We start from the raw sequence: 57671 nt of genomic DNA, 5'->3' as shown, positions 1-57671 counted from the left end.
CGAATGTAAAATGAAACTGACCATCGGCATGGATATAAATCCGTTTATGAAGACCATGGTGCAGAAACCCTTGCAGGAAGGATTGGAGAAGATGGCAGATATGTTGGCGATGATACAATATTAATCACTAACCATTAATCATTAGAAACAACGTGGCTCAGAAACTTTGGGAAAAATCCGTTCAGGTAAATAAGGATATCGAACGCTTCACGGTAGGCCGTGACCGTGAAATGGACCTTTATTTGGCAAAGCACGATGTGCTGGGTTCCATGGCGCACATCACGATGCTCGAAAGCATTGGCTTGTTGACGAAGGAAGAACTGCGGCAATTGCTGGCCGAATTGAAGGAAATCTATGCGATGGCCGAGCGTGGAGAATTTGTGATAGAAGAGGGAGTGGAAGACGTTCACTCACAAGTGGAACTTATGCTGACGCGCAACTTGGGTGATATAGGTAAGAAAATACACAGCGGACGTTCGCGCAACGACCAGGTGTTGCTCGATTTGAAGCTCTTTACCCGTGCAGAGATAAAGGAGGTGGCGGAAGCTGTGGAGCAATTGTTCCATGTGCTGGTTATGCAGAGCGAACGCTACAAGGATGTACTGATGCCGGGTTATACACACTTGCAGATAGCCATGCCGTCTTCTTTCGGACTTTGGTTTGGGGCATACGCCGAGAGCCTGGTGGACGATATGATGTTCCTTCAGGCAGCTTTCAAGATGTGCAACCGCAATCCTTTGGGTTCTGCTGCGGGATACGGTTCCTCGTTCCCGCTGAACCGTACGATGACTACCCGTCTTTTGGGATTTGATTCCCTCAACTACAACGTAGTGTATGCCCAGATGGGGCGTGGCAAGATGGAGCGTAATGTAGCTTTCGCCCTTGCCAGTGTGGCCGGAACCATATCGAAATTGGCTTTTGACGCATGTATGTTCAACAGTCAGAACTTCGGTTTTGTGAAGCTGCCGGACGATTGCACTACCGGCTCCAGCATCATGCCTCACAAGAAGAACCCGGACGTCTTTGAACTGACGCGTGCCAAGTGCAACAAACTGCAATCCCTTCCCCAGCAGATTATGATGATAGCCAACAATCTTCCTTCCGGCTATTTCCGTGACTTGCAGATTATCAAAGAGGTCTTCCTGCCTGCTTTTCAGGAACTGAAAGACTGTCTGCAGATGACGACTTACATTATGAATGAAATCAAGGTGAACGAACATATTCTTGATGATGACAAGTATCTGCTTATTTTCAGTGTGGAGGAAGTCAACCGCTTGGCACGTGAAGGGATGCCTTTCCGCGATGCCTACAAGAAGGTGGGACTGGATATTGAAGCCGGAAACTTCTCGCACAGCAAAGAGGTGCACCATACCCATGAAGGCAGTATCGGAAACCTTTGCAACGATGAAGTCTCTGCCCTGATGCAGAAAGTGGTAGATGGTTTCAATTTTGAGACCATGCAAGCTGCGGAGAAAGAGTTGCTGGGCAGGTAAAAGGTTCTGCGGGTTCAAGTCCCGCTGCGAGTACTGTACTTTTATAAAAAAAAATTTGGCAGAAACGGGAAAACTGTTTATCTTTGCACCCGTTCTCCAAATGCGGAAATAGCTCAGTTGGTAGAGCATAACCTTGCCAAGGTTAGGGTCGCGAGTTCGAGTCTCGTTTTCCGCTCTCTTTTCCCTTTTTAGGATGCTCGAATGGTGGAATGGTAGACACGAAGGACTTAAAATCCTTTGGCCATTGCGGCTGTGCGGGTTCAAGTCCCGCTTCGAGTACTCGATTAAGCTCTGTGAATCATTGATTTGCAGAGCTTTTTCTTTATAAGCTCTTGATATGAAAGACCGTTTCCCTATAGCGAACAAAGTGTTTCCCTTAATAGAACAAGTTGTTTCATTATGGCGAACACTTTGTTTCCCTTAACAGAACATTTCGTTTCATCATATGAAAACAGACTGTTTTTCCTTATTGGAACAAACTGTTTCTCTATACTTGAACAAAGTGTTCATCTCTGTGAACTAACAAACTAACTATAATACTATAGTAGATGATATGCGCGTGGCACTTGGTAATATGTGCTTGCAGATGAAATAAAAGAATCTATATAAATAGCCTCCTCTTTATTGTTCAGAACAGCTTGGGGCGTTTGTTATTGAACCGATAGCCGATACCCAACATCAGATAATTGGGCTCATGAAATTCCCGGAGGTTATATCCTATATGGAGATACGAATTGCGTGTTACGTCTATTTTCAGGGCAAGAATCTGATAGAAAGACTTCATGTCACCGCCGCCGTGCAGAACATTGGCTCCCAGACCGATACCTACCGTGAAGTAAGGCATGACAAATTCTCCGCGGGCAGATAAGCCCAATGCCATCTGCTTCTTGGCGGGCGGAGTATAGAAGCCGTTCTCTTCTTCGTACGATTCTTTCATGTTCGCACTGTGGTCGTATACGCCGTCCAGCGCCACACCGGCACGGAATTTATAGCCGAAGTTGTACATGGGTGCAAAGCTGAAACCGAACACGTTGTAAGTGCCGGGTGCGGGTACCTGGCCACTACTGCCCTCATGGGCCACTGCTTTCTTTCGCCAGGAGCCGAACAAAGTCAGGTCGTAGCTGACGTGGCGGGGGAATGGAGGAACGATAGGGCGTTGCCATGATTGGGCGAGCTCATCCGCTCTGCGGTTAAAGTTATATACCAACCCCACTTTGCAGTCCACCGTGTTCAGACCGGAGTTGGGATATTGGGTATTTCCGTTGGAAAAGTGGCTTCCGGTAGTTCCTATCATCAGGTCGAACTTGGGGGAGAGTGCCCACTTTAAGTAGAGGTTCACATTGAGATAGGCATTCACTTTCGAGCCGATAATCTGGTTCTCCGGGTTGTCATATTCATCGTAGGGTTTCCAGCCGAACGATGCGCCGAAGTTCCATTCATAGTTCAAGGATATGCGGGGGCTGAATTGGGCGATGCGTCCCCCTTGAAACAGATAGACCGCCAGCGGGTTGCCCAGCTCTTCCGGATTGCCGAAGTTGAAATAGCCGACTCCAATCCCTTGATAGGCTCCTATATAAGCCTGGTCGGCAACGGTGTGGGGACGGAGCTGGAAGGAGTATTTCAGATGGCCGGCATAGGCATTTTTCATGGCCTTGTATTGGTGGTTGGAGTACTCCAGAAAAGGGCTGGTCTGAAAAATATAGCCAGCACGCCCTTCTACGCCTAATCTGTGGATGAAGCGCTGTGAGAAAGGGAGTGTATCCCGTTTGTATTCCGAATGACTATCGGATGTCCATTGTTGGGCGTATATTGTATCAGACAAGAAAAGTACCGCTCCTAAGAAAGCCAGTATTTTCCATATCTGCGTTCTATTTTTCATATGCCGTGTCGGTCTTTCTTGTTTATAAATGTTCCAAGTGAAGTTTAATTTCGTGCAAATATAGTTCTTTTCTCCTTTTGGTATTCACAATGAGACAACTATTTGTAAAAAGAGGGGGTAAAACGGAAATCGTCAATAGAATGGCCGACTTCGGTTTTATCCCCTCCTTATTCATTCACCCGGATGTTGTCTTATGATTCAGATACTGGGTGGCGAGTATTATTTCCGGTCGTTCTCCCGGATTTCCACACGGCGGATTTTCCCGCTGATGGTTTTGGGGAGCTCATCAACAAATTCGATGACACGCGGGTATTTGTAGGGAGCCGTCACTTTCTTCACATGGTTCTGCAACTCCTTGACAAGCTCTTCTTCGGCGCGTGCCTTGTACTCTTTTGCCAACACAATCGTAGCTTTTACCACTTGGCCGCGGATTTCATCGGGCACACCGGTAATGGCACATTCCACTACGGCTGGGTGGGTCATCAATGCACTTTCCACTTCGAACGGGCCGATGCGATAACCGCTACTTTTGATAACGTCGTCGGCGCGGCCCACGAACCAGAGGTAGCCGTCTTCGTCCTTCCAGGCTACGTCTCCCGTGTAGTAAATGCCGTTGTTCCATGCCTCGTGGGTACGGTTGGCATCGCGGTAGTATTCCTTGAACAATCCCAGCGGTTTGCCTTTGTCGGTACGGATTACAATCTGTCCCTGCTCACCGGCTTCCACAGAACGGCCGTCGTTGTCTATCAGGTCTACGTCGTATTGCGGATTGGGCAATCCCATGCTGCCGGGTTTCGGTTCCATCCAGGGCATGGTGGCGACGGTGAGGGTCGTTTCGGTCTGTCCGAAACCCTCCATCAACTTGATGCCCGTCAGTTTCTTGAAGGTCTCGAATACAGCGGGGTTCAAGGCTTCTCCGGCGATGGTGCAGTATTCCAGGCTGGATAGGTCGTACTTCGTAAGGTCTTCGTGAATGAGGAACCGGAAGATGGTGGGCGGTGCACAAAGCGACGTGACGTGATAATCCTGTATCTTCTCCAGTATGGCTGCGGGAGTGAACTTCTCGTGGTCGTATACAAATACGTTGGCACCGGCAATCCATTGTCCGTAGAGCTTGCCCCACACGGCTTTTCCCCAACCGGTGTCGGCAATGGTGAGGTGTAGGCTGCTCTCTTTCAGGTTGTGCCAGAAGCTGCCGGTGACGATATGTCCCAACGGATAGGTGAAGTCGTGGGCCACCATTTTGGGCTCTCCGGTAGTACCGCTGGTGAAGTACATCAGGGAGATGTCATCGTTCGTGTTCGGATGTTCCGGTTTCACGAAAGGAGCGGCGGCCTCGATACCTTTGTGGAAGTCTTCGAATCCTTCGGGAGCTTCCGGCCCGACGCTTACGAGGCGTTTCACAGAAGGAGACTCTGGCATAGCTGCCGTGATATGGTCGGTGATGACGCTTTCGCCGGCACAGACTATCATTTTAATGTCTGCGGCGTTGCAGCGGTATACGATGTCTTTCTTCGTCAGCAGGTGGGTGGCGGGAATCACCACTGCACCGAGTTTGTGCAGTGCCACAATGCTGAACCAGAATTCATAACGGCGTTTCAGTATCAGCATCACCATGTCTCCGTGCCCGATGCCGAGGCTTTGGAAATAGGAAGCCGTCATGTCTGTGTACCGTTTCATGTCGGCAAAGGTAAACTGCCGGCATTCGCCCTGGTCATTGGTCCACAACAGTGCGGGTTTGTCGGGCTGCTCGGCGGCCCAGGCATCCACTACGTCGTAGCCGAAGTTGAAATTCTCCGGTACGTTTATCTTCAAGTTCTTGATGAAGTCCTCCTGTGAGGTGAAGGATGTTTGAGATAAAAATCTTTCTACCATAACTTTATTACATGATTACTGCCAGGAATTTTACAGTCTTTCCGTCAAGCGCCTTCATGCCGTGCGGCAGTTTGGAGTTGAAGTATAGACTGTCTCCTTCGTTTAAGATTAAGTCTTTGCCGTCGATGCTGACCATCATACGGCCTTCCAGTACGAGGTTGAACTCCTGACCGGTATGGCTGTTGTAATGTATCGGCTCGCTGTCCGGTTTCGGTTCTACGGTCACGATGAACGGGTCTGCCGTGCGGTTGATGAAACCGGCTGCCAGCGATTGGTATTTATATGCCTTGGTACGTTCTATACTGGTTCCTTTTCCGGCACGTGTCAGGAAGTAGGAGCTCATTTTGGGCTCTTGCCCAAACATCAGTGCGTCCAGTGATATGCCGTAGTGCCGTGCTATCTTCTGCAGCATGCTGACCGAGATGTCGAATTCTCCGGTTTCGGCCAGACGGTACTCTTCTGCAGAGATGTCGCAGTCGCGGGCGATATCGTCGGCAGTCAGTTCCAATACGTCACGCAGTCCGCGCAGGCGTTCGGCTATTTGTCTGATTTGTTCGTCCATAATTATATTTTTTTAATGGGTTGTTATTAAAGTGTGGCAATGTGCCAATAGGCTGCACAATGTTTAATTATACCGTAGCTCATAGGCATATCGGGACATCGTTACATTAGCACATTAAATATCATTTACTCGCTTTGATGGCTTTAATCACAGTGGAGGTGAATCCTTCATGTTCCAGCTCGTTGATTCCCTTGATGGTAATTCCTCCGGGGGTACACACCTTGTCAATCTCAACACTGGGGTGCGTGTCGTTGTTCAGAATCAGCTCGGCTGCCCCTTTCACGGATTGTGCCACCATGCGCATGCCGTCTTTGGGATAGATACCCATTTCAACGCCGGCCTGCATGGCTGCCTGGATATACTTAAGCACGTAGGCGATGCCGCAGGAAGTCATGGCAGTGGTTGCCGCAATCTTTTCTTCGGGAATGAGCATGGCGAGTCCCATCTGGTTGAAAATGTCCAGCATCAGTTGCTCCTGCTCCTTGGTGGCATTGCGGCTGGCGATGAGTGTCATGCTTTCCATCTCGCTGATGGCGGTATTGGGAATAAGACGGAACATGGTCATTTCTTTGTCTGCTACATAGTGTGTCAGCTCTTCAAAAGGAATGCCGGCTGCAACGGATATAAGAATCTCTGTGCCTTTTAGTTCCAGTTCCTTTATCACTGGCTCCATCAGCCATGGCTTCACGGCAAAGATTATCATATCTGCACCGGCTGCCGCTTCCTGGTTGTCATTGGTCACTTGCAATGCGGGGAATTCTGCCTTCAGCTTGTCCAGCTTGCCCTGGGTGGGGTTGGAGACAATGATGTTACCGGCAGGGATGATTGTTCCTTTTGCCAGCCCTCGGGCAATGGCTCCCCCCATATTTCCTGCACCGATAATTGCTGTTTTCATATCTTTTTGTTGTTAAAAGAGTTGTTTTGCTGGCAAAGGTAGATAAATTTTCTACAAAAAACGACCGAGAGAGAAAGGTATTCTGCTTTTCGGTCGTTTCTTTTGCTGGCTGATTATTTGTGTCAAATATTAAAGTACTTTCTTGAAGCGTTCCAAGAATTCCTTTGCTTCATCCATGCCGAGGCACAGAGGCGGCAGCAGGCGAAGTACATTCGTACCGCTTACACCGGTGAATACATGCTGCTCTTTCAGTAGTCTTAGGCGCAGTTCCTTGATGGGTTCTTCAAATTCCAGCCCTATCATGAGTCCGCGTCCGCGAACGTCCTTGATTTGAGGGAATTTCTTTAGTTCCGTTATCAGGAAGTTGCCGACTTGGGCTGCATTCTCTATCAGGTTTTCCTGCTCTATCACATCCAGCACGGCAAGGGCGGCACTGCAAGCCAGGTGGTTTCCGCCGAAAGTGGTTCCAAGTTGCCCGTATACTGGTGTAAACATTGGGCTGATGAGTACGCCTGCCATCGGGAAACCATTGCCGATGCCTTTTGCCACGGTGATGATGTCGGCTTTGATGCCGTTGTACTGATGGGCGAAGAACTTGCCGCTGCGTCCGTAGCCGCTTTGGATTTCATCGAGAATCAAGACCGTGTTGTGTTCCGTACAAGTCTGGCGGAGAGCCTGCATGAATTCGTCTGTCGGCAGTTGGATGCCGCCTACACCTTGTATGCCTTCGATAATCACTGCGCAGACATCTCCTTTGGACAATTCGGCCTTCATGGCTTCGATGTCGTTCAACGGGAGGTAGGTGACGTGCCCGCAGTTGTTGATGGGAGCGATGATTTTAGGATTGTTCGTTACTTCCACCGCCAGTGAGGTACGTCCATGGAATGCTTTTGAGAAGGATATCACACGGGTACGGCCATTGTAGAAAGAGGCGAGTTTCAAGGCGTTTTCATTGGCTTCGGCACCGCTGTTGATGAGGAAGAATGAGTAGTCGTCATAGCCACAGACTTTTCCCAAGCGTTCTGCCACTTGCTGTTGCAGCTTGTTAATTACTGAGTTTGAGTAGAATCCTAACGTAGCAACTTGGTTACTCACCATCTCTACATAATGTGGATGTGCATGTCCGATTGAGATGACTGCATGGCCACCGTAGAGGTCGAGGTATTCGGTACCGTTCTCGTCCCATACATGGCAGCCTTTTCCTTTGACGATGTTGATGTCAAAGAGAGGGTATACGTCGAATAAATTCATTTTTTTTAGAATGCAGAAGGTTTCAACCGTAATCCTACGGTCTCTTCCAGGTTAAACATTAAATTCATGTTGTGGACTGCTTGTCCGCTGGCACCTTTCAGGAGGTTGTCGATGCAGGAAATGATAAGCAGCTTGTCACCGTGCTTCTCCAGGTGGATGAGGCATTTATTGGTATTCACCACTTGTTTCAGGTCAATGTTCTTTTCCACGACAAATGTAAAGGAATCTTTGGCGTAGTATTCTTCGTACATACGGATGATTTCTTCCAGAGCCACTTTGGTCTTTACTACGATGGTAGTGAAGATACCGCGCGGGAAGTCACCCCGGTAGGGGATAAAATCTATTTCTGCATCGAAACTGTTTTGCAGCTGGCGGAGTGATTGCTTGATTTCGGGCACGTGCTGGTGCTCGAAAGCTTTGTAAACACTCATGTTGTTGTTGCGCCAGCTGAAGTGGCTCGTGGCACCCGGTTTCACTCCGGCACCCGTACTTCCGGTGATGGCATTCACCATGATGTCATCATTCAGCATCAGGTGCTTGGCGAGCGGCAGCAGCCCCAATTGTATGCAGGTGGCAAAGCAGCCCGGATTGGCTACATGCTTTGCCTTGCAGGTGGCGCGGCGGTTCAGTTCCGGCAAGCCGTAAATGAAGTCGTGGTCAGGAGAGGCTATGCGGTAGTCCATGGAGAGGTCGATGATTCTCAGCTCCTCGGGCACGTTGTGGCTTTCGAGGAATTTTCTCGTGTCGCCATGTGCCGTACAGAAAAACAGCACGTCGATTTCTTCCAACGGAAGCTGGTCGGTAAATACCAAATCTGTTTCACCGTACAGTCCTTCGTGTACATCAGTAATTTTGTTGCCGGCGTTGCTTGAACTGTTTATGAATACGATTTCCGCTTCCGGATGGTTGAGCAGTAAACGTATCAGTTCGCCTGCCGTGTATCCGGCTCCGCCGATGATTCCTACTTTAATCATTTCTATAATATCTATTGGATTCTTCTGGTATGATAATCAATAATATAATGTATATAATTACACCTGCAAAAGCAGTAAAGACGGTAGCGAACGTATAAACGATGCGTACTAAAGATACGTCAAGTCCGAAAAAAATTGCCAGTCCTGCACATACACCGGAAAGTATTCTTCCGGTTCGGGGACGTGTCAGTTTCCGTTTCTTGTCCGTCATTTAGATTTTCTCGTCTTTGTGATTTGAATAATATGCACGCAGTGCCGTGGAGGTTACTTTGATGAATCCCTTGGCATCTTCTGCCGTCCAGCCTTTCTGCATTTCGCCGTATTCGCCGAACTTGTTTTTCACAAGGTCGTCCTTGCTTTCTACACCTACGGTAGAGAAGCAGAGTGGGTGAAGCTCGAGGATAGCCGTACCGTTTACGTTGCGTTGCGAGGATTCCAGCATGGCTTCGATGTCGCGCATTACCGGTTCCAGATATTGGCTTTCGTGCAGGAACATGCCGTACCAGTTGGCTACCTGGTCCTTCCAGTATTGCTGCCATTTGCTCAAGGTATATTTCTCCAGGAACTTGTGTGCGCCGATAATCAGCATGGGTGCGGCAGCTTCGAAGCCTACACGGCCTTTGATACCGATAATCGTGTCGCCTACGTGCATGTCGCGGCCGATGCCGTATGCTGCACCGATCTCTTCCACTTTCTGGATGGCTTTGATGGGATCGTCGAATGTCTCGTCGTTCACGGCTTTTAGTTCCCCCTTCTCAAAAGTGAGGCGCAACTGCTCGCTGCCCTCTTTGGTGCAGTGTTTCAGGTAGGCGCTTTCGGGCAATCCTTGTGCAGAATCCAGAATCTCACCACCACAGATGGAGGTGCCCCACAGACCCACGTTATAGGAGTATTTCAGTTTGGTGAAGTCGGCGGCAAAACCGTGTTGGTTCAGGTAGTCAATCTCTTCCTGACGGCTCAGTGCCATGTCGCGTGTCAGCGTAATGATTTCCACGCCCGGAGCCATGACGAGGAAAGTCATGTCGAAGCGAATCTGGTCGTTACCCGCACCCGTAGAACCATGAGCGATGGCATCGGCGCCGATTTCGTTGGCATAGCGTGCAATGGCCAGTGCCTGGAAGATACGTTCGGAACTTACGGAGATGGGGTAGGTACCGTTACGCAGTACGTTTCCGAATACCATGTATCTTAGGCTTTTTTCGTAGTACTCTTGCGTCACGTCAATGGTGACGTATTCTTTGGCACCCAGCTTGTAGGCATTCTCCTCGTTAGTCTTCAACTGTTCGGGGCTGAAACCGCCAGTATTGGCACAAGCTGCATATACTTCGTATCCTTTTTCTTTGGCAAGATACATGACCGTGAATGAGGTATCCAAACCGCCGCTGAATGCGACTACCACTTTTTTCTTCTTTTCCATATCCTTATATTTTTATATTTTATCTTCTTCGTGCAGCTTCGGGTCGTAAAGCATTGCTGTGCAGATGCAGAATTTACGGTTCTTGGCTACCAATATATCATGGTTGATACAGCCTTCGCAACCTTTCCAAAAAGATTCATCATCGGTCAGTTCGTTGAAGGTGACGGGCACATATCCCAGTTCGGTATTCATTTTCATGACGGCTGCTCCACTGGTGAGACTGAAAACTTTGGCATTTGGCCAGCGTAGGCGTGCCAGGCGGAAAGAGGCGGTCTTGATACGTTTTGCCAGCCCCAGCCCCCGGTATTTAGGGTGTACTATCAGACCGGAGGTCGCTACATATTGCTTGTTGCCCCAGCTCTCTATGTAGGTAAAACCAGCAAAATCGTCTCCACACAAGGCTATGATGGCCTTTCCTTCTTTCATCTTAGTAGCTACGTATTCGTGTGTGCGTTCTGCGATGCCCGTTCCGCGTACCTTGGCAGCTTCCCGGATGGTATCCAAAATCTTGTCTACGTAAACTTCATGTGAGGCGTCAGCCACCATCACATCAATTTGTTTCGAATCCATTTCTTATTTAATTTCTTGTTTTTTGTTGTTATCTATCATTTAATGTTCGGGATGATTTGCGATAGGAAGCTGCGTACCTCGTCATGTGACGCCGCTTCGTGCACCACCAGCATGATGGTGTCATCTCCGGCAATGGTACCCAGAATGGCGGGACACTCCCGGTTGTCGATGTCGTAGGCCATGCTGCTGGCATATCCGGGCCGGGTACGGATGACGGCAATATTGCCCGAAAATTGAAGTGAAACGAATCCGCTTGTCATCAACATCTCACTTGCACTCTGGTCGTTCGAACGTTTATACATGATGTTGTTGGGCAGCACATATACGTATTTACCGTTCATGTTCGCTGCTTTCGCTACTTTCAGCTGTTTCAAGTCGCGTGACAAGGTGGCTTGTGTCAGTTCAAAGCCTTCCTTGCTCAAAGCTTGCAACAGTTCTTCCTGAGAACTGACGTCTTTGCTTGAGATAATCATCTTGATGGCGTCTAACCGATTGGCTTTTTTCTTCATTTTCTGTATAATTATTCTAAGAGTGGCGCAAAATTAGGGATTATTTCGGAAAGAATATGCAAAAAAGAGACTTTTTTCTTTGTTTTATGTATGTATTGTGCATTTTTCTTTGAAAGATGAGCTTTATTTGTTCTGGAAGGCAATAATCTTAGAAATAAAAAAGTGCATTTTGGGACTACCCTCTATTCTCTTTATTTTGTCTTATGCATATACTGGAAAAATACATAGATGATTGTTTTATAAAACTAATGCAGATGATTTTTGTATATACATTTGATTTTATCTGAAGGTAAATCCGGGGCTTTGATAAGGATTCGGGCTTCATCCATGGCGTTTTTTGTTTATAAGTCTGATAAACTTTATTTGGAATAGATTAATCTTTTTCTGTAATCGATGGTCAGTGTTATTATAAAATATTACTTTTGCTTTAATCTTATAATCAACCAACATAGAGGAACAATATGGTTTTCTTGATAGAAAGTATTAATAATTAAGAATTTACCCTTTGTCACTTTAATTACTATGGAAAAATATATTATTGAAAAACTGAGATTAGGAGATGAACAGGCATTTAGATATATATACGATTGCCATTACATTCTTCTTTGTCGTTTTGCATATCAACTGTTGGATGACGTTGCTTTAGCAGAAGAAATAGTGGATGATACTATCTTCTATTTGTGGGAGCATCGTACTGACATTGAAATAACCTTTTCCTTACGTGCCTATTTGATGCGTGCAGTGCGTAATCGCTGCCTGAATGAATTGAATTCACAAAGGCATCGCAAAGAACTTCATTTCTCTTCTTTTATGCTTCCAGAAAATATGGAATTTTTAGATAGTGTTTTTGTGGAGGATAATCATCCTTTAGGTACTTTACTTGAGCAAGAGTTGGAAGAAAAATTATTGAAATGTATTGAGGAACTTCCAAAAGAATGCCGTGCGGTTTTTAAGAAAAGCCGTTTTGAACAAAAAAAATATGAAGAAATAGCAGATGAACTGAAAATATCGGTGAATACAGTTAAGTATCATATTAAAAATGCTTTAGCATCCATTCAATTACATATGGGAGACTATCTGAAACTGCTGATATTGTATATGTTTTGGGAAAATTGAAAAAAATACATTTTAGACTACCCTCTTTCTTTTCTATTTTGTCTTACTTATAAACGTACTTGTAATTATGTATACAGAAGAAAAATATAACGATATAGATAAGCTGATAGCATCGTATTTATCCAATGAATTGGATGAAAAATCCTTTTCTGAGTTAAAGCGGTGGAGTATGGAGTCAGAAACTAATCGTATTTATGTACGCGATCAGTTGGAAATTTGGTTCTCTTCAGGCGTATTGAGCGATAAGACCTTCTTTAATAAGAATGAAGCATTTGATTTATTTAAGCAACGGGTTGCTGAGGCTGGAAGGAATAAAAGACTTCGACGTTTTTCTTGGAAAGTGATATATCGCGTAGCCGCTGTAGTTTTACTTTTGTTGTTGCCTTTGGCTACTTATTGGCAAGGAAAGGAGGTTGTCAAACATAATTTTGCAGATATGGTAGTAGAGGCTCCATTAGGAGCACGTACTAAATTATATTTGCCGGACGGCACATTAGTATGGTTGAATGCAGGTTCTAAGATTGTTTATTCGCAGGGATTTGGTGTAGATGATAGAAACTTGTCTTTGGAAGGAGAAGGGTATTTTGAAGTTACTAAAAATGAGAAGATTCCTTTTGTTGTTGAAACAAGGGAACTTAATTTGAAGGTGCTTGGAACGAAGTTTAATTTTAAAAATTATCCAGAAGACGAGGAGGTTACTGTAAATCTGATGGAAGGAAAGGTCGCTTTGCAAAATGAACTGAAAAAGATGCCCGCTTTGTATCTGGCTCCTCGAGAAAAAATGGTTTTGAATAAACGAACTGGTATAATAAAGAAATCGAAGACCCATGTAGAATATTCAAATGCCTGGTCTAGGAATGAATTGTTTTTTGATGAAGAATTGTTGGAAGATATTGCGAAGAAATTGATGCGTAGCTATGATGTGAAAATACAAGTGGCTGATTCTTTGCGGAACAAACGATTCTATGGTAGTTTTAAAATAATAGGAAACACCATTGACGAAGTACTTCAAACAATAGCTTCTACCAATAGAATGCAGTATAGGTATGAAGATGAAAAATATATTTTATATTGATTTTTGAGAATGAGTAAATGTGTTGAACCTTAAAAACATTGAAGACATGAAAATAAATCCTTCCGGCTGATGCGATGAAGGCACTTGAGTAATAAAATGGAGGGTGCGGCAACACCCCCCCAGATTAAAAGTCAAGTAGTCTTGATAGAGATCACCTTGAATTTAAGATTATGCAAAGATAGTGAATCTTTAAATAATCTTGTTAATTACCTTAGTTATTTAATTAAAAATCAGGAGTATTATGAGATATTTTAAAAGGGCTATATTAATAGCCTCGGCAGCGCTTTGCTTTAATTTATCGGCCTTTTCGCAAGATATAACGCTGAAAGCCAATAATGTAACGGTAAAGGAGGCGATGGAGCAGTTGAAGAAATCGTCTGGATATTCATTTGTATTTTCATCGGCAGATGTCAATACAAAGAAACGTATCTCTATATCAGTAGAAGATGCAGGTATAGAAGAAGTTATAAAACAAATTCTGCAGGGACAAAGTGGATTTAGTTATGAAATTCAGGGTAAAAAGATTATTATAAAAAAAGCGCAGACAGGAACTGTTTCTTCTGCGCAAGAGGGTAAGGTTAGAGGACGTATCGTTGATGCTACCGGTGAACCGGTAATCGGCGCTACGGTTAGGGAACAAGGTACATCCAATGGTACAACTACCGACATTGACGGTAATTTTACCTTGGATGTAGCTCCTAATGCCAATTTGGAAGTGTCTTATATTGGTTATCAGACCCAGGTCTTGAAGGCCCAGAGTGGCAAAATGCTTGCTGTCACATTGAAAGAAGATACACAGTTACTGGATGAGGTTGTGGTTATCGGTTATGGTACGACAACACGAAAAGATTTCACAGGCTCTGTGTCATCCATGAAGTTGGAAAATTCGCCAGTAGCGCTGGTTGCTAACACGAATGCTTTGGAAACTCTGAAAGGTTCCGTGGGTGGTTTGGATATTGGTGCTACTAATACAGCTGGTGGTCAACCTTCTATGTTAGTCCGGGGACAAAATTCTATTTCGGGTAATAATGACCCGTTACTGATTGTGGATGGTGTGATTTTCTTAGGTAGTTTAAATGATATCAACCCCAATGATATAGCTACAATTGATGTCTTGAAGGATGCCACTTCTGCGGCAGCCTATGGTTCACGTTCGGCAAATGGTGTTATTGCTATCACTACTAAACGTGGTAAATCGGGTAAGCCTGTGATAAATTTGAATATGACAGGTACAATGCAATCTTGGCATCGTCAACCGGAGTTCATGAATGGCAAAGACTATTTACAGATGCTTCATGATAAAAATGGAACTACTGTAGAGTCGCTGAGTGCACAGCAGAGAGCTAACTATGAGGCTGGTCATGAGACTAATTGGTTAGATGAGATCTCCCGTACTGGCTGGTTGCAGGACTATCAGGTATCCGTATCGGGTGCAGGTGAAAAGATGAATTATTATATGTCCACTTCTTATACGGATAATCAAGGGATAATCATTGGCGATGACTTTTCTCGTTTTACAATGATGGCCAAAATCAGCACGGATATTACAGATTGGTTGGAAGTGGGTGCAGATGCCTCTTATTCTTATTCAGACTATTCGGGAGCAGGTGCTGAGTATAACAGAGCGGTTCTTCTTGGTCCGTACGATGTAATGTATCGTAAAGGCACTAATTTGTTGGAAAGATTCCCTTTAGGTTCTAATGAATTTGAAAATCCATTATGGAAAGACCAGTCTGGTACTTATGATAATTTGGATACTAGACGTACGTTCCGAATCAATGCACATGCTGTGGTTAAGCTGCCTTGGGTAAAAGGTTTGAGCTACCGTTTCAATTATTCAGCTTACATGAATGTGAACGATGGCGCCGAATTCTACCATGAAGGATATTATGCTCCATTGGGTGCTTATGATGATGACTCCCGTTATTCTGCAGAAACCGTTTATTCTAAATTAGGATCAACAAATGGTTATTATCAGAATACAAGAGCGAATAGCTGGGTAGTGGATAATATTTTGAATTATAAGAATACGTTCGGTAAACATACCATTGATTTGACCGCTGTTGCTACTCGTGATAGTAAATTTGACAGATGGGATAAAATGGAGGGACGTGATTATGTAGCTAATGGCAATACGAACTTGGGCTATAATGGCTTGCAATATGCTACAACACAAAAGACCACTACTGGCATTACACGTCGTAGAAATGCCGGTTATTTTGCCCGTGCATCCTATTCTTTTGACGATGCTTATTATCTTACAGCTTCTTATCGTAGAGATGGTGCTTCAGTTTTTGGTGCGGATAATAAATGGGGTAATTTCTATGCTTTCGGCGGTGCATGGCGTGTTACTCATGAGAAGTTCATGGAGAAAGTTCGTTTTTTGAATGATTTGAAACTTAAGTTATCCTGGGGTAGAAATGGTAACCAGGGTATTGATCCTTATGGAACTTTGTCCGAGGCTGTTATCGGCCCGGGTGGTGGCATTGCTTATCCTTTTGGAAACTCTACGGTACCTTCATTTGGTATAAAACAAAATTCATTGGGTAACAGCGGTCTTGGATGGGAGACGACTAATTCGTGGAACTTCGGTTTTGAGTCGGCTTGGTTGAACAACCGCTTGTTTGTTAACATGGATGTGTATTTGTCAAGAACTACTGACCAAATATTCAATCGTACTATTCCTTCAATGACAGGTTTTGATTCTATGAAATCAACAATGGGTGAAGTTGCTAATCGTGGGGTGGAATTCAGTATTCATTCTGTAAACATCGAGAATAAAGATTGGCGATGGGATACTAATCTTACCTTTTGGCTGAACCGTAATGAATTGGTTCATCTATATGGTGAGGATTTGGATGGTGATGGTAGAGAAGATGATGATTTGGGGAACAATCTATTTATTGGGCACTCTATTCATTCTATCTATGGTTACAAGGTGGCGGGTATTGTGCAGAAGGATGATACAGAATACATACAAGCCAATGGCGCTACCCCGGGTAATCCGAAATATGTGGATGTAGATGGCAATGGAACCATTGGTGTGGAAGACCGTACCATACTGGGTACATCAGACCCTCGTTTCAAGATGAGTTTGTCAAACACCCTTTCATGGAAGAATTTTGAATTATATTTTATGCTTACCGGAACGTTTGGAGGAAATGGATATTATGTAAGTGAAAATGCTCCGGCTTTCCTTGCTGGTGGTGGTGGCGGTGGAGCCTATTCTAACAATATGTATATACCCTATTGGACAGAAGAACGTCCGAGCAATAAATATCCTGCGGCAAACTTTAGTGGTGATGGACGTTTCAAAGGTTTACAAAGCCGTGCCTTTGTTCGTCTGCAGGACATTACATTGTCCTATACCTTTAATTCTGCTAAAATAAAGAATTTCGGTATCAATAATTTGCGTGTCTTTTTTACTGGAAAGAATCTGTTCACGATTACAGGTTGGGAAAATGGAGATCCTGAATTAGGTAATACAATTTTATCTTCTACGTATCCTATTTCAACAAATCTCTCGCTGGGAGCAAACATTAGTTTCTAAACTTTATACTTTGATGAATTATGAATATTTTAAAAAATAAAATCAATGTTGGATTAATAGCTTTATCTGCTATTATGGCAAGTGGTTGTGATGATTCTGCTTTCTTGAAGGAATCTCCGGAATCTTCCTATGCAATAGAAAATGTATTCAAAAGCTCCAACCAGGTGAAACAAGTAGTTACGTCCTGCTACGAGAAAGTGCGTGATATATTTTGTACTTCTGCACCTATGCAGTTCTCTCCGAGACATTTCTATATGGGAAATAACGGAACTGATATGTTTGATGTTCCCAACGGTCGGGATGCACAGAATATGAATGATTATAGTAAGTTGGCAGCCGACTATGACATTTACAAGCAAGTATACAATAATTTTTATAATCTGGTATCCCAAGCTAATCTGGCCATATCTGCTGCCGAAGAGGTCGCGTGGAGCTCCGAGGTTGACAAGACCCAGACATTGGCAGAAGCACATTTTTTCAGAGCATATGCTTATATGAACTTGGGTGAGCTGTATGGTGGAGTGCCTTTGGTAACTGAACGTATTACTGGACCACGTTATGATTTTCAACGCAGTAGTCGTGTGGAAACTTATCAGCTTGCGATAGATGACCTGGAAAACTATGCTTTGAATCTTCCAGAAACCCATGCAGAAGCGGGACGTTTGGTGAAAGGAGCTGTTCAGCATTATTTGTGCCAGCTTTATATTGATAAGGGCGTAGCATTGCAAGAAGAAGGTCAGGATGGTGCTGAATCTTTTCGTAAGGCTAAGGAATATGCTGATGCTGTGATAGATGGAGGTATCTATCGTCTGATGATGAACCGTTTCGGTACTCGTCAGCATGAGAATCCTACTTACTATTATGCAATCAGCATACAGGACCAGACAGCAGAGCATACTTATGAGTCTGCTGGGGTACATATTGAGGGGAATGTTTACTGGGATTTGTTCCAAGAAGGCAATCAGGATTATCAGAATGGTAATACAGAAGCTATTTGGGTAGCCCAGATGAGCTTGGATCTCTGTCAGCAAGGATATACAGCAAACCGTATGGCTCATTCTTGTAACTATAGTCCGGTAGCCCGTGACGTGCAAGGAGAATTGATGGGGAGTTTAGAAGATGTAGGTGGTGAGGGGGTTACGGCTGTAATGCCTACCTATTATACACGTGACATCATTTATGAAGATAAATGGGCGGAAGATATGAGAAATTCCGAGGCTGTATTCAGAAGGACATTTGTGGGGAACCAAAAAAATGGTAACTATTATGGCAAGGTGGTTCCATGGGATGTGTTGCATAAGGTTTCAAATGGGGTAAAAGATAGGCAAGCTGAAACATTTTTGTTCCCTATTTCCTGTAAGATTGCTACGGATAAATATTCCGGTTATATTGCAGGTATTGATGGTAATTTTTCTTTCCTTTATAGAGATGATTATTTGGCACGTTTACCGGAAACTATCTTACTACGTGCGGAGGTGAAATGGCGTTTAGGAGATAATGCCGGTGCTGCTGCTGATATTAATAAATTGAGGGAAAGAGCACAATGTGGCTATATGGTTATGGCCTCAGATGTGAATTTGGATTTGATTTTGGATGAACGTGCCCGTGAATTGGTTTATGAAGAGCATCGTTGGAATACTTTGCTCCGTATGGGAGGTACCGTAGCTATTGACCGCATTAAAAAGTATGCTTATTGGGATGTGGCTCGTACTTCACTTGCTAATAAAAATTTCAACCTTTGGCCGATTCCTCAAAGTGTGATTGACACTAATAAAGACATAAAGTTGGAACAGAATCCGGGTTGGTAAAAGAGCTATATTATGATATGGTAAAAAGATACCCGGAGGAGTAAAAGAGAATTAAAGAATATATGTATTTGTTTGAAGACTCTTTTTCCTACGGGTATCTGTTTTTTAGTAATTCAATCGTTATGAAGAAAATTCTTTTTTTATTATTGTTTTGTCTATTGGGTTTTCAGTATTCTCTGGCTGGTCCGATTCTCCTGGAAGACCTTCGCTGTGAGAATCTGAAGAATCCTCTCGGTATAGATAACATAACCCCGCATTTCAGTTGGAAGGTGTTGTGTGATATTCCTATGAGTCAGGAATATTATGAAATACAAGTGGGGGCAGATAGCCTTGAGTTGTCTCGGGGAAAAGCTGATTTGTGGAATTCCGGCAAGACGAAATCTTGTGCTTCTGTGATGATCCCTTATCAAGGTAAGGACTTGAAATCACGCCAGTTATGTTATTGGCGTGTACGTGTGGGCAATGAAAAAGGGGAGCTCTCGGAGTGGAGTCCTATCCAACGTTTTGCAATAGGTATATTGGGAAATGACAACTTGCAGGGAAAGTTCATTAGTCTGGACGGAGGTAATGTGGATTCGCCTTTGCTGCGGAAATCATTTACAGTGGACAAGCCTTCTACCACCTTTTTATATGTCAATTCTTTAGGATATCATGAAGTGTATATCAATGGAAAGAAGGTGGATTCCTCTGTTTTGTCACCTGCAGTTTCACAACTGGATAAGCGTTCGTTGGTTGTGACCTATGACATTACGTCTTTTTTGAAGTCTGGTAAAAACGAAATACTCTTATGGTTGGGAAAAGGTTGGTATAAGAAAACCACTTTCAAAGCTGAGCATGACGGTCCGGTGGTAAGGGCCGATTTAAGCACTTTGAAAGATGGGAAATGGAAAAAACTTCTCACGACAGATGTTACGTGGATGGGACGTGAGAGTGGTTATGCTGATATGGGAACCTGGAATGCTTTGCGCTTCGGCGGTGAACGGATAGATGCTCGCATGCTTCCTGCTGGTCTTACGGCAAGGGAGTTGGACAAACTGCAATGGAAGTCGGCTGTTGAAGTATGTGTGAATGACCGGAAAGCGACTCCGCAGATGTGTAGTGCAAATAAGATCCAGGAAACGTTGACAGCAAAGAGTATCACTGCCCTTGGTAACAATACATGGTTAGTGGATATGGGGAAGGTGTTGACTGGCTGGTTTGAACTACAAACTCCTCAACTGCCTGAAGGGCATGAAATAACGGCAGTTTATAGCGATTTTATGAAGGCTGATGGCAGTATTGAAGAGCAAGGGGAGAGTGATCTCTATATTGCTTCCGGTAAAAATGGTGACAAGTTCTGCAATAAGTTCCATCACCATGCTTTCCGTTACATTAAAATTTCCAATTTGCCTTATCATCCGCAACCGTCGCAAATAAAAGCTTACTTGGTACATGGTGATTATCGTCCAGCATCTACATTCGTTTGTTCGGATGTAGACTTGAATGCTATACATGATATGGTGAACTACACATTGCGCTGTCTGACTTTCAGCGGTTACATGGTGGATTGTCCGCATTTGGAACGTGCCGGTTACGGCGGTGATGGTAATTCGTCCACACAGGCATTCCAGACTATGTATGATGCTGCTCCGACTTATATGAACTGGTTACAAGCATGGGGTGATGTGATGCAAGAGGACGGTGGACTGCCTCATGTAGCTCCTGCCGGTGGTGGTGGCGGCGGTCCTTATTGGTGTGGGTTTATAGTTCTGGCCCCTTGGCGTACTTATGTAAACTATGGAGACAGCCGGCTGTTGGAACGCTATTACGACAATATGAAGAAATGGTTCGGTTATGTGGACAGATACACCGTAAACGGATTGTTGAAACGCTGGCCCGACACAACTTACCGTGATTGGTATCTGGGAGACTGGTTGGCTCCCATAGGTGTAGATAGCGGGAACCAGATGTCGATAGACTTGGTGAACAACTGTTTTGTCAGTGACTGTCTGGATGCTATGTGCAAGATAGCGACGGCATTGGGACGCAAGGATGAAGCGGAGGGTTTTGCCGTGCGTAAGGAGAAGTTGAACGTTCTGATTCACCAGACATTCTATAACGATGAAGAAAATATTTATGCTACAGGGTCACAACTGGATATGTCTTATCCGATGCTTGTAGGGGCAGTGCCTGACGCTTTATATGATAAAGTAAAGCAGGAGATGCTTGCCCGTTCAGCTGGACAGTACAAAGGACATATAGCGGTTGGTCTGGTTGGGGTCCCTATCCTGACGGATTGGGTTATCCGGAATAAGGAAGCCGATTTCATGTATGACATGTTGAAGCAACCAGACTATCCGGGATATCTGCACATGCTTAATAATAATGCTACTACTACATGGGAGTATTGGAATGGGGAGCGTAGCCGTGTGCACAATTGTTATAACGGTATTGCTAATTGGTTCTATCAGGCTGTCGGCGGTATTCGAGCTGATGAAAAACAACCGGGTTACCGGCATGTGTTTATTGAGCCGCAAATTCCACAAGGGGTGACTTGGGCAAATACTACTAAGGAATCTCCTTATGGAACTATCATAGTGAATTGGAAATTGCAAGATGACTGTTTAATGATGCATGTTGTGTTGCCGGTAGGAGTGGAGGCAAGTGTTGCTATTCCCAGCAATGCTAATAAAGGTGTTGTGAATGGTCAAGAAGTTAAATTGGATAAGCAGTATTTGGAATTAGGCACAGGCACATATGATATAGAAATCAGGTAGTTATAATCATTTTCTGGAGATAAAGATAGAAGTCTTATTTTCAAAAATAAGGAGTAACTGCTAGGTGTTCATTTCTTTTGTAATAGAAAGGATGCTTTGATTATGCATCTTTTGGGAAAATATTTACTGATAAAAAAGAATAAGATGAAGAAATTTATAATTGTAGCAATTTACTTATTAATGGGTATTAATGGAATGCAATCTCAGAGCATTCCGGTTTTTAAGGAGGGAGAGCGAGTTGCTTTTGTAGGTAACAGTATAACTTGTGGAGGACATTATCATTCCTATATATGGTTGTATTATATGACCCATTTCCCGAATCGACGCATTGATGTCTTTAATGAAGGTGTCGGGGGCGATGTGGCAAAGCAGATGTCTCAACGATTGGACAAGGTTTTTGAACATAACCCCACTGTGGTTACTCTTTCGTTCGGCATGAATGATACCGGTTATATGGATTACACTCTTACAGAGAATGCAAATATAGGGCGTAAGAACGTAGAAGCCTCCTGCCGTGATTACAAAGTCATAGAAGATACCTATAAAAAATATCCTAAAGTTCAGAAGGTGCTGATTGGCAGTTCGCCTTATGACGAAACTTCTTGTTTCAATAAGGTCCCTTTTCCGGGAAAGAATAAGTTGATTCAGGATATTTCTGATTTTCTGAAAGAAAGGGCACATGCCAATCGGTGGGGATATGTGGATTTTAATCGTCCGATGACAGAGATCAACATGCGTGAGCAACAAGCTGATTCTACATTCACGTTGTGTGGCGGTGACCGTGTCCATCCTACAACAGACGGCCATTTGGTGATGGCATATTTATTCTTGAAAGCTCAAGGATTAGCTAATGAGCCTGTTGCAGATATAGCTATAGATGCTTCAACCAGGACTGTGAACCGTTCAGATAACTGCAAGATTGATGATTTGGTTGTTTCTTCTGAAAATATCAGTTTTACTTATCTAGCTAATTCACTCCCTTATCCGATAGACAGAAGCCATTACAACAACGAACTGCATACGCAGGCTGATGCATTGAATGTCATACCGTTCATGGATGAAATGAATTATGAGGGTTTGGCGGTGAAAGGCTTGTCCGATGGTTATTATGTTTTGAAAATTGATGGAAAGACAATAACACGTCTAACAGCCGGTGACTTGAAACGTGGAATCAACCTGGCTGCTTATGACAATACCCCTCAAAACGAACAAGCACAAGAGATACGCCGGTTGAATGAGCAGCGCTGGTTTATGGAACGTGAGATGCGTGAATATTACTGGATGGAATATAACTTGATGCGTGACAAAGGGCTGCTGTGGGCAAGTGATGAAAAGGCTGTTGACACTATGTTGGAGAATCGTAGGACTAATCCTTTTGTTAATATGCTGAAAGATTATTGGTTGCGTTTTATGCATAAGAGTGTTCGTGAAGATAACGAAAATGAGCAGTTGGAATTGGTGGAGCGTATTTATAAAATGAATAAACCACAGGCTTTGAAAGTGGAACTGGTTAAGCTTTAATTGAGGGAAACGGTATGAGGGAAAGGTTTATAATCTTTTTAATAGGTTTGCTGGGCTTTAATAGTTTGGTAAAAGCCCAGCAAGCCTATTTTATAGATGGCTATCATGGAGGGGTCTATGGACACTATCCTATGGGGCAGACTTCATTCATTGTCCAGAAATTGAAACAGTATCCGGATTGGAGAGTCAATCTGGAGATAGAACCGGAATCTTGGGAAATAGTCAGACAACGCGATCCAGAGGGTTATTCTGCTTTTAAACAAATGTTCAAAGACCAGTCTGTCCGTTCCGGACGCATAGAATATGTGAATCCTACTTATGCTCAAAGTTATTTTTTCGGAACTTCGGGAGAAAGTGTTATCCGTCAATTTCAATATGGGATGCGTCTTCTTAGAAAACACTTCCCCGAAGCTGTTTTCACCACTTATTCGGCAGAAGAACCTTGCTTTACAAGTTGCTTACCTATGGTCTTGAAGTCTTTAGGCTTTTCGTATGCTTCGACAAAGAATCCCAATACCATGTGGGGAGGCTATGTAAGTGCTTATGGGGGGGAATTGGTGAATTGGGTAGGACCGGACGGGACGAAACTTGTTACAGTACCCCGTTATGGCTGCGAAGATTTACAGCCGGGTTCGACCTGGCAGTCCATAGCTTGGTTTAACAGTAGGGATTATATTGGGAAATGCCTGGATGCGGGGATTAAGCATCCGGTAGGCATGTGCATTCAGGATGCGGCATGGAGCCATGGCTGGAATAAGGGACCTTGGTTGGGTCAGGATACTGCTGCTTATTATTGTCCTACAGCTTATAAGACTTGGCGTGACTATATACAGAATTGTTCGAACGGAAGTACTGGAGATGATTGGCATTTTTCACAGGAGGATGTGTTATGTTCTTTAATGTGGGGAACACAAGTTATGCAACGTCTGGCGAGGGAGATTCGTACAGCAGAAAATACCATTGTCCAAGCGGAGAAGATGGCTTCTTATGCAAAGCTGTATCGGGGAGAGAAATGGCCCATGGATTCCATAGATGAGGCATGGCGTACATTGATGCTTTCTCAGCATCATGATTGTTGGATTGTTCCGTATAACCGTTTGAATGGTGGGAAAACCTGGGCAGAAACGGTAACCGATTGGACTAGAAATACAAACCAAAAGAGCCAACGAGTGATAGACCAATCTTTAAAGCTAATGGCGGGTCAAAGGAGAGAAAACAAGATTTGGGTCTTCAATACATTGGCTGTGGAGAGAGAAGAACTGGTTTCTGTCGAAGTCCCTTCTTCATGGAAGGGCAAGGATTGGATAGCGGTTGATAATCGGGGGGTAGAATCTCCTACCCAATGGATTGATGAAGGGGAAGTAACTAAATTACTGTTCCGTGCAAAAGTTCCATCTACGGGGTTCGCAACTTATACTTTCCAGGAGTCAACAAGCCGTACTAAAGCAACTTTTTGTTTCGAGCGGATGCATGATGGTAGGTGTCGTTTGGAGAGTGACTTATATTCTCTGGTTTTAAATCCGTCTAAAGGTGGTGCTGTGGAAAGTCTTAAGGTAAGATTCCTTCAAGACAGAGAACTGGTTGATTTGGGTAATGGACGGAGTTTTAATGAGTTGCGGGGATTCTTTATTGAGAAAAATTCTTTTTTGTCTAGTACCGAACAACCTGCTACGATTCGGTTAATAGAGCAGGGCCCTTTACTGATGAAGGTGTGCGTACAAGGTAAGATAGGGGTGCATCCTTTTGTACAGACAATTCAATTGGCGCAGGGTGAACCTCGAATCGACATGCATATAAAGATTGATTGGATGGGTGATGTGCAGATTGGTGAACCGGGTATTGAATTTAAGACTGAAGACCCGCGCAAATCCTTTTATGATGACCGGTATAAACTGCTACTTTATTTTCCTACGGAGATAGAATCGCCCTTGATTTACAAGGATGCTCCTTTCGATGTGTGTAAAAGTCGTTTGGAAAATACATTCTTCAATCGTTGGGACAGCATTAAACATAATGTCATTGTACATTGGGTCGATAAGGTTGCCGGAGATAATTCGTGTGGGCTGGCTTTGTTCTCTGACCATACAACCAGCTATGTGCATGGGGAGGATTTTCCTTTGGCATTGAATGTGCAGTATGCAGGCAAAGGGCTTTGGGGAATGGATTATAGAATAGATAGACCTACTGAATTCTCATATTCTATATTACCTCATCAGGGAAATTGGGAGCAATGCCGTTTATGGACACGTAGTGAAGAACGGAATGAACCGTTGATAGCTACATTGGCGGGTGATATTTCTTTGACTTCTGCTTCTTTCCTATCCGTAGAAAATGATGCCTATGAATTGTCATCCATGTATTATGAAGGAAAGAGTTTGTATGTCCGTTTGTTCAATTCTCTGAGTAATGATACTTCGAGAAAGATTGCTATAACCGGAACGAATTTGAGTGTTAAACTAGTAGAATTGGATGGCCGGACTATAGAAACATTGCTTGTACATGAGGAAAATGGGAAGAGTTATTTGGATTTAGCCATTCCTCAATTCGGAATACGTACATTAAAAATTGATTCGAATGAAAAATAAAATATTATTATCTCTTTTTTTATTATTAAATCCGTTCTTCATATTAGGAAACAATTGGACTGATGATAAAAATTATGCGGAGGAAGTCAATACGTTGATTGGTACGAAAGGGCTTGGCCTTGCGTCGGGCTATCTTTATCCAGGGGCCACTTATCCTTTTGGGATGGTACAGTTTACTCCATCTTATTTTTCAAAAAGTGCCGGTTTTGTAATCAACCAATTGAGTGGAGCCGGTTGTGACCATATGGGTAATTTCCCCACTTTTCCCGTAAAGGGAAAGTTGCAGGCCTCTCCAGAGAATATTTTGAATTACAGAATCAATATTTCTAAAGAACAAGGTCATGCCGGATATTATGAAGCAACAGTACAAGAGGATATTCGGGCACATTTGACGGTTACTGAGCGAACAGGTATGGCCAAGTATGAATTTCCAGCCAATCAGACCATGGGGACGGTTATCATAGGTGGTGGTATATCAGCCACCCCTATAAATCAAGCAGCAATTGTTATCACTGCTCCCAATAGGTGTGAAGGGTATGCTGTTGGGGGAAATTTTTGTGGATTACCTACTCCCTACAAAGTCTACTTTGTTGCGGAGTTTGATAAAGGCGCAGTTGAGTTTGGAACCTGGAAACAGAAGGAACTGAAACCTAATACAACTTTTGCCGAAGGAGAATGTTCTGGTGTTTATTTTACTTTTGATTTAGATAAGAAGAAGGATATACAATACAAGATTGGAGTTTCTTATGTGTCCGTTGATAATGCGCGGAAAAATTTGAGAATGGAGAATGCAGGCTGGAACTTTGATGAGATAAGGGGAGAAGCCGAAAAAAGTTGGAACCACTATTTAAGCAAGATAGAGGTTGAAGGCGACAATGCGGACCGTATCACCCAGTTCTATACACATTTGTATAGAACAATGATTCATCCGAACGTTTGTAGTGATGTAAACGGTGAATATATGGGGGCTGATAACCGGGTATATAAATCACGTTCCAAACAATATACTTCTTTTAGTAATTGGGATACTTATCGTACGCAGATTCAGCTTTTGGCTATGCTGGAGCCAGATGTGACTTCTGATATTGTAATTTCTCACCAGGATTTTGCAGAACAATCCGGTGGCGCTTTTCCACGTTGGGTGTTGGCAAATATAGAAACGGGAGTCATGCAGGGGGATCCTACTCCTATTCTGATTTCGAACGCTTATGCGTTTGGAGCCAGGAATTATGATCCTAGACCGATTTTTAAAACAATGAGAACAAATGCAGAAATACCGGGAGCCAAATCGCAGAATATAGAAGAAAGGCCGGGATTAAAGCAATATCTGGAGAAAGGTTACTATAATGCTTCCGAACAATTGGAGTATACTTCTTCAGATTTTGCTATCGGACAATTTGCTTTGCGTGCTATAGGAGATGAATTCTCGGCCTGGCGTTATTTTCACTTTGCACGTTCCTGGAAGAACCTTTTCAATCCGGAAACTGGTTGGTTACAATCCCGTAACTCCGATGGCTCTTGGAAACCGTTAAGTGAGGACTTTCGTGAATCTACTTATAAAAATTATTTTTGGATGGTGCCTTATGATATTGCAGGCTTGGTTGAAATGATTGGTGGTAAAAAAAATGCAGAGCAACGTTTAGATGAGTTCTTCCAACGTTTGGATGCTAATTATAATGATGCTTGGTTTGCTTCGGGTAATGAACCAAGTTTTCATATTCCTTGGATATATAACTGGGTAGGTTGTCCGTATAAGACACAGACTGTCGTAAATCGGATACTGAATGAACAGTATTCTGGCAAGATAGATGGGCTTCCTGGCAACGATGATCTCGGAACAATGGGAGCATGGTATATTTTTGCTTGTATAGGATTATATCCGGAGATTCCGGGAATTGGTGGTTTCACCATAAATACGCCAATCTTTTCTTCTGTAAAGATTCATCTGAAAAATGGTTCTATTTTTATTAAGGGTGGCTCTGAGAAAAACATCTATATCAAGTCTTTAAAGGTGAATGGGGTACTATATAATAGTACTTGGATAAATTGGGATGAACTCTCCAATGGTGCTACTTTAGAATATCAGACTTCCGGTAAGGCTGATTTGAAATGGGGTACCAAAGTGCTGCCTCCTTCTTTTCCTTGATTTGAGAAACGAGTGAATGTTGTTCCTTTTTTGAATAATAAATTGAATATCATGAATAAATTCTTTATAAAAATATCTTTGGTGTTCGCTATGTTATCGTTTGTTGCATGTGCAGAAAGGGGGATTGACATAGTGAATCTGCGTTGTGATTATATGGAAAGTCCATTGGGAGTCGATAATCCGAATCCGGTATTACAATGGCAATTGATCTCAGAAGGAACGGGTAAGTCTCAGTCTGCATACCGTATTATTGTATCGGATGATTTGTCTTTAATAAAAAGAGGACAAGGAGATTATTGGGACTCTGGAAAAGTGTTGTCTTCAGAATCTATCGTCCGGTATCAAGGCAAGAAGTTATCTGCCAGAATGCAACTTTATTGGAAAGTGATGGTTTGGGATGAGTGTGATGTCCCTTCTGAATGGAGCAATATTGCTGACTGGAGCATGGGCTTGCTGTGTCCTTCGGATTGGAAAGCGCAGTGGATAGGGAATAGGGAAGATATATTTCCAGACTCCACCCTGACTTTTCCAGCTCCTTATTTCCGTAAGGAATTTGTAGTTGCAAAACCTATAAAAAAAGCAATGGCTTATGTCTGTGGATTGGGCTTCTATGAAATGTATTTCAATGGAGAAAGAGTAGGGGAACAAGTATTGGCACCTGCTGTAACCAACTATGATAGACGGTCTCTTAAGAAATTGTTGTATCATTATGATGACCAGTCTACGCAACGTGTATTTTATAATGTATTTGATGTAACTGGAAACCTTAAAATGCAGAATAATGCTATAGGTATAATATTGGGGAATGGTTGGTACAATCAGCGTGATCGCACAGTGGAAGGGCATATGTGGTATGATGTTCCTAAAATGATATTACAATTGGAGATTGAATATGAAGATGGAACCAAAGAAATGATAGTTTCAGATAATTCATGGAAGACTACAACAGGACCATTATTGCATGATGCTATATTTACGGGGGAAATTTATGATGCTCGTAAAGATTTGGGACATTGGAATCGAGAGTCCTATGATGATAATATATGGGAATCAGCATTACAAGTCCGACCGCCTACCGGTACATTGATGTTCCAGACAATCCCTTTTAATAAGGTTATGCAGATTGTGGATACTCATTTTGAGCAACTTAATGATTCACTCTATATCTTTACGTTGCCCGAAACAGTATCCGGTTGGTGTACCTTGAATGTAGAAGGTAATTCCGGGGATATGATACGGTTACGTTTTATCAGTGAGGAAGGATTGGATTATGGGCAGACAGATACTTATATTTTGAAAGGTGGCGATAAGGAAGAATGGGAGCCTAAATTTACATGGCACACTTTCAGAAAGGTGGAGGTCGTATCTCGGAACACAAAAATTTCAGAGTCTAGTCTGATTGTGAAATCTATATTTACAGATGTGAAGAATACGGGGAGTTTTGAATGTTCCAATGAACTCTTTAATCGTATTTGTCAGGCTTATAATCGTACTATGCATGCTAACTTTAAAGGGATTGTAAGTAGTGACCCGCATCGTGAACGGTTGGCTTATACGGGGGATGGACAAGTTATAACTGAAAGTCTGCTTTATTCGTACGATATGACGCGTTTTCTCCGGAAGTTTATAGATGATATGGATGATGCGCGGAATAAAGTTACCGGATATGTACCGCATACTGCACCTTTTAGCGGTGGAGGAGGTGGGCCTGCATGGGGATCGGCTTATATTATTGTTCCTTGGGCTTATTTCTGTCATTACGGTGATACCGAAATATTACAGAAACACTATGATGGCATGAAGCAGTGGATAGGGTACCTTGGTACACGGACTAATGACCGTGGGCTTATAGTTAAGGAAGAACCGAATGGCTGGTGTTTGGGAGAATGGTGTACTTTGTATAACCATATAGAAATTCCGACGGCGTTGGTCAATACAGCATACTTTTACCATGTAACTTGTATAATGGCAGACATAGCAAAGGTATTGGGGCAGAAAGCGGATGCAGAATTTTTTAGGGCTTCGGCTCGGAGTATAAAAGAAAATTTTAATTCAGCCTTTTATAATCCTCTTACCAATCATTATTGGGAAGGAAGGCAAGGAGCCGATGTTTTTGCATTGGGGTTTGGACTTGTTCCTGACGATGAATATGAAAAGGTGTTTTCTGCAATGCTGGGCCATTTAGAACAACTTGATTATCATTTTGATACAGGCATTTTTGGCACTCCGCTTTTATTGAAGGTTTTGACGGATAATGGAAGGGCCGATCTGGCATATAGACTAATGAATCAAAGAGACTTTCCAGGATATAGCTATTTGCTGGATGAAAAAAACAGTACATTGTGGGAAACTTGGGATGGTAGCGGAGATCCGGGAGGATGTGGGCATTGTCACCCGATGTTTGGAAGCGTCGTGGCATGGTTTTATCATTCGCTTGCGGGTATACGACCGGATAAATCCAAACCGGGTATGAAACATTTTTATATTGCTCCTGCACCGGTATCTGATTTGAGTTATTGTAGGGCGTCATATAACACTTTATATGGGAAGATAATTTCGGATTGGCATATAGACGAAAGAGGTAATTTTAAATTGAATGTGGAAATTCCAGTAAATACCTCAGCTACTATTGTACTCCCTCAATGGGGGAAAGAATGTGCAAAAGAACCTATCCAGGTTTTGTCCGGTTCATACAGTTTTAAGGTTTTGAAGTAGTATTCTATTTTTGATTAATAAAATAAATATAGGTTATGGCAAACACTATTTTTTATAAAGTAAGAAAGGGGAGTTTCTTTTTATCAGCATGCATTCTTTTGAATTGTACTTCTTGTTCCATATATTCGGGTAAAGATGAAATGGCACATGTTTCTGATTATGTGAATCCTTTTATCGGTGCCAGTACTAATACAGAGGCTGCCGGGGCTTATCATGGTCTGGGTAAAACTTTTCCAGGGGCCGTAACTCCCTTTGGGGCGGTTCAAGTAAGTCCTAATACAATAACTGGAGGAGACAATGGTTCCGGTTATAGTTATGAGCATGAAACTATAGAAGGATTTGCTTTTACGCAGATGAGCGGTATCGGATGGGGAGGAGACTTGGGTAATCTTTTGGTCATGCCTACAGTGGGTACTATGCGTACAAATTCGGGTAAAGAGAAAGGCATGAGTGGATATCGTTCTCGTTATGATAAAAGTTCCGAAGAGGCTAGTGCTGGATATTACAAAGTTCTATTGAGTGATTATCAGGTGAAAGTGGAGGCTACGGCCACTCCTCATTGTGGCATGTTGAGGCTGGTTTATCCGGAAAGTGAACAGTCACGGATACAGATAGACCTTGCCCGTCGTGTAGGTGGTACTTCAACTTTTCAAGCAGTGAAAGTCATTGATGAGCATACGATTTCAGGTAGAATGGAGTGTACTCCCGATGGAGGAGGTTGGGGAAATGGAGAGGGAAAGGCGAATTATACCGTGTATTTTTATGCCGAATTCTCAAAACCTTTGAAGACTTTCGGTGTGTGGAGTGTCAAAATACCGGAGGGGCAGAATCGGAAACTGGAATTTATTGAAAGTCCGGAATTTCAGAAACTAACATCAGATGCTTCTGTCATATACAATGTGGAGGAATATGAAGGAGAGCATATCGGCTTCTTTACAGAATTTGAAACGGAAGCAGGTGAGGAAGTGCTGTTTAAGTCAGGGATTTCGTATGTCAGTGAGGTTGGTGCAGAAAAGAATCTTAAGGCAGAAATTGCAGACTGGAATTTTGATGGTGTGAAAGCACAAGCACGGAATTTATGGGAGGCGGCTTTGTCGAAAATAAAAGTCCGGGGAGGTACTGATGAACAGAAAAAGATTTTTTATACTTCTTTGTATCATACAATGATTGATCCGAGAGATTTTACTGATGTGGATGGTAAGTATATGGGAGCTGACGGTAGGGTTCATGAATCCAAGCTGTTTACTAAAAGAACAATTTTTAGTGGTTGGGATGTGTTCCGTAGTCAAATGCCTTTGCAGACCATCATCAATCCTTGTTTGGTGAATGACTTATTGTTGTCTTTAACTACAATGGCAGAGGAAAGCGGTAAGGGCTATTATGAAAGATGGGAATTTTTGAATGCTTATAGCGGCTGTATGTTAGGTAATCCTGCCATTTCTGTATTGGCAGACGCTTATGCAAAAGGTATTTGCCGGTTGGATATGGACAAAGCTTATGAGTGTGCTGACAAGACCTCTAAAATGTTCGGGAATGCGGAACTGGGATATACTCCCAATCCGTTGGGTATTTCCAAAACTTTAGAATATGCCTATACGGAATGGTGTATGTCTCAGCTGGCAGTAGCTATGGGAAAACGAGAGGATGCTGAATACTATGCAAAATTATCCCGTTCCTATAAGAATCTGTATGATAAAGAAAAACATAGTTTTCGCCCGAAGGAAGCGGATGGCTCGTTTGAACCTTGGCCCGCAGATGGAAAATTGCATGAGTGGTACGGATGTATAGAGTGTAACGAGCTTCAACAAGGCTGGTTTGTTCCTCATGATATACAAGGCATGGTGGAATTGATGGGAGGAACCGAACAAGTCATTGCGGATTTGGATACTATGTTTGCAAAAACCCCGGATAGTTTCTTATGGAATGCCTATTATAACCATGCCAATGAACCTGTACACCATGTCCCTTATTTGTATAACCGTTTGGGACAACCGTGGAAAACCCAAAAATGGTCACGGTTCATTTGTGATAACGCTTATCATGATAAGGTAGAAGGCCTGGTCGGTAACGAAGATGTTGGACAGATGTCTGCTTGGTATGTGCTGTCTGCTTGCGGATTATATCCTATTTGTCCGGGTGATACCCGTTATGAGATTACCAGTCCTATTTTTGAAGTAATTGAGATTCAAGTAGGAGCAGGAAAGACTTTTATGATAAAAGCTAATAAAAACTCGGATAAGAATATTTATATTCAATCAGTTCGATTAAATGGACGGGATTATACCAAATGTTATTTGGATTACAAGGACATAATGGCCGGAGGTATTTTAGAGTTGGAAATGGGAAATACTCCGAATTTCTCATGGGGTATAAATTAGGTATATTGTCTAATGCTTTTCCACAAAAACACACAAAAGGTAGGGCGCAAATTCCCTACCTTTATTATTCAGTAAAACAGTGACTAATACTAATTAATCATGCAATACCAAATAAAGGTAAATATGGAAGAATTGTATCGTAAGATTGTACTCGGTTTGTTCTTGTCCCTTGTATTTGTGGGATGTAAACAGACATCGGATATGCTGGAGGTAAACTTCAAGACTCCGCCAGAGCAAATTCAGACGTCTGTTTATTGGTATTGGATAGCCGGAAATATTTCAGAAGAAGGAGTCGTGAAAGATTTATATGCCATGAAACAAGCAGGAATTAATCGTGCTTTCATAGGTTGTATAGGAGATGAATCCATGAAGTCGCCTTATCCTAAGGTTGCGTTTGGAAGCGAGGAATGGTGGAAGGTGTTGCATATAGCTTTGAAAACAGCTACGGAGTTAGGAATTGAAATTGGTATTTTCAATTCTCCGGGATGGAGCCAATCCGGTGGCCCTTGGGTGAAGCCAGAGCAGGCAATGAGGTATCTTACTTCTGTCAGTTGCCAGGTATCAGGTGGACAGAAAGTCAATTTAACATTGAAAAAGCCTGCCGATGATTTCCAAGATGTTAAAGTCATAGCATTTCCAGCTACTAAAGAAAAGACTGTTCTGTCTTCCGGTAAAGTCGTTTTCCCCAAGACATCTGGTGACGCTACTGTTGTAGATTTCTTGGCAACTGAAGATTTTACACTACGAAGTATCCGGATATATCCATCCACTAAGGCTATTCAGACTAATGCATATTTATCGGTGAAGGACGGAAACGAGTACCGTGAGTTGGCGAAGTTTCAGATTTCCCGTTTTAATGCAGCTTTGAACGTTGGTTTCGAACCTTATGCTCCGGTCGTGGTTTCTGTTCCTGCTACAGTGGGCAGAAACTTCAGATTGGAGTTGGATCAGAAAGTGGAAAGTTATGAATTGGAAAATATAGAGTTGCTGTCACAGCCATTGGTGGAACGTTATCCGGAGAAGTTACTGGCTAAAATGTATCAGACGCCTCTTCCTTATTGGCATGAATATCAATGGCGGGAACAACCGGTGTTGGATGATGCTTCGTTGGCTGTTGACCCAAACCGAGTATTGGATATATCTTCATTTTTGAAAGGTGATAATTTGGAATGGGATGCTCCTGCAGGAGATTGGGTTATTATGCGTATGGGAATGCGTCCGACTGGGGTTAAAAACAGTCCGGCAGATCCGGAAGCTACCGGTTTGGAGACTGATAAAATGAGTCGCAAACATGTTGCAGCACATTTTGAGGCATTAATGGGGGAAATTTGCCGTCGTATTCCAGAGGCTGACCGTAGGAGTTGGAAGGTTGTGGTACAAGATAGTTATGAGACCGGAGGGCAAAACTTTACCGATGACTTCCTGGAGTCATTCTGTCAGCGTTATGGTTATGACGCATTACCATTCTTACCCGCTTATGAAGGATATGTAGTGGAAAGCCAGGATCGTACGGACCGCTTTTTATGGGATATGCGTCGCTTGGTAGCCGACCGTATAGCGTACGATTATGTAGGTGGGTTGCGTGATATCAGTCATAAATACGGGTTACAGACATGGCTTGAAAATTATGGGCATTGGGGATTTCCAGGTGAATTCTTGCAATATGGTGGGCAGTCTGATGAAATTGGTGGTGAATTCTGGAGTTTTGGTGAGTTGGGCAATATTGAGAACCGGGCTGCTTCCTCTTGTGGGCATATTTATGGGAAGAATAAGATATCTGCTGAGTCTTTTACAAGTGGTGGCCGTCCGTTTGAATGCTATCCCGCTACGATGAAAAAGAGAGGGGATCGTTTCTTTACGGAAGGTATTAATAATACGCTGCTACATGTATATATTTCTCAACCGTCTGATGAACGGGTTCCGGGAGTCAATGATTTTTTCAGTAGTGAATTTAACCGTTTGAATACATGGTACTCCCAATTAGATTTGTTTACTTCTTATCTGAAACGGGTAAACTATATGTTACAGCAAGGGGTAAATGTGGCAGATGTAGCCTATTTTATCGGTGAAGATACTCCTAAAATGACTGGAATTGCCGAACCGGCATTACCTAAAGGGTTTCAATTTGACTATATTAACGCTGAGGTGATTGAGCGTGACTTGTTTGTGAAAGATGGTTTGTTGACTTTGCCTCATGGTACACAATACCGTATATTGGTGTTACCACAACTTAAAACTATGCGGCCGGAGTTATTAGAAAAGATCAAAGAATTATTGTATGATGGGGCTGTCGTTTTAGGACCTGCTCCTGAACGCTCACCCAGTGGACAAAATTATGGAGAGGCGGATAAACAAGTGAAGGCTTTGGCTGCTGAGCTTTGGGATGGGTTGGACGGTAACCGGAAAAAGATGGCTTGTATAGGGAAGGGGCTTTTAATGGTGAATATGGATATGGACGAGGCCTTGGCTACCATTCGCTGTGTACCGGATTGCAAGCTTCCAGAAGATGTGCAATTGCTGTACGGACATAGAACAATGGAGCAAACGGAGATTTATTTTATCTCCAACCAGGAAAATAAGGAGGTAACAGTCTACCCGGAATTCCGTATGCAGCGGAAGCAACCGGAATTATGGAATGCCATTAATGGAAAGATCCGTTCTTTACCGGCTTATTGGAGGACAGAAACTGGAACTGTCGTTCCATTAAAACTCTATCCTTATGAGAGTGCGTTTATTGTGTTCCGTAGAACAGGTGGGGAACCGGCTGGCGAATTGCTGGTGCAAAACTTTCCAAATCCACAAATTCTTTTTCAGATTGACCAACCTTGGACGTTGACTTTCTGTGATACCTTGCGAGGTCCCAAAAAGATACAAACGCATAATGTATTGGAGGATTTGAGTAAAAGCGTAGAGGAAAACATACGTTATTATTCTGGAACCATTATATATGAAACGGACTTCTTTTTCACCGCCAAGCCTAAAGGTTGCATTTATCTGAACCTAAATCGTGTCGGTGTAATGGCGAAGGTAAAGGTAAACGGTCAGTATGCTGGAGGAGTTTGGACACCACCTTATCGGGTTGAAGTGACGGATTTGGTGAAACCCGGTAAGAATCATTTGGAGATCGAACTGGTTACTACTTGGCAAAATCGTTTGATTGGTGATAGTCATTTGCCTGAATCTGAACGGACTACCTGGATACCTATTAATAACTGGACTAATGGTGATTCTTTGCAACCGTCGGGATTGATGGGGCCGGTGTCATTGGAAATAGAAACTTTTCCGGTGCATCGTTAATTCTTCTTTTTATAATAAATTGCCAAATCTGACACCCTTTCAATCAAAAACTGTACAAAAAGTAGGGGGATAATCTCCTATTTTTGTATCGTTGAATAGCAACTAAAACTAATTACCATGAAACAATGCTTTTTTGCGGTCGACTTGGGGGCTACCAGTGGTCGCACAATTCTGGGAACTTTTACTTCGAATGGTTTGGAAATGGAAGAAGTAAACCGTTTCCCAAATCATCTGATTGAAGCTGGCAGACATTTTTACTGGGATATTTATGAACTTTACCGTCATATTATTGAAGGGCTAAGGATTGCCGCCCGTAAAGGTGTAGAAATAACTTCCATCGGTATCGACACTTGGGGAGTAGATTTTGTCTGTGTAGGTAAGGATGGGGGATTTCTTCGCCAGCCGTATTCCTATCGTGACCCTCATACGGTGGGTGCTCCGGAAGCGTTCTTCACACGTATACCTCGTAGCCATGTGTATGGATGGACGGGGATTCAGGTGATGAATTTCAACTCCTTGTTCCAACTTGATACATTACGCCGTAATCATGACAGTGCATTGGCAGCTGCAGATAAATTGCTGTTTATGCCTGATGCTTTGAGCTATATGTTGACCGGTCAGATGGTAACGGAGTATACTATTGCCAGTACGGCACAGTTGGTAAATGCCAATACCTGCAGGCTGGAGGATGCCTTGCTGCAGGAGATTGGACTGACACAAGCTCATTTCGGGCGTTTTGTCTATCCTGGTGAAAAAATAGGGGGCTTGACGGAGGAAGTACAACGAATAACCGGACTTGGCGCTGTCCCCGTGATAGCTGTTGCCGGGCATGATACGGCTTCTGCTGTTGCTGCCGTACCTGCCATGGACCGTAATTTTGCTTATCTAAGTAGTGGTACTTGGTCTCTGATGGGAGTGGAGACGGATGCTCCAGTCATTACTGCTGAAACAGAATCCTTGAATTTTACGAATGAAGGCGGTGTGGAAGGAACCATTCGTTTGTTAAAAAATATTTGTGGTATGTGGCTGCTTGAACGTTGCCGTACCGAATGGGGGGAAATCTCTTATTCCGAACTCATCGTTGAGGCTGGTACTTGTGAACCATTCCGTAGTCTAATTAATCCGGATGATGCTTTGTTTGCCAATCCGGCGAATATGGAGCAAGCCATCAAGACCTATTGTTCCGATTATCGTCAGCCTATTCCCATGACACATGGACAGATAGTACGCTGTATCTTTGAGAGTCTTGCTTTGAGATACCGTCAGGTGCTGGATAGCCTGCGAAATCTTTCACCACGTCCGGTGGAGGCTTTACATGTTATCGGTGGCGGTAGCCGTAACGAACTGCTTAACCAGTGGACAGCCAATGCTGTCGGTATTCCCGTGATTGCCGGACCTTCCGAAGCTACTGCTATCGGTAACGTTATGGTTCAGGCATTGGCTGCCGGAGCAGCTAGAGACATTGCTTCCATGAGACAGCTCATCAACCGTTCCATACCATTAAAGACTTTCTATCCGCAGGATATGGAGGATTGGAATACCGCTTACCTGCACTTCAAGCAATTGACGATGACTAATTATAATGGATAATGATTACCAATAACTTATAACTCATAATCAAATCACGTATCATGAAAGAAGAATTGATAAACAAAGCGTATGAAATTGCTAAAGAGCGTTACGCAGCTCTCGGATTGGATGTAGAAAAAGTAATGGAGCAACTTCAGAAAGTGTCTATCTCCATGCATTGTTGGCAGGCCGATGATGTTCAGGGATTCGAATCTGCCGGCTCATTGACCGGTGGTATCCAGACAACAGGAAACTATCCCGGTAAAGCCCGTAATATGGAAGAACTGCGTTCCGATATTTTGAAAGCTGCTTCTTATATCCCCGGTAAGCACCGTTTGAATTTGCATGAGATTTACGGTGACTTTGGCGGTACCTTCGTAGATCGCGATCAGGTAGAGGTGAAACATTTCGAAAGCTGGATGCAATGGGCAGCCGAGAATGGTATAAAATTGGATTTTAATTCCACTTCTTTCTCTCATCCGAAGAGCGGTAATCTTTCTCTGGCTCATCCGGACCAAGGTATCCGTGACTTTTGGGTCGAACATACTAAACGTTGTCGTGCCATTGCCGAAGAAATGGGGCGCCGCCAGGGAGATCCCTGCATCATGAATCTTTGGGTGCATGATGGTAGCAAGGATATCACTGTAAACCGTATGAAGTATCGTGTGCTTTTCAAAGATTCTCTCGACCGTATTTTTGCTACGGAATACAAGCATATGAAGGACTGCCTTGAATCGAAGGTGTTTGGCATAGGTTTAGAGAGTTATACAGTAGGCTCCAATGAATTCTGTATGGGCTATAGTGTACAGCATCAGAAACTTATTACCATTGATACCGGGCACTTCCATCCTACGGAAAGTGCTGCAGACAAGGTGTCTTCCATGTTGCTCTTTGTCCCTGAGCTGATGCTCCACGTAAGCCGTCCGGTACGTTGGGATTCTGACCATGTAACTATCATGGATGACCCCACTCTTGAACTTTTCCAAGAAATTGTCCGTTGCGATGCACTGGACCGTGTACACATTGGTCTTGATTATTTTGATGCTTCCATCAACCGTATCGGTGCTTATGTAATCGGTACCCGTGCGGCGCAGAAATGCATGTTGCGTGCGTTACTAGAACCATTGGCAAAGCTTCGCGAATATGAGGCCACCGGTCAAGGTTTCCAGCGCCTTGCTCTGCTCGAAGAGGCTAAGGCTTTGCCTTGGAACGCTGTTTGGGACATGTTCTGTCTGAAAAACAATGTTCCGGTAGGTGAGGAGTTCATCGCTGAAATAGAGAAGTATGAAGCTAATGTAACCTCTAAAAGAGGATAGGAAACCCTTGTAACTGACAGAAATGGAAATAATATTAGGGTTATTGATTATTGCCATCGGAGCATTCTGCCAATCCAGTTGCTATGTACCCATTAACCGCATCAAGGAGTGGAGCTGGGAGTCGTATTGGATTGTACAAGGTGTTTTCGCTTGGCTGGTTTTTCCGTTCTTGGGCGCGTTGCTGGCAGTACCTGCCGGCAATTCGCTGTTCGAGATTTATGCAAACAATCCTGCGGATACGCTTTGGACTATGTTCTTCGGAGCTTTATGGGGAGTGGGGGGACTGACGTTTGGTTTGTCTATGCGCTATTTGGGCGTAGCTCTTGGGCAGTCTATCGCTTTGGGTACTTGTGCCGGATTGGGAACGATATTGACTCCGGTATTTACTGGTAAGGCAGGAGATTTGACAACATCGGTTATTGTTGGTGTAGTGGTCACGTTGGTAGGTATTGGCATTATCGGTCTGGCCGGTAGCATGAAGTCTGCCAGCCTGAGCGAAGAAGAGAAGAAGAAGGCCGTAAAGGATTTCAATTTTACTAAAGGTATTATTGTAGCCCTTCTTGCCGGATTTATGAGTGCGTGTTTCAGTATAGGATTGGGTTTTGGAGAGAAACTCTGTTTTGCTGAAAGTGCGGATATATTCAAGACACTGCCTGCTACATTGATGGTGACACTGGGTGGTTTCATTACGAATGCCGTCTATTGTTTCTATCAGAATTCCAGGAACAAAAGTTGGGGCGATTATGGCAAGAAATCCCTTTATGTAAACAATGTCTTGTTTTGTGCTTTGGCCGGTGTGTTGTGGTACAGCCAGTTCTTTGGTCTTAGCTTGGGTAAGGGATTCCTTGCTGCCTCTCCGGTATTGCTCACATTCTCGTGGTGCATCCTGATGTCGTTGAACGTAACGTTCTCCAATGTTTGGGGGATCCTTTTGAAGGAATGGAAAGGGTGTACACCCAAGACAATTACAGTGCTTGTCATAGGCTTGGCAGTCTTGATAATTTCTTCTTTCCTGCCACAGTTGCTGGGGTAAGTTTAAATACCTATCTTTGAATATAAAACTAAAATATATCTGCATATATGAAATCAATTCTAGAAAATCGTCCGGCGCTGGCTGCGGAAGTTAATAAGGTGGCTGAGGTGGCTGGTTATCTCTGGCAGAAAGGTTGGGCAGAACGTAATGGGGGCAATATTACGGTCAACATCACTGAGTTTGTAGACGATGAAATCAAGGCTATGCCCGCCATTAGTGAGGTGAAATCAATCGGTGCTACTTTACCTTATTTGAAAGACTGCTATTTTTATTGCAAAGGCACCAACAAGCGTATGCGCGATTTGGCCCGTTGGCCGATGGAGAACGGTTCGGTCATCCGCATTCTGGATGACTGTGCCAACTATGTCATTATAGCCGACCAGTCTGTACAGCCTACATCGGAACTTCCTTCCCATCTTAGTGTACACAACAATCTGATAGCGAAAGGTTCTCCCTATAAAGCTTCGGTGCATACGCATCCTATTGAGCTGGTAGCCATGACTCACAACAAGAAGTTTCTGGAAAAAGATGTAGCTTCGAACCTGCTTTGGAGTATGATACCGGAAACAAAGGCTTTCTGTCCCCGCGGTTTGGGCATCATCCCTTATCAACTTCCCAGTTCGGTAGAATTGGCTGAGGCTACCATCCGCGAACTGGATGACTATGATGTAGTGATGTGGGAGAAACATGGTGTGTTTGCTGTGGATGTGGATGTGATGGCTGCTTTCGACCAGGTGGATGTACTCAATAAATCCGCCCTTATTTATATCGCTGCCAAAAATATGGGTTTTGAACCGGATGGTATGAGCCAGCTTCAAATGAAGGAAATGTCCGTAGCGTTTAATTTGCCCAAATAATTGTTTTAACAGATAGTGTGTAATTATGTATAGAATGATATTGAATGAGACCTCTTATTTCGGTGCCGGCTGTCGCGAAACGATTGCCGTGGAGGCTGCCCGCAGAGGTTTCAAAAAGGCTTTCTTTGTAACGGACAGAGATTTGATCCGTTTCAAGGTGGCTGATAAAGTGATTGAAGTTTTCGAGAAGAACAGCATACTTTATGAGCTCTTCAGTGATGTGAAGGCCAATCCTACCATTACCAATGTACAGAATGGTGTGGCTGCTTTCAAGGCATCCGGTGCCGATTTTATCGTGGCTTTGGGTGGCGGCTCTTCCATTGATACGGCAAAAGGTATTGGTATTGTTGTGAATAATCCGGATTTTGCAGATGTGAAGTCTCTGGAAGGTGTGGCGGATACTCGTCAAAAGGCTGTCCCTACTTTTGCTTTACCTACTACGGCGGGAACTGCTGCTGAGGTGACCATCAATTATGTTATCATTGACGAAGAGGTCAAAAAAAAGATGGTTTGTGTAGACCCTAATGATATTCCGGCAGTAGCTATTGTTGACCCGGAGCTGATGTATTCCATGCCGAAAGGATTGACTGCTGCAACCGGTATGGATGCACTGACTCATGCCATAGAAAGCTATATAACGCCGGGTGCATGGGCTATGTCGGATATGTTCGAACTGAAAGCCATTGAAATGATTGCTGTCCATTTGAAAGCTGCCGTAGACAATGGCAGCGATCCGGTTGCCCGCGAGGCCATGTCTCAAGCGCAATACATTGCCGGTATGGGGTTCAGCAATGTCGGTCTGGGCATCGTTCATTCCATGGCCCATCCTTTGGGTGCCCATTATGACACTCCGCATGGGGTGGCCAACGCATTGCTTCTTCCTTACGTAATGGAGTATAATGCAGCGTCCCCGGCTGCTCCTAAATATGTCCATATTGCGAAGGCGATGGGAGTCAATACGGAAGGTATGAGCGTGGAAGAAGGTATATGTGCTGCTATTGATGCTGTCCGGAAATTGTCTTTAAGTATTGGCATTCCACAGCGGTTGCGTGAAATCAATGTTAGGGAAGAGGATTTGCATCAATTGGCTATCGATGCTTTCAATGATGTCTGCACCGGTGGCAATCCGAGACCTACATCTGTGGAAGATATAGAAGCTCTGTATCATAAAGCTTTTTAAGGCAAGCGCTATTTTAGGTTACATGTCTATTCCCGTCCGTGATGAATAATATTCGCTGCGGACGGGATTTTTCATAAATAATCTCTATTTTTGTTCCGGAGCTATTATGGAAGGCACGTGTTATGACTAAAAATTATAATGATTTAGGAGTAGAGTTTAAGTACCTTATTGTAAATGACATGGACCAGAAATATGGTCTTTGGGTAAATACTGTGGGCTTTCAGTCTATCCAGCCTAATTCTCCTTATCCGTTGAAGGATCATCCTACCGGTTATTTTTTCAATGCGCAGAAAGGACGGATTCTGCGCGAGTACCAGTTGGTCTATATTACTAAAGGGAGGGGGGTGTTCTCTTCGGAGACCACGCCAGAGAAGCAAGTGTGCAAAGGACGACTGATGGTGCTGTTTCCTGGTCAGTGGCATACATATTATCCTTATGTGCAGACGGGTTGGAATGAATATTATATTGGTTTCGAGGGAGCTGTGATTGATGATATGGTGAAAGGTGGTTTTCTATCGAAAGAGAATCAAGTGTTGGAGGTGGGGTTGAATGAAGAGCTCGTTTCACTTTTCTCTCGCGCTTTGGAAATTGCGGAAGCTGATAAGATTTCTTCCCAGCAATATCTTGCCGGTATTGTGCTACATATGATAGGGATGATATTGTCCATCTCTAAAAACAAGATTTTCGAAGTGGGTGATGTCGATCAGAAAATAGAGCAGGCTAAAATCATCATGAACGAGAATGTATTCAAGGATGTTGACCCGGAAGAACTGGCAATGAAGTTGAATATCAGTTATTCTTGGTTTCGCAAAGTATTTAAGGATTATACCGGCTATGCTCCTGCAAAATATTTCCAAGAGCTAAAGTTGCGTAAGGCTAAGCAATTGCTGGTGGGTACTTCTTTATCGGTGAAAGAAATCTCTTTTATGCTCGACTATAAGTCTACCGAGCATTTCTTCTCCTCGTTTAAGAAACGTACGGGGTTCACTCCATTGGAGTATCGCTCTTATGGTCGGGAAACCGGAGGAGAGGAGGTATAAAACAAAAAAAGACTTAACTTCTAAAAGTTAAGTCTTTTCTGTCGGAATGAGGCGACTCGAACGCCCGACCCCTACGTCCCGAACGTAGTGCGCTACCAACTGCGCTACATTCCGATTGCTTTTGAAAAGTGGTGCCACCAGGAATCGAACCGGGGACACAAGGATTTTCAGTCCTTTGCTCTACCAACTGAGCTATGGCACCTTTTTCGTTTGCGGGTGCAAAGATAAAGAGTTTTTTTTATACCGCAAGGCTTTTTGAGGAAAAATATCTAAAAAAGGTGCCTCTTGCTCTATGGAGCGAGGCACCTTACTTCTAAAAATCATTTGCTATCGAAGACATCAGTCGATATTCGGATTGATGCTGTGCCAGTCTTTGATGGCAGGCAGTACACCCATTTCTATCACCTCGTCACGAAGTGTGCAGAGATGGGCATAGCTTTCTTTCAGTTTGGCTTCTTCTTCGGGCGTGCCGTTCAGTTCCTTATAGTGTACACCGTCTTTGGTAATTTCAGTTTCCATTGCCATCATGATGTGGTCGAAGCCGTGGCTGTGTACATATGTACCGGCAGGCCAGCGGAACGGTTTGCCACCCATCGCTGCAGCTATCATTTCGATAGAGACGTATGCCGGACTCTGGAAGGAAGAACGTCCACGGAGGGCGATGATGTTGGCACCGCCTTTGGTTACCTTAGTCTGGATTTCGACCCACTGTTCTTTAGTCAGGGCAGGGGTACCGATGATATCAAGTAACGGTTTACCGTCCACCTTGGCGGTAGAGGCATATACAGCCATCTGTTCACCATGACCGCCGTAGGTACGGCAATTTTCGATTTTGTCGGGGGCGATGCCGAAGTGCTTGGAAAGTTCACTGCGCAGGCGGGTGCTGTCGAGGGCAGCCAGTGTGGTCACTTGTGAAGGTTTCAGGCCGGAATACAATAGGGTAATCAGACCGGTGATGTCGGCAGGGTTGAAAATGACAACCACGTGCTTCACATCCGGACAGTAGGCTTTTACATTCTTGCCGAATTCTTCGGCAATAGCGGCATTGCCTTTCAAAAGGTCTTCGCGGGTCATGCCGGCCTTGCGGGCGGCACCGCCTGATGATACCACATACTTGGCGCCGGTCAGCGCTTCTTTGATATCGGAGGTAAATGTGATGTTCATTCCTTCGAATCCGCAGTGGAACAGCTCTTCGGCCACACCTTCCAGTCCGGGAGCATAAGGGTCGTACAGACATAGGTTGGGAGTGAGATGCATCATGATTGCAGTCTGTGCCATGTTTGAACCGATCATGCCGGCTGCGCCGACGATTGTCAATTTGTCATTTGTCAGAAATTCCATAATCTTTTTTATTTAAAGGTGAGTAATATCTTTTCTTGCTGATTGTCACGATACAAAGATAACCCTTTTTGAAGAGAGTTGTTCATAGAAAAAAGTTATCTTTTAGAGCAAAAAGTTATTTCTTCTTTCCGAACTGCTGTATTGTACCTAAATTACTTATCTTTGTTGGGAAAATGAAGATAAGTAAGAAACTATGAGCATTGAGTTAGGAAAGTACAATACGCTGGAAGTGGTGAAGGAGGTAGCCTTCGGCATGTATCTGGACGGTGGCGAAGAAGGTGAAATTCTGCTTCCGTCGCGTTATGTCCCCCAAGACTGTAAGGTGGGAGACAAACTGAACGTTTTTATATATCTTGATAACGAAGAACGTCTGGTAGCCACTACTCTGACACCGTTAGTGCAGGTCGGGCAGTTTGCCTGCTTGGAGGTGGCGTGGATAAACCAGTATGGTGCTTTCCTTAACTGGGGATTGATGAAGGATCTTTTCGTCCCCTTCCGCGAACAGAAAATGAAGATGCAGGTGGGAAAGAAGTATGTGGTTCATGCCCATTTGGATGATGAAAGCTATCGTATCGTGGCATCGGCCAAGGTAGACCGTTATCTTTCCAAAGAGAAGGCCGCCTATGAGTCGGGGCAGGAGGTGGATATCCTGATTTGGCAGAAGACGGATTTGGGATTCAAGGCGATCATCAACGATGAATATAGCGGCTTGCTATATGAGAGCGAGATATTTCAGCCACTGCACACGGGCATGAGGATGAAAGCCTATGTGAAGCAGGTACGTGAAGACGGCAAGATAGACCTGCTGCTTCAAAAACCGGGGCAGGCTAAAGTAGAAGATTTCTCAGCTACGCTGCTGGACTATATCCGTGAACAGGGCGGACGGATAGCTTTGAATGACAAGAGTCCGGCAGAAGAAATCTATGCAACTTTCGGTGTCAGCAAGAAAACCTTCAAAAAGGCTGTGGGAGATTTGTATAAAAAACATCTGGTTGTATTGGAGGAAGATGGAATCAGGATTAGGAATTAGTCCCAGTCATTAGGAATTTCCCTACTTGTAAATAGAGACAATCATTAGGGAGGGGAATTTCCTCTCCCTATTTTTGTCGTACAATAAAAAAAGAAAAGTCATGATACGTCATTTGATATTAAGTGTTTGTCTAGTTCTGGTAGCGTTTCCCGCAATAAAAGCGGCGCCCATAGACGGAATCCGTATAGAAAGTCCATACCGTAGAGTGGTGGTACTGGTCGACGGACAGCAGGTTTGCCTGCCTACTTTCAGTTGTTTTGTAGCCAATCTGCGTGGTAGTTGTCGGGTAGAGGTTTATGAAGCGCCATCCCGTGGGGAGAATTCCCGAAGAGGAAAACTTCTATATGATGAACGTGTGCATTGCTCCATCAATGAAGTGGAAGATATTTTCATTCCAGAGGACAAAAGACCTGGTGGAAACTGGGGTACTTCTAATCATCACAAGCCTGGCAGACCCGGTGACAGACCGTTAGGAGGCGAGCAGCATGAACCGGTGATGTCACCATCTGCCTTCGAACAGTTTATGGGGCTGATGGAAAAACAGAGTTTCGATTCAGACCGTAAGGAAGTGCTCGACCATGCCTTGCTGACCTCTTGGTTCACTACTGACCAGTGTATTCGTCTGATGGATTTTTATCGTTTCGACAGTGAAAAGAAACAGTTGATGAAGAAGATTTATCCTAAAATAGCCGATAAACCGAATTTCTATTATGCGATAGACAAGCTGACCTTCTCGTCGGACAAGAACGAGATAAATGCCTTCATCAAACAATATCATGAGAAGAATAACTAAAAAAAGGAGGGGTTATGAAACGGATTATATTTATATTTTTTGCCGCTATGATGAGTACAGCTGTTTGTAGTGCGGCAATGAGCAACAGCAAAGTGCGTAAAGAGACCCGCTTTCTTACGGACAAGATGGCCTATGAATTGAACCTGAGTACAGAACAGTATAATGACGTGTACGAAATAAACTATGATTTCATTTCCGGTATACGCTATCTGATGGATGACGTTCTTCGGGGGGAGGAATGGGCATTAAATCGCTATTACGATTATCTGGATGTGCGCAATGACGACCTTCGATGGGTGCTGAATAACCGGCAGTACGGCCGTTTCATGCAGGCCGCCTATTTTTACCGTCCGGTTTATGTAAGTGGTGGTCGTTGGTCTTTTAGGGTTTACATCACTTACACCAACCATAATCATTTCTATTTCCCGCGGCCGTATCATTACCGTACATATTGCGGTGGGCATTATCGTACGCACTATCACAACAGCTATTATCGCGGTCGTTACCATCATCCGCACTATACCGGTTCGTGGAGTATTCGGAATGATAAGTCGTACCACACCAGCCGCCGTTCAGATTTCGGTTCGGTGAACATCCGCCCTAATTCGCATAAGCGTCCGGCAGGCAGGGATGATGTATATACCACGCGACGTAGCAACGGTAGTAATAATCGCATTAGCACAGGTACACGTAACAGCAGTACGCGACGTAGTAGTGTGGATAGTGGCAGAAAGTCGAGTAAAGAGAAAATAGAAACCACAAGAACTAAAAATAATGATAAGAGCCCCAGCCGTAGCAGGGTAAAGACGGCAAGCAAGGAAAGAAGAAATGCTTCCGGCGTACGGAGTTCCGAAAGCCGTCGCAGCAGCTCTTCAAGCACTACCCGCAGTTCTACCGGCAGTAGCTCTTCCCGCTCTTCGGAAAGGAGATAGAAGAACAAAAAACTCCCCTCTTGTCAGCCTGGAGGCAGGGAGAGGGGAGAATCAAACACAACAACTAAAATTATACTTCTTTTTTTATTCAATCGGTTCTCCCTTATAGAAATCCAGAATCTTGGTACGGAACAGATAGTCATACTTGGCTTGCAATTCGTCTGATTGGGATTTCATAAGGTTCTGTTTTGCTTCATTGTATTCTACGGCATTTGCTTTTCCGTTCTCATACTTTTCGCTCATCAGCTTGAAAGACTCTTCGCTGGCAACGGTGGCTGTATGGCTACTGGTATATTTGCTTTCGGCAGCAGCGGCGTTGTACCATGCTTGTTGGATTTCCTTATAAAGTGTCTTCTTGGCATTATCCAATTGCAAGGCATAGTTTTCACGTTGCAGGCGTGCCGTGCGTACCCGGTTACGGGTAGAGAGACGGTTGAAAATAGGTACGCTGAGGTTGAATCCTACATATTTGTTGAAGTTATCGTTCATCTGCTGGCTGAAAGTACGGTCGATGGTAGAATAGTAATTCGTACCGAGACTACCGTTCAGGCTCAGTTGCGGGTAGTAGTTGCTCTGGGCAATACGGATATTGTGTTTACTGCCTTCCAAGCGGAACTGTGCAGCTTGTATGGAAGCCTTACTCACCATGGCTGTTTGGAATATCTCATCCGGAGGAGTGAGAGGGACTAAATCCAGATTGACTGCCGGAGATTCCAGATTGAACCCTTCCGGTGTTTCCAGTTCGATAAGCTGGCTAAGGTCGAGCAGGGCCAACTTATAGTTGTTGTTTGTCTGCACTACATTCATCTCGTCTTGTGCCACACGTGCTTTGGCTTCTGCCAGTTCTGCCGGAGAGGCTTTTCCCAAGTCGGCAAGCCGGCTGATGCGGACATATTGCTCTTTGCTCAATTGCACTTGTCCCAACGCCACCTGGTGGAGCTCTTCATTGAACAGCACCTGAAGGTAGGCCGAAGCTATATTGATGGCAATGTCTTCCTTGGCTTTGTCTAGGTCGGCAATGGCAGCTTTGAGGTTTAGTTTGGCCAATGCATACTGGTGGGGAATTTCCAGACCGGTAAAGATAGGTATGCTGGTATTGACAGACATATTAGTGCCGTGGCTGCTGGTGTTGACGTATACAGTGGAATAGTCTCCCGTATCCTCATTTTTGATGGCTGTTTGCGTACGTCCCCAGTTCCAGCTCTGGCCGGCACTGGCATTCAGGTTCGGCAGTCGTGCCCATTTGGCTGTATTTACTTCGACAGCACTCTGTTCGGCAGCGTTGGCTGTCTGGCGGATACTGATGTTATGCTCGATGGCATAGTCTATGCATTGGCGTAAAGACCATCGTTCCTGCGCCTGCACTGAGATACTGCCGAATATTGCGAGGTATAAGAATATCTTTTTATTCATATCGTATATCTTTTTAAGCTATTCCGTTTGTTAATCCTTTTTCTCTGCACCGCGAATCTTATCCTGGGCACTGATACCGCTTTTGATGGCAATCTTTATGCCGTCACTCATGCCGACCTGGATGGGGCGGCGTTCGAACTTCTGTACCGGTACGCTGTCCGTCATTACGTATACAAAGGTGCTGTCACCATTGAATTCAACGGTACTTTCCGGTACGGCAAGCGTTTTCTGGGCACGGTCCAATACGATTTCTGCGTTGGCAGAATAGCCGGAACGTATCTGTACGCTGTCCGGTGCGGCAATGGCAGCTTTGATTTCAAACTGGTTGGCACCGTTTTCTTCCACACCCTTCGGAGATATGTATTCCAGTGTGGCATCGAACGAAAGATTCTGCAGGGCGCCGATTGTCAGTTTCACCGGCATGCCTTCGTGCACACGGCCCACTTCCGTTTCGTCAATGTTGCCGCGGAAAATCAAATCGTTCATGTTGGCAACGGTAGCGATGGTGGTTCCGTCATTGAAAGTGTTACTCATGATAACCGAGTTACCGACTTTGATGGGTACATCCAGAATCAGACCGGTAATGGTGGAACGGATCAGGGTACTACTGAAAGAGGCGCTGTTCTTGGTGATGCCTTCCTTTACAATTTCCAGATTATCTTTTGCTGTCTGCAGTTCCTCGCGTGCCTGCTTCACGCTTACTTCCCCTTTTTCGTACTCTTCAGCGCTGATAAGCTTGTCGTTGTACAGTTTCTGGGTACGGGCGAAATCCGTTTCGGCTTGGGCAGCGTTGATTTCCGCCAATCGTACGCGGCTTTCGGCAGAGTTCAATTGTCCCAGTTCGGGTATCACCTTTACTTTGGCAAGCACTTCCCCTTGCTTCACACTTTGTCCTGCTTCCTTGTATACTTCGGCAATGATACCGGAAATCTGCGGCTTGATAAGGACTTCATCTCTCGGTTCCACTTTGCCGGTGGCTACGGTAGTCTTTTCAAGGTCTGTCACTTCCGGAACTATCGTTTCGTATACTGTTACTTTAGGTTGGGACTTCTGGTACAGAAAAACGAATGTCCAAATGAATAAGGCAGCAATTACTACCAATAATGCGATTTTCAGAAACTTCTTTGTTTTCATCTTATATTTACGATTTAATTATTTACGATTGATATAGCCATTATTTCATGGCTTACGGTTAGTGGTCTCTCTATAAGTTTATTCATCCCTGATGGCTTCAATTGGCTTGATTGCCATGGCGCGATAGGCAGGTGCCAGTCCGGCAAGCACTCCTAATGCGATGAGGAGGATGCAGGTTCCGATAGCCAGTCCGAATGAAACCTGGTAGTGGGTTTTGATAACTCCAGGGTCATTGGCGGCCTTTTCAAGTATTTGCAGTACAAATACGGCAAAAGAAATACCTGCCATACCCGCTATAGTGGTCAGCACCATGCTTTCCGAAAGAATTTGTTGCAGAATGTCTTTAGGACGGGCACCTATGGCACGGCGTATGCCTATTTCCGTTGTGCGCTCCTTGACGGTTACCATCATGATATTCGATACGCCGATAGCTCCGGCAAACAGCGTCCCCAAACCTACCATCCAGATTAGAAAGCGCACTCCAATCATCAGGTTGTCCATCATGGAGAACATAGCTTCCGCATTCAGAAGCATGACGGCTTGTTTGTCATCGGGAGCAATGTAGTGCGCCGCTTTTACAAGACGTTCCACTTCGGGCTGCACGTCTTTCACTTTTACTCCCGGTTTCATGATGAAACATACTACATGCAGTTTCTTTCCGAGGTTGTAGGTCTGTTGCATGGTGGAAAAAGGCAATGTAATGGCTTCAGAGGCCTGCCCTTGTATATTGACATTGCCTTCGGATGAACACATTCCGATAACCCGGTAATAGATACCATTTACCCGGACATATTTGCCGCAGGGGTCTTCACCGGGTTTGAAGAGGCTTTCATAAACACGTTTGCCGATTACACACACTTTACGCGACTCTTTAATGTCGACATCATTGATGAAACGTCCATAGGTCATCTCTTGATGTTCTATCTGTTCATATTCGGGATACAAGCCTTTCACACTACAGTCGTACTTGTTGTCTCCGTAGACAGCCACTTGTCCCCATAAGGCAATGGAAGGCGTGGCAAGCGCCACACCGTCCACATTGCGTACACGGTCCACATCTTCCATCTCCAAATCCCACCATCGTCCTTTGCGAAAACCTTTATAAGCCTCGCTTGTCTTTTGTGCAGCGATAAAGCCCGAGTTGGTTGCAAATCCTTCGAACTGGGATTTTAGTTCTTCCTGCATGCCCTGGCCGCCACCGATAAGCGCCACCAGCATAAAGATACCCCAGAATACGCCGAACGCCGTAAGCAGGCTTCTCGTTTTGTTCCTTGTTATTGTGATGAGGATTTCCTCACACGTATCTATGTCTATTCTCATAATCTTTAATCTGCTCTAAGTGCTTCAATAGGACTGATACTTACCGCTTTCTTAGCCGGGAAGAACCCAGCCAACGTACCCGCTATGATAAGGGTCAGGGTAGCTTGGATAGCAATACTGAGGTCTACGGTGGGATCGGAGAACATGGTCTGCTGGAACATGCCGGCATCCATCGTCTGGCTACCGAAAGCAGAGTTCATCCATTCCGTCACCCCGATGCCTGCCACCATACCGATATAACCGAATAGCGTAGTGATAGTCACGCTTTCCACAATAATCAGCCAAAGGATGGAGAAAGGTTTTGCTCCCAATGCCTTACGGATACCAAATTCCCGGGTACGTTCTTTCACGGTAATCAGCATTATGTTCGACACGCCGACAATCCCACTCAACAGTGTGAAGATACCGATAACCCAGATTGCAGTCCGGAGGATACCCATTGCATTCTGTGTCTGCAGATAGTTGGTGAAACGATTCCATATCCATATGGCGCTCTCATCTGTGGGGTCAAAGCGGTGATTGGTGGCAATAGCCTTGCGGTATTCTTTTTCAAAGGCTTCGTTACTTTCTATGCTGTGCAGGTTCTTGGTTGTAAAGATGATGTTATTCAGCTTGTCTCCTTTATTATAGATGGTCTGCAAGGTGGAGAAGGGGATATACGCTTCGTTTGCCTCGCGGTCTCCCTGGTCATTGTAGAGGCCTACTACTTGATAGGCCACTCCACTGGCATTGACAAATTGTCCGATGGGTTCAGTATGCGTTTTTCCGAAAAGGATATCTGCAGATTTCTTATGGAGGATGATGACTTTACGTCGGTCTTTCAGGTCGTTGTAGTTGATGAAACGTCCGTCCGCTGTTTTCACGGTTTCCACTTCGGTGTAGTTGGGATATACGCCCAGCAGAGAGATATTGATATATTCTTGTCCGAAGCTGACGTTTACATTACTTTGACGCACGGTGGCACCGGCACTGATGACATTTTCGGTGAATTGCTTCTCCGTGTCATCCATGTCCCGGTTGTCCAGTTGGACGCGGCGTCCTTCTTTCAGACCGTCGTATGACTTGGTGGTCCAGCCGGGGAAGATGCGGATAGAGTTCAAGGCACGCTCCGACGCATTTTGCTCGAAGGCATGTATGATACCGTTTCCGGCTCCGAGCAGCACGATGAGCATGAAGATTCCCCATGCCACGGCAAAGCCCGTCAGGAATGTACGCAGTTTGTTGCGTTTGATGGTTCCGTATATTTCTTGCCAAAGGTCTATCATTGATAATTAAAAATTAAGAATTAAAAATTAAAGGGGGAGGGGGCTCTTCCTTTATTATTTCATGAATCCGTCTTTTCCGAACGGGCTTGCATCGTGGTTCAGATTCGTCTCGATGCTACCTATGATACCGTCTTTGATATGGATAATCTTGTCCGTCTGGTTGGCAACACCGCTTTCGTGGGTCACGACTACGATGGTCATGCCCGTATCGTGCAGTTCCTTTAGAATCTGCATCACCTCTACGGAAGTCTTGCTGTCGAGCGCGCCGGTAGGTTCATCGGCAAGGATAATCTGCGGTTGGGTAATGAGGGCACGGGCGATGGCTACACGTTGTTTCTGTCCACCGGACATCTCATTTGGCATGTGGTGTGCCCACTCTTTCAGCCCCAGGCGGTCCAGATATTCCAGTGCCAGCGCATTACGTTTGCGGCGGCTCACTCCTTGATAAAAGAGAGGAAGCGCCACATTCTCCACTGCATTCTTGAAGGAAATGAGATTGAAGGACTGGAAGATGAAACCAATCATACGGTTGCGGTACTCGGCTGCCTTCGTTTCGCTGAGGTTCTTGATGAGGGTACCGTTCAGATAATATTCCCCCGTGTCGTAACTATCCAGAATACCCAGTATATTGAGTAAAGTGGACTTTCCCGAACCCGATGAGCCCATGATGGAAACAAATTCGCCTTTCTGAATGTTGAGGTTGATACCTTTGAGCACATGCAGCGGTGCTCCGTTGTTGTAGGTCTTGTTAATGTCTTTTAGTTGTATCACTGTTTTCCCTGTTTATTGCTTTACTCTTATTAATTTTCACTATTAGACGCAGCAATGCTACGAAAAGTTGCAAAAGTTGCAAACTTTTTTAAAAAAAGATTTTGCAGTGTCGTTTTTCTTTGTGATTTTTGTAACCATGAATGTGATTAACTAACCCTTTAAACAAAAGTAATATCATGAATTCAAACATGGAAAAGCCCTATGTAGTGGGCATTGACATAGGCGGAACAAACACCGTCTTTGGTATTGTAGACGCACGCGGAACTATTATTGCAAGCAGTTCCATCAAAACCGGAGCTTATGAGGACGTCAATGATTACGTAGACGAAGTTTGCAAGAATCTGTTGCCGCTCATTATTGCCAACGGTGGCGTAGACAAGATAAAAGGTATCGGTATCGGTGCTCCTAACGGAAACTATTACAGCGGTACTATTGAGTTTGCCCCGAACCTTCCCTGGAAGGGTGTAATTCCTTTGGCTGCCATGTTTGAAGAGCGCTTGGGTATCCCTACCGCTTTGACAAACGACGCCAATGCTGCCGGTATCGGTGAAATGACTTACGGTGCGGCTCGTGGTATGAAAGACTTTATCATGATAACTCTTGGCACCGGTGTAGGTAGCGGTATCGTTATTAACGGTCAGATGGTGTATGGCCATGACGGTTTTGCCGGAGAGTTGGGACATACTATTATCCGTCGTGAAAACGGACGTCTCTGCGGATGCGGACGTCACGGCTGTCTGGAAACTTATTGTTCGGCTACGGGTGTGGCGCGTTCTGCACGTGAGTTCTTGACCAAGAGTACCGAACCGAGTTTGTTGCGCGACATTCCGGCAGAAAACATTACTTCCAAGGATGTGTATGATGCAGCGGTGAAGGGTGACAAGATTGCTCAAGACATCTTTGAGTTTACCGGAACCATCTTGGGTGAGGCTTTGGCTGACTTCATCGCTTTCTCCAGTCCGGAAGCTATCGTGTTGTTCGGTGGTCTGGCAAAAGCGGGAGACTATATCTTCAAGCCTATCCAGAAAGCTATTGACGACAATGTATTGAATATCTATAAAGGTAAGACCAAGTTGCTGGCTTCCGAGTTGAAGGACTCTGATGCTGCAGTGCTGGGTGCCAGTGCGTTGGGCTGGGAGCTGAGAGATATCAAGTAATCAATATTAGGGAAACTGATAAAGGAGGGGATATGTCAAAACTCCCCTTCTATCGAAGTCACCCTCGCTACACCTATCTGTGGCGAGGGTGATTTTTAGTTTATGAGAGTTTCGACACACCTTTTTTTCTTTGGTGGCACATATTCCTCAGCAATAAAGTTATGTCACAAGTTGCTTCCACACTTCCACCCATTCTCTGTATCCCTTTATTCATCGGGGTTGCGGATGCTGTGGAAGCAACTTGAAAAGGTGGAAGCAACTTTTGCTTCCACCTTAAATTTACGCCAAATAATCTATTAATATCTTGTAGTACAATAAATTAATAGGATATGGAGCAATTTGCCAATATCGTGTAAACAAGCTATTGGTTTCCTGCAAACACGGTATTAACTTCGTAAAAGCCCGTGCGATAATAGGTGGAAGTCAGGCTTTTGGTATGGATAAGATAGGTATTCAGTATAGGCAAGCTATGCATATGAGAGCTGTTTAACGGCCGTGAGGCGTTCGCCTAACGGCCATAAAGCACCTTGTTGACGGTCGTTAGCAGAGCGCCTCACGGCCGTTGGGCGCTGATAAACTAACATATCAGCAAGAAGGAAGGCTTATGTGAAAGGAAAGGAGCGCAGGCTTACAATGTTTTGAATGAGGGAGTAGCAGTAGAGTATCGCATGGTGTGTATGCCTATTGTGTATATCACTAAAAAAGGGAAACCGACATTGTCAGTTTCCCTTTTTTATTTCGAAATAGGAGTCTGGAATTAACCGTTAACTCTTTTTTCTTTGATTCTTGCTTTCTTACCGGTAAGAGCTCGCAGGTAGTACAGTTTAGCGCGACGAACTTTACCCACTTTGTTCACTTCGATGCTGTCGATAGCCGGTGATTCAATCGGGAAAATACGTTCTACGCCTATGGTTCCTGACATCTTACGTACTGTAAAACGCTTCTTGTCTCCATGTCCGGCAATCTTGATAACAACACCACGGTACAGCTGTACACGTTCCTTGTTACCCTCGACAATACGATATGCTACTGTTACAGTGTCACCTGCCTTGAAGCTCGGGTGCTGTTTTCCGGTAGCAAATGCTTCTTCTGCAATTTTAATTAAATCCATTGTTTTTATTATTAAATTGTTTCATCGTTACAACGCAACATACCAGGCTTCTCTCTTGGTGTCCTGACAGCGATTGCGCGAAAGCGGTGCAAAGGAACGAATTATTTGCCAGATACACAAGTGCTTCAAGCTTTTTTTCGCCAGTTGGGATGATTTTTGAGCGTTTCATTCTGCTAAACGCAAGTCTAAATAATCGGTTAATTGTGTGGCTCAGTCGCAAAAGAAAAGTATATTTGTAGCAATTTAAAACTAAATGAATATGAAGAAACAAACTTTCAGTCTCCTTGCGGGGGCAGTGTTGGCGGTTGCGCTTCTATTGGTTTCCTGCCATTCTTCCTACGAAGTGACCAAGGTAGAGGGAGGCAGAATTCCCATGAACTCTGTTTGGGATGCCGAGCCGGATGCCGAAGCTGTGGCTTTGCTGGCGCCTTACAAGGCCCGGATGGACAGCGTTATGTATCATGTGGTGGGAACCGCAGAAATGTCGATGGACAGATTCCGGCCCGAAAGCCTTTTATCCAATCTGATTGCAGATGTACTGCGTGAGGCTGCGGTGGAAGTGCTGGGCAAACCGGCCGATATGGGGCTAATCAATATCGGTGGAATCCGGAACTCCCTGACGGAAGGAGACATCACTACCGAAAACATCTATGAGATATTGCCTTTTGAGAATTCGCTCTGTGTGCTGACGATGAAAGGCTCTGCCATGAAGCACTTGTTTGAAAACATTGCGGTGAGACTTGGTGAAGGGGTGAGTGGTATACAGTTGGAAATCAGCAAGGATGGCAAGCTGCTCCAGGCTTCCATTGCCGGCAAGCCGGTGGAGGATGACCGTGACTATACGGTTGCCACGATTGATTATCTGGCTGATGGAAACGATGGAATGACGGCTTTCCTGCAGGCGGATAAAAGGGAGTGCCCGGATGGGGCTACACTGCGCGGTCTGTTCATGAAGTATGTGGAGAAGCAGACGGCAGCCGGCAAGAAGGTGACTTCGCGCATGGAGGGAAGAGTGGTCGTTAAAGAGTAAGCATTAAAAAAACAGAAGTTCTATGAAACATATGTATTCCTTGGCAGCCCTGCTGCTTTTCATGCTCCCCGCATCGGCACAGCAAGAGGGGCGTGTCATTACTGAAGAACCCCTTTGCCTGGTGTCCGCCGATTCTGTATCGTCCGGCCAATCCGGAAAACAACTGTTTATCCTGCACACCAGCGATACGCACAGCCGTATAGAACCCATCAGCGCCGAGGCTGCCGACGAGTATGCCGGGATGGGCGGTGTGGTGCGCCGTGCCGGTTTTGTAAAGCAGTTTCGCGGCAAGCATCCGGATATGTTGCTGCTGGATTGCGGAGACATCTCGCAAGGCACCCCTTATTATAACTTTTTCAAAGGCGAGCTGGAGGTCAAGATGATGAACCTCATGGGCTATGATGCCATGACGATAGGTAATCATGAATTTGATTTCGGACTTGAGAATATGGCGGAATTGTTCCGTATGGCGGATTTTCCCGTGGTCTGTTCCAATTATGACGTGACGGGTACGGTACTCGAAGGACTGGTGAAGCCTTATATCACCTTGGTGCGCGAAGGGGTGAAAATCGGTATCTTCGGCCTGGCCCCCAAGATGGAAGGGCTGGTGCAGGCGGATAAATGCGTAGGCATTGTCTACAACGACCCGATAAAGGTGGCCCAGGAAATGACAGACCTTCTCAGGGAGAAGGAGAATTGCGAGGTTGTGATTTGCATGTCTCATTTGGGTATCCGCAGTGCAAATCCCGAAGGCGCTTCCGACGAGAACCTGGTAGGCAAGACGCGTGGCATTGATGTCATTTTGGGAGGACATTCGCATACTTTTATGGAAAAGCCTGCCGTTTATCTGAATGCGGACGGCAAGAGCGTTCCCGTGCTGCACACCGGAAAGAGTGGCATCTACGTAGGAGAAATGGTACTTACTTTAACTGAAAAATAGCATGATGAAAAGACGAGGGCACTGAAAAAGCCCTCCCTTCCTTTTTAAGAGAAAATATCTGCACATG

The 57671-nt window shown here is 44.3% G+C and carries 42 protein-coding genes and 4 tRNA genes (1 of these 46 running past the window's edge); 27 read left to right on the top strand and 19 right to left on the bottom strand.

All coding sequences use genetic code 11. The features are described 5' to 3' along the window. The 4 genes from DW039_RS16145 to DW039_RS16130 form a co-directional block, all read left to right on the top strand. Positions 1-124: the 3' portion of an SRPBCC family protein gene (locus DW039_RS16145; RefSeq protein ID WP_005825141.1), read on the top strand. 287 nt of this gene lie to the left of the window's left edge; the window shows 124 of its 411 coding nt (coding positions 288-411); the start codon falls outside the window, past its left edge; its stop codon occupies positions 122-124. A gap of 28 nt (positions 125-152) precedes the next feature. Continuing rightward, complete coding sequence (gene argH / locus DW039_RS16140) at positions 153-1493, top strand: argininosuccinate lyase (protein ID WP_009037779.1); 1341 nt, start codon at positions 153-155, stop codon at positions 1491-1493. Between the two features lie 102 nt (positions 1494-1595). Then, positions 1596-1668, top strand: a tRNA-Gly gene (locus DW039_RS16135). A 20-nt stretch (positions 1669-1688) separates the two neighbouring features. Then, positions 1689-1772 (top strand) — tRNA-Leu (locus DW039_RS16130). A gap of 349 nt (positions 1773-2121) precedes the next feature. Here DW039_RS16130 and DW039_RS16125 read toward each other — a convergent pair. The 10 genes from DW039_RS16125 to argR all read right to left on the bottom strand — a co-directional run bounded on the left by DW039_RS16125 (position 2122) and on the right by argR (position 11425). Next, complete coding sequence (locus tag DW039_RS16125; protein WP_009037780.1) at positions 2122-3372, bottom strand: acyloxyacyl hydrolase; 1251 nt, start codon at positions 3370-3372, stop codon at positions 2122-2124. Positions 3373-3591: 219 nt separating this feature from the next. Then, positions 3592-5247: an AMP-binding protein gene (locus DW039_RS16120; protein ID WP_005825134.1), complete on the bottom strand. Its 1656-nt coding sequence runs from the start codon at positions 5245-5247 to the stop codon at positions 3592-3594. 7 nt (positions 5248-5254) lie between these two features. Then, positions 5255-5809 carry a helix-turn-helix domain-containing protein gene (locus DW039_RS16115; protein ID WP_005825132.1) on the bottom strand — a complete coding sequence of 185 codons (555 nt, stop codon included), beginning with the start codon at positions 5807-5809 and terminating at the stop codon, positions 5255-5257. Positions 5810-5930: 121 nt separating this feature from the next. Beyond that, positions 5931-6704, bottom strand: coding sequence for a pyrroline-5-carboxylate reductase (gene proC / locus DW039_RS16110; RefSeq protein ID WP_005834777.1), 774 nt, complete (start codon positions 6702-6704; stop codon positions 5931-5933). Between the two features lie 129 nt (positions 6705-6833). After that, the gene (locus DW039_RS16105; protein WP_005825124.1) at positions 6834-7955 is read right to left on the bottom strand and encodes an aspartate aminotransferase family protein; all 1122 of its coding nucleotides are present in this window, start codon (positions 7953-7955) and stop codon (positions 6834-6836) included. 5 nt (positions 7956-7960) lie between these two features. After that, a complete protein-coding gene (argC, locus tag DW039_RS16100; RefSeq protein WP_005834778.1) occupies positions 7961-8929 on the bottom strand; it encodes an N-acetyl-gamma-glutamyl-phosphate reductase in 969 nt (322 codons plus the stop codon). Beyond that, a complete protein-coding gene (locus DW039_RS16095; RefSeq protein ID WP_005834779.1) occupies positions 8922-9140 on the bottom strand; it encodes a PspC domain-containing protein in 219 nt (72 codons plus the stop codon). Before DW039_RS16095 ends, argC begins: the two co-directional genes overlap by 8 nt. Next, positions 9141-10346: an argininosuccinate synthase gene (locus DW039_RS16090; protein ID WP_035449833.1), complete on the bottom strand. Its 1206-nt coding sequence runs from the start codon at positions 10344-10346 to the stop codon at positions 9141-9143. It abuts the gene before it with no gap. A gap of 12 nt (positions 10347-10358) precedes the next feature. Beyond that, positions 10359-10916, bottom strand: coding sequence for a GNAT family N-acetyltransferase (locus DW039_RS16085; protein WP_005825115.1), 558 nt, complete (start codon positions 10914-10916; stop codon positions 10359-10361). Between the two features lie 35 nt (positions 10917-10951). Continuing rightward, positions 10952-11425: an arginine repressor gene (gene argR, locus DW039_RS16080; protein WP_005825113.1), complete on the bottom strand. Its 474-nt coding sequence runs from the start codon at positions 11423-11425 to the stop codon at positions 10952-10954. A gap of 522 nt (positions 11426-11947) precedes the next feature. Here argR and DW039_RS16075 point away from each other — a divergent pair. From DW039_RS16075 to DW039_RS15995, 17 genes are all read left to right on the top strand, one after another. After that, positions 11948-12541 carry an RNA polymerase sigma-70 factor gene (locus DW039_RS16075; RefSeq protein WP_016272534.1) on the top strand — a complete coding sequence of 198 codons (594 nt, stop codon included), beginning with the start codon at positions 11948-11950 and terminating at the stop codon, positions 12539-12541. 67 nt (positions 12542-12608) lie between these two features. Next, entirely contained in the window at positions 12609-13616 is a 1008-nt protein-coding gene (locus tag DW039_RS16070) for a FecR family protein (RefSeq protein ID WP_057281361.1), read from the top strand. Between the two features lie 241 nt (positions 13617-13857). Further along, positions 13858-17166 carry a TonB-dependent receptor gene (locus DW039_RS16065; RefSeq protein WP_117713833.1) on the top strand — a complete coding sequence of 1103 codons (3309 nt, stop codon included), beginning with the start codon at positions 13858-13860 and terminating at the stop codon, positions 17164-17166. Between the two features lie 20 nt (positions 17167-17186). Next, positions 17187-18974, top strand: a complete 1788-nt coding sequence (locus DW039_RS16060) for a RagB/SusD family nutrient uptake outer membrane protein (RefSeq protein WP_172793030.1) — start codon at positions 17187-17189, stop codon at positions 18972-18974. A gap of 122 nt (positions 18975-19096) precedes the next feature. After that, positions 19097-21730 (top strand): family 78 glycoside hydrolase catalytic domain, encoded by a 2634-nt coding sequence (locus tag DW039_RS16055; protein ID WP_057281520.1) that lies wholly within the window; start codon positions 19097-19099, stop codon positions 21728-21730. 144 nt (positions 21731-21874) lie between these two features. Then, positions 21875-23251 (top strand): SGNH/GDSL hydrolase family protein, encoded by a 1377-nt coding sequence (locus DW039_RS16050; RefSeq protein ID WP_057281519.1) that lies wholly within the window; start codon positions 21875-21877, stop codon positions 23249-23251. Positions 23252-23265: 14 nt separating this feature from the next. Next, entirely contained in the window at positions 23266-25836 is a 2571-nt protein-coding gene (locus tag DW039_RS16045) for a glycoside hydrolase family 38 C-terminal domain-containing protein (RefSeq protein ID WP_057281358.1), read from the top strand. After that, positions 25826-27982: a GH92 family glycosyl hydrolase gene (locus DW039_RS16040; RefSeq protein ID WP_057281357.1), complete on the top strand. Its 2157-nt coding sequence runs from the start codon at positions 25826-25828 to the stop codon at positions 27980-27982. Before DW039_RS16045 ends, DW039_RS16040 begins: the two co-directional genes overlap by 11 nt. 51 nt (positions 27983-28033) lie before the next feature. Then, a complete protein-coding gene (locus tag DW039_RS16035; protein ID WP_057281356.1) occupies positions 28034-30697 on the top strand; it encodes a family 78 glycoside hydrolase catalytic domain in 2664 nt (887 codons plus the stop codon). A gap of 35 nt (positions 30698-30732) precedes the next feature. Then, positions 30733-33075, top strand: coding sequence for a GH92 family glycosyl hydrolase (locus DW039_RS16030; protein ID WP_081030678.1), 2343 nt, complete (start codon positions 30733-30735; stop codon positions 33073-33075). Positions 33076-33174: 99 nt separating this feature from the next. Further along, positions 33175-36372, top strand: a complete 3198-nt coding sequence (locus DW039_RS16025; protein WP_243635042.1) for a glycosyl hydrolase — start codon at positions 33175-33177, stop codon at positions 36370-36372. Between the two features lie 117 nt (positions 36373-36489). Beyond that, positions 36490-37962: a rhamnulokinase family protein gene (locus tag DW039_RS16020; RefSeq protein ID WP_057281355.1), complete on the top strand. Its 1473-nt coding sequence runs from the start codon at positions 36490-36492 to the stop codon at positions 37960-37962. Between the two features lie 41 nt (positions 37963-38003). Continuing rightward, positions 38004-39257 carry an L-rhamnose isomerase gene (locus DW039_RS16015; protein WP_009037783.1) on the top strand — a complete coding sequence of 418 codons (1254 nt, stop codon included), beginning with the start codon at positions 38004-38006 and terminating at the stop codon, positions 39255-39257. A gap of 22 nt (positions 39258-39279) precedes the next feature. After that, positions 39280-40290, top strand: coding sequence for an L-rhamnose/proton symporter RhaT (locus DW039_RS16010; protein ID WP_005825105.1), 1011 nt, complete (start codon positions 39280-39282; stop codon positions 40288-40290). 47 nt (positions 40291-40337) lie between these two features. Further along, positions 40338-41147 (top strand): rhamnulose-1-phosphate aldolase, encoded by an 810-nt coding sequence (gene rhaD / locus DW039_RS16005; protein WP_057281354.1) that lies wholly within the window; start codon positions 40338-40340, stop codon positions 41145-41147. 25 nt (positions 41148-41172) lie between these two features. After that, a complete protein-coding gene (fucO, locus tag DW039_RS16000; protein WP_057281353.1) occupies positions 41173-42327 on the top strand; it encodes a lactaldehyde reductase in 1155 nt (384 codons plus the stop codon). Between the two features lie 122 nt (positions 42328-42449). Then, positions 42450-43367, top strand: a complete 918-nt coding sequence (locus tag DW039_RS15995) for an AraC family transcriptional regulator (RefSeq protein WP_005834782.1) — start codon at positions 42450-42452, stop codon at positions 43365-43367. 41 nt (positions 43368-43408) lie between these two features. On the opposite strand, the gene DW039_RS15990 is transcribed toward DW039_RS15995, so the two are convergent. From DW039_RS15990 to DW039_RS15980, 3 genes are all read right to left on the bottom strand, one after another. Further along, positions 43409-43481: transfer RNA gene (locus DW039_RS15990), tRNA-Pro, on the bottom strand. Between the two features lie 15 nt (positions 43482-43496). Further along, positions 43497-43569, bottom strand: a tRNA-Phe gene (locus DW039_RS15985). A 137-nt stretch (positions 43570-43706) separates the two neighbouring features. After that, positions 43707-44708 (bottom strand): malate dehydrogenase, encoded by a 1002-nt coding sequence (locus tag DW039_RS15980; protein ID WP_005825092.1) that lies wholly within the window; start codon positions 44706-44708, stop codon positions 43707-43709. 193 nt (positions 44709-44901) lie between these two features. On the opposite strand from DW039_RS15980, the gene DW039_RS15975 reads away from it, so the two are divergent. From DW039_RS15975 to DW039_RS15965, 3 genes are all read left to right on the top strand, one after another. After that, entirely contained in the window at positions 44902-45738 is an 837-nt protein-coding gene (locus tag DW039_RS15975; protein ID WP_005834783.1) for a S1 RNA-binding domain-containing protein, read from the top strand. 100 nt (positions 45739-45838) lie between these two features. Further along, positions 45839-46531 carry a DUF4476 domain-containing protein gene (locus DW039_RS15970; protein WP_005825088.1) on the top strand — a complete coding sequence of 231 codons (693 nt, stop codon included), beginning with the start codon at positions 45839-45841 and terminating at the stop codon, positions 46529-46531. A gap of 14 nt (positions 46532-46545) precedes the next feature. Then, complete coding sequence (locus DW039_RS15965) at positions 46546-47463, top strand: hypothetical protein (protein WP_009037786.1); 918 nt, start codon at positions 46546-46548, stop codon at positions 47461-47463. An 84-nt stretch (positions 47464-47547) separates the two neighbouring features. On the opposite strand, the gene DW039_RS15960 is transcribed toward DW039_RS15965, so the two are convergent. From DW039_RS15960 to DW039_RS15940, 5 genes are all read right to left on the bottom strand, one after another. Further along, a complete protein-coding gene (locus DW039_RS15960; RefSeq protein WP_005825078.1) occupies positions 47548-48876 on the bottom strand; it encodes a TolC family protein in 1329 nt (442 codons plus the stop codon). 30 nt (positions 48877-48906) lie between these two features. Then, positions 48907-50010, bottom strand: a complete 1104-nt coding sequence (locus tag DW039_RS15955) for an efflux RND transporter periplasmic adaptor subunit (RefSeq protein ID WP_025833228.1) — start codon at positions 50008-50010, stop codon at positions 48907-48909. A gap of 78 nt (positions 50011-50088) precedes the next feature. Beyond that, positions 50089-51330: an ABC transporter permease gene (locus tag DW039_RS15950; protein WP_005825074.1), complete on the bottom strand. Its 1242-nt coding sequence runs from the start codon at positions 51328-51330 to the stop codon at positions 50089-50091. Between the two features lie 5 nt (positions 51331-51335). Continuing rightward, positions 51336-52595 carry an ABC transporter permease gene (locus DW039_RS15945; RefSeq protein ID WP_005825072.1) on the bottom strand — a complete coding sequence of 420 codons (1260 nt, stop codon included), beginning with the start codon at positions 52593-52595 and terminating at the stop codon, positions 51336-51338. Positions 52596-52649: 54 nt separating this feature from the next. Then, complete coding sequence (locus tag DW039_RS15940; protein ID WP_120382135.1) at positions 52650-53366, bottom strand: ABC transporter ATP-binding protein; 717 nt, start codon at positions 53364-53366, stop codon at positions 52650-52652. A gap of 176 nt (positions 53367-53542) precedes the next feature. Between DW039_RS15940 and DW039_RS15935 the strand changes: the two genes are divergently transcribed. Beyond that, positions 53543-54523 carry an ROK family protein gene (locus tag DW039_RS15935; protein ID WP_005825067.1) on the top strand — a complete coding sequence of 327 codons (981 nt, stop codon included), beginning with the start codon at positions 53543-53545 and terminating at the stop codon, positions 54521-54523. A 757-nt stretch (positions 54524-55280) separates the two neighbouring features. Here DW039_RS15935 and rplS read toward each other — a convergent pair. After that, entirely contained in the window at positions 55281-55634 is a 354-nt protein-coding gene (rplS, locus tag DW039_RS15925; RefSeq protein ID WP_004292313.1) for a 50S ribosomal protein L19, read from the bottom strand. 259 nt (positions 55635-55893) lie between these two features. Here rplS and DW039_RS15920 point away from each other — a divergent pair, with 259 nt between their 5' ends. After that, a complete protein-coding gene (locus DW039_RS15920) occupies positions 55894-56664 on the top strand; it encodes a 5'-nucleotidase C-terminal domain-containing protein (protein ID WP_016273980.1) in 771 nt (256 codons plus the stop codon). A 22-nt stretch (positions 56665-56686) separates the two neighbouring features. Continuing rightward, entirely contained in the window at positions 56687-57604 is a 918-nt protein-coding gene (locus DW039_RS15915) for a bifunctional UDP-sugar hydrolase/5'-nucleotidase (RefSeq protein WP_009037789.1), read from the top strand. Positions 57605-57671: the final 67 nt, after the last annotated feature.

The sequence above is a fragment of the Bacteroides sp. AF39-16AC genome (genome assembly GCF_003602735.1).
GTDB lineage: Bacteria > Bacteroidota > Bacteroidia > Bacteroidales > Bacteroidaceae > Bacteroides > Bacteroides uniformis.
Note: the sequence above shows the minus strand (reverse complement) of the source record. Positions and strands in the feature narration are given on the sequence as shown.

What these genes read in the sequence shown, in the direction of transcription:
- DW039_RS16055 (WP_057281520.1), top strand. Translation starts at nt 19,097, where the DNA reads ATGAAGAAAATTCTTTTTTTATTATTGTTTTGTCTATTGGGTTTTCAG.
- DW039_RS16060 (WP_172793030.1), top strand. Translation starts at nt 17,187, where the DNA reads ATGAATATTTTAAAAAATAAAATCAATGTTGGATTAATAGCTTTATCT.
- DW039_RS15995 (WP_005834782.1), top strand. Translation starts at nt 42,450, where the DNA reads ATGACTAAAAATTATAATGATTTAGGAGTAGAGTTTAAGTACCTTATT.
- DW039_RS16125 (WP_009037780.1), bottom strand. Translation starts at nt 3,372, where the DNA reads ATGAAAAATAGAACGCAGATATGGAAAATACTGGCTTTCTTAGGAGCG.
- DW039_RS16010 (WP_005825105.1), top strand. Translation starts at nt 39,280, where the DNA reads ATGGAAATAATATTAGGGTTATTGATTATTGCCATCGGAGCATTCTGC.
- DW039_RS16115 (WP_005825132.1), bottom strand. Translation starts at nt 5,809, where the DNA reads ATGGACGAACAAATCAGACAAATAGCCGAACGCCTGCGCGGACTGCGT.
- DW039_RS16085 (WP_005825115.1), bottom strand. Translation starts at nt 10,916, where the DNA reads ATGGATTCGAAACAAATTGATGTGATGGTGGCTGACGCCTCACATGAA.
- DW039_RS16015 (WP_009037783.1), top strand. Translation starts at nt 38,004, where the DNA reads ATGAAAGAAGAATTGATAAACAAAGCGTATGAAATTGCTAAAGAGCGT.
- DW039_RS16030 (WP_081030678.1), top strand. Translation starts at nt 30,733, where the DNA reads ATGGCAAACACTATTTTTTATAAAGTAAGAAAGGGGAGTTTCTTTTTA.
- DW039_RS16040 (WP_057281357.1), top strand. Translation starts at nt 25,826, where the DNA reads ATGAAAAATAAAATATTATTATCTCTTTTTTTATTATTAAATCCGTTC.
- DW039_RS16120 (WP_005825134.1), bottom strand. Translation starts at nt 5,247, where the DNA reads ATGGTAGAAAGATTTTTATCTCAAACATCCTTCACCTCACAGGAGGAC.
- DW039_RS15935 (WP_005825067.1), top strand. Translation starts at nt 53,543, where the DNA reads ATGAATTCAAACATGGAAAAGCCCTATGTAGTGGGCATTGACATAGGC.
- argC (WP_005834778.1), bottom strand. Translation starts at nt 8,929, where the DNA reads ATGATTAAAGTAGGAATCATCGGCGGAGCCGGATACACGGCAGGCGAA.
- DW039_RS16045 (WP_057281358.1), top strand. Translation starts at nt 23,266, where the DNA reads ATGAGGGAAAGGTTTATAATCTTTTTAATAGGTTTGCTGGGCTTTAAT.
- DW039_RS16090 (WP_035449833.1), bottom strand. Translation starts at nt 10,346, where the DNA reads ATGGAAAAGAAGAAAAAAGTGGTAGTCGCATTCAGCGGCGGTTTGGAT.
- DW039_RS15965 (WP_009037786.1), top strand. Translation starts at nt 46,546, where the DNA reads ATGAAACGGATTATATTTATATTTTTTGCCGCTATGATGAGTACAGCT.
- DW039_RS16075 (WP_016272534.1), top strand. Translation starts at nt 11,948, where the DNA reads ATGGAAAAATATATTATTGAAAAACTGAGATTAGGAGATGAACAGGCA.
- fucO (WP_057281353.1), top strand. Translation starts at nt 41,173, where the DNA reads ATGTATAGAATGATATTGAATGAGACCTCTTATTTCGGTGCCGGCTGT.
- DW039_RS15950 (WP_005825074.1), bottom strand. Translation starts at nt 51,330, where the DNA reads ATGAGAATAGACATAGATACGTGTGAGGAAATCCTCATCACAATAACA.
- DW039_RS15920 (WP_016273980.1), top strand. Translation starts at nt 55,894, where the DNA reads ATGAAGAAACAAACTTTCAGTCTCCTTGCGGGGGCAGTGTTGGCGGTT.
- DW039_RS16065 (WP_117713833.1), top strand. Translation starts at nt 13,858, where the DNA reads ATGAGATATTTTAAAAGGGCTATATTAATAGCCTCGGCAGCGCTTTGC.
- DW039_RS15970 (WP_005825088.1), top strand. Translation starts at nt 45,839, where the DNA reads ATGATACGTCATTTGATATTAAGTGTTTGTCTAGTTCTGGTAGCGTTT.
- DW039_RS16050 (WP_057281519.1), top strand. Translation starts at nt 21,875, where the DNA reads ATGAAGAAATTTATAATTGTAGCAATTTACTTATTAATGGGTATTAAT.
- DW039_RS16020 (WP_057281355.1), top strand. Translation starts at nt 36,490, where the DNA reads ATGAAACAATGCTTTTTTGCGGTCGACTTGGGGGCTACCAGTGGTCGC.
- proC (WP_005834777.1), bottom strand. Translation starts at nt 6,704, where the DNA reads ATGAAAACAGCAATTATCGGTGCAGGAAATATGGGGGGAGCCATTGCC.
- rplS (WP_004292313.1), bottom strand. Translation starts at nt 55,634, where the DNA reads ATGGATTTAATTAAAATTGCAGAAGAAGCATTTGCTACCGGAAAACAG.
- DW039_RS16070 (WP_057281361.1), top strand. Translation starts at nt 12,609, where the DNA reads ATGTATACAGAAGAAAAATATAACGATATAGATAAGCTGATAGCATCG.
- DW039_RS16105 (WP_005825124.1), bottom strand. Translation starts at nt 7,955, where the DNA reads ATGAATTTATTCGACGTATACCCTCTCTTTGACATCAACATCGTCAAA.
- DW039_RS16035 (WP_057281356.1), top strand. Translation starts at nt 28,034, where the DNA reads ATGAATAAATTCTTTATAAAAATATCTTTGGTGTTCGCTATGTTATCG.
- DW039_RS16025 (WP_243635042.1), top strand. Translation starts at nt 33,175, where the DNA reads ATGCAATACCAAATAAAGGTAAATATGGAAGAATTGTATCGTAAGATT.
- DW039_RS15975 (WP_005834783.1), top strand. Translation starts at nt 44,902, where the DNA reads ATGAGCATTGAGTTAGGAAAGTACAATACGCTGGAAGTGGTGAAGGAG.
- DW039_RS15955 (WP_025833228.1), bottom strand. Translation starts at nt 50,010, where the DNA reads ATGAAAACAAAGAAGTTTCTGAAAATCGCATTATTGGTAGTAATTGCT.
- DW039_RS15915 (WP_009037789.1), top strand. Translation starts at nt 56,687, where the DNA reads ATGAAACATATGTATTCCTTGGCAGCCCTGCTGCTTTTCATGCTCCCC.
- DW039_RS15945 (WP_005825072.1), bottom strand. Translation starts at nt 52,595, where the DNA reads ATGATAGACCTTTGGCAAGAAATATACGGAACCATCAAACGCAACAAA.
- DW039_RS15960 (WP_005825078.1), bottom strand. Translation starts at nt 48,876, where the DNA reads ATGAATAAAAAGATATTCTTATACCTCGCAATATTCGGCAGTATCTCA.
- rhaD (WP_057281354.1), top strand. Translation starts at nt 40,338, where the DNA reads ATGAAATCAATTCTAGAAAATCGTCCGGCGCTGGCTGCGGAAGTTAAT.
- DW039_RS16095 (WP_005834779.1), bottom strand. Translation starts at nt 9,140, where the DNA reads ATGACGGACAAGAAACGGAAACTGACACGTCCCCGAACCGGAAGAATA.
- DW039_RS15980 (WP_005825092.1), bottom strand. Translation starts at nt 44,708, where the DNA reads ATGGAATTTCTGACAAATGACAAATTGACAATCGTCGGCGCAGCCGGC.
- argR (WP_005825113.1), bottom strand. Translation starts at nt 11,425, where the DNA reads ATGAAGAAAAAAGCCAATCGGTTAGACGCCATCAAGATGATTATCTCA.